The sequence below is a fragment of the Variovorax sp. 770b2 genome, assembly GCF_900115685.1.
Taxonomy (GTDB): Bacteria; Pseudomonadota; Gammaproteobacteria; order Burkholderiales; family Burkholderiaceae_C; genus Variovorax.
Window position 1 is genome coordinate 114328 of sequence record NZ_FOXJ01000009.1, and the last position, 56005, is coordinate 170332.

The 56005-nt window shown below is 60.1% G+C and carries 56 protein-coding genes (1 of these 56 cut by a window edge); 21 read left to right on the top strand and 35 right to left on the bottom strand.

What is annotated here, in order from left to right; all coding sequences use genetic code 11:
• The first annotated feature begins 691 nt into the window (after window positions 1-691).
• The 3 genes from BM133_RS31280 to BM133_RS31290 all read left to right on the top strand — a co-directional run bounded on the left by BM133_RS31280 (window position 692) and on the right by BM133_RS31290 (window position 2245).
• Window positions 692-1231 (top strand): hypothetical protein, encoded by a 540-nt coding sequence (locus BM133_RS31280; RefSeq protein WP_143100255.1) that lies wholly within the window; start codon window positions 692-694, stop codon window positions 1229-1231.
• Window positions 1232-1295: 64 nt separating this feature from the next.
• Window positions 1296-1517 carry a hypothetical protein gene (locus BM133_RS31285; RefSeq protein ID WP_093442888.1) on the top strand — a complete coding sequence of 74 codons (222 nt, stop codon included), beginning with the start codon at window positions 1296-1298 and terminating at the stop codon, window positions 1515-1517.
• Window positions 1518-1528: 11 nt separating this feature from the next.
• Window positions 1529-2245 carry a DUF998 domain-containing protein gene (locus BM133_RS31290; RefSeq protein WP_093442890.1) on the top strand — a complete coding sequence of 239 codons (717 nt, stop codon included), beginning with the start codon at window positions 1529-1531 and terminating at the stop codon, window positions 2243-2245.
• Between the two features lie 58 nt (window positions 2246-2303).
• Here BM133_RS31290 and BM133_RS35655 read toward each other — a convergent pair whose 3' ends face one another.
• From BM133_RS35655 to BM133_RS31310, 4 genes are all read right to left on the bottom strand, one after another.
• A complete protein-coding gene (locus BM133_RS35655) occupies window positions 2304-2435 on the bottom strand; it encodes a hypothetical protein (protein ID WP_256219412.1) in 132 nt (43 codons plus the stop codon).
• A 467-nt stretch (window positions 2436-2902) separates the two neighbouring features.
• Complete coding sequence (locus BM133_RS31300) at window positions 2903-3094, bottom strand: hypothetical protein (RefSeq protein ID WP_093442892.1); 192 nt, start codon at window positions 3092-3094, stop codon at window positions 2903-2905.
• Window positions 3095-3145: 51 nt separating this feature from the next.
• Window positions 3146-4306: a hypothetical protein gene (locus tag BM133_RS31305; protein ID WP_143100256.1), complete on the bottom strand. Its 1161-nt coding sequence runs from the start codon at window positions 4304-4306 to the stop codon at window positions 3146-3148.
• 449 nt (window positions 4307-4755) lie between these two features.
• A complete protein-coding gene (locus BM133_RS31310) occupies window positions 4756-5910 on the bottom strand; it encodes a hypothetical protein (protein WP_093442896.1) in 1155 nt (384 codons plus the stop codon).
• A gap of 134 nt (window positions 5911-6044) precedes the next feature.
• On the opposite strand from BM133_RS31310, the gene BM133_RS31315 reads away from it, so the two are divergent.
• On the top strand, window positions 6045-6311 hold the full coding sequence (locus tag BM133_RS31315) for a hypothetical protein (protein ID WP_143100257.1): 267 nt from the start codon (window positions 6045-6047) through the stop codon (window positions 6309-6311).
• A 327-nt stretch (window positions 6312-6638) separates the two neighbouring features.
• On the opposite strand, the gene BM133_RS34955 is transcribed toward BM133_RS31315, so the two are convergent.
• From BM133_RS34955 to BM133_RS31330, 3 genes are all read right to left on the bottom strand, one after another.
• Window positions 6639-7700: a hypothetical protein gene (locus BM133_RS34955; protein WP_143100258.1), complete on the bottom strand. Its 1062-nt coding sequence runs from the start codon at window positions 7698-7700 to the stop codon at window positions 6639-6641.
• A 271-nt stretch (window positions 7701-7971) separates the two neighbouring features.
• On the bottom strand, window positions 7972-8631 hold the full coding sequence (locus BM133_RS31325) for a DUF6988 family protein (RefSeq protein ID WP_093442902.1): 660 nt from the start codon (window positions 8629-8631) through the stop codon (window positions 7972-7974).
• A 114-nt stretch (window positions 8632-8745) separates the two neighbouring features.
• On the bottom strand, window positions 8746-9681 hold the full coding sequence (locus BM133_RS31330) for a BrxR family transcriptional regulator (protein WP_093442904.1): 936 nt from the start codon (window positions 9679-9681) through the stop codon (window positions 8746-8748).
• Window positions 9682-9781: 100 nt separating this feature from the next.
• Between BM133_RS31330 and BM133_RS31335 the strand changes: the two genes are divergently transcribed.
• From BM133_RS31335 to BM133_RS31350, 4 genes are read left to right on the top strand one after another with little or no spacing between them, the layout of a single operon-like run.
• Window positions 9782-9964 carry a hypothetical protein gene (locus tag BM133_RS31335; protein ID WP_093442906.1) on the top strand — a complete coding sequence of 61 codons (183 nt, stop codon included), beginning with the start codon at window positions 9782-9784 and terminating at the stop codon, window positions 9962-9964.
• Between the two features lie 58 nt (window positions 9965-10022).
• Complete coding sequence (locus BM133_RS31340; RefSeq protein WP_093442908.1) at window positions 10023-11279, top strand: cyclic GMP-AMP synthase DncV-like nucleotidyltransferase; 1257 nt, start codon at window positions 10023-10025, stop codon at window positions 11277-11279.
• Window positions 11280-11296: 17 nt separating this feature from the next.
• Window positions 11297-11731, top strand: a complete 435-nt coding sequence (locus BM133_RS31345) for a type II CBASS E2 protein (RefSeq protein WP_237678062.1) — start codon at window positions 11297-11299, stop codon at window positions 11729-11731.
• A 52-nt stretch (window positions 11732-11783) separates the two neighbouring features.
• A complete protein-coding gene (locus BM133_RS31350) occupies window positions 11784-12692 on the top strand; it encodes an S-4TM family putative pore-forming effector (protein WP_093442912.1) in 909 nt (302 codons plus the stop codon).
• Window positions 12693-12796: 104 nt separating this feature from the next.
• Here BM133_RS31350 and BM133_RS31355 read toward each other — a convergent pair whose 3' ends face one another.
• The 4 genes from BM133_RS31355 to BM133_RS31370 all read right to left on the bottom strand — a co-directional run bounded on the left by BM133_RS31355 (window position 12797) and on the right by BM133_RS31370 (window position 19894).
• A complete protein-coding gene (locus BM133_RS31355; RefSeq protein ID WP_093442914.1) occupies window positions 12797-15910 on the bottom strand; it encodes a type I restriction endonuclease subunit R in 3114 nt (1037 codons plus the stop codon).
• The gene (locus BM133_RS31360) at window positions 15907-17112 is read right to left on the bottom strand and encodes a restriction endonuclease subunit S (protein ID WP_177225001.1); all 1206 of its coding nucleotides are present in this window, start codon (window positions 17110-17112) and stop codon (window positions 15907-15909) included. The genes BM133_RS31355 and BM133_RS31360 overlap by 4 nt, the downstream gene beginning before the upstream one ends.
• Before the next feature lie 107 nt (window positions 17113-17219).
• The gene (locus BM133_RS31365) at window positions 17220-19556 is read right to left on the bottom strand and encodes a type I restriction-modification system subunit M (RefSeq protein WP_093442918.1); all 2337 of its coding nucleotides are present in this window, start codon (window positions 19554-19556) and stop codon (window positions 17220-17222) included.
• Window positions 19553-19894 carry a hypothetical protein gene (locus BM133_RS31370; RefSeq protein ID WP_093442921.1) on the bottom strand — a complete coding sequence of 114 codons (342 nt, stop codon included), beginning with the start codon at window positions 19892-19894 and terminating at the stop codon, window positions 19553-19555. The genes BM133_RS31365 and BM133_RS31370 overlap by 4 nt, the downstream gene beginning before the upstream one ends.
• Before the next feature lie 509 nt (window positions 19895-20403).
• Here BM133_RS31370 and BM133_RS31375 point away from each other — a divergent pair.
• Complete coding sequence (locus BM133_RS31375) at window positions 20404-22164, top strand: hypothetical protein (RefSeq protein ID WP_093442923.1); 1761 nt, start codon at window positions 20404-20406, stop codon at window positions 22162-22164.
• 151 nt (window positions 22165-22315) lie between these two features.
• Here BM133_RS31375 and BM133_RS31380 read toward each other — a convergent pair whose 3' ends face one another.
• From BM133_RS31380 to BM133_RS34965, 7 genes are all read right to left on the bottom strand, one after another.
• Complete coding sequence (locus tag BM133_RS31380; RefSeq protein ID WP_093442925.1) at window positions 22316-22852, bottom strand: lytic transglycosylase domain-containing protein; 537 nt, start codon at window positions 22850-22852, stop codon at window positions 22316-22318.
• Complete coding sequence (locus BM133_RS31385) at window positions 22807-23856, bottom strand: MYG1 family protein (protein WP_093442926.1); 1050 nt, start codon at window positions 23854-23856, stop codon at window positions 22807-22809. The genes BM133_RS31380 and BM133_RS31385 overlap by 46 nt, the downstream gene beginning before the upstream one ends.
• 216 nt (window positions 23857-24072) lie before the next feature.
• Complete coding sequence (locus BM133_RS31390; protein ID WP_093442928.1) at window positions 24073-24477, bottom strand: hypothetical protein; 405 nt, start codon at window positions 24475-24477, stop codon at window positions 24073-24075.
• A gap of 94 nt (window positions 24478-24571) precedes the next feature.
• Entirely contained in the window at window positions 24572-25306 is a 735-nt protein-coding gene (locus tag BM133_RS31395) for a hypothetical protein (protein WP_093442930.1), read from the bottom strand.
• Window positions 25307-25330: 24 nt separating this feature from the next.
• The gene (locus BM133_RS34960; protein WP_143100259.1) at window positions 25331-25771 is read right to left on the bottom strand and encodes an H-NS histone family protein; all 441 of its coding nucleotides are present in this window, start codon (window positions 25769-25771) and stop codon (window positions 25331-25333) included.
• 251 nt (window positions 25772-26022) lie between these two features.
• Window positions 26023-26331 (bottom strand): TraB/GumN family protein, encoded by a 309-nt coding sequence (locus tag BM133_RS31400; protein ID WP_177225002.1) that lies wholly within the window; start codon window positions 26329-26331, stop codon window positions 26023-26025.
• Window positions 26313-26987, bottom strand: coding sequence for a hypothetical protein (locus BM133_RS34965; RefSeq protein WP_143100260.1), 675 nt, complete (start codon window positions 26985-26987; stop codon window positions 26313-26315). Before BM133_RS34965 ends, BM133_RS31400 begins: the two co-directional genes overlap by 19 nt.
• Before the next feature lie 144 nt (window positions 26988-27131).
• On the opposite strand from BM133_RS34965, the gene BM133_RS35295 reads away from it, so the two are divergent.
• Window positions 27132-27581, top strand: coding sequence for a hypothetical protein (locus BM133_RS35295; RefSeq protein WP_177225003.1), 450 nt, complete (start codon window positions 27132-27134; stop codon window positions 27579-27581).
• 153 nt (window positions 27582-27734) lie between these two features.
• Here BM133_RS35295 and BM133_RS31410 read toward each other — a convergent pair whose 3' ends face one another.
• Entirely contained in the window at window positions 27735-28778 is a 1044-nt protein-coding gene (locus BM133_RS31410) for a hypothetical protein (RefSeq protein WP_143100261.1), read from the bottom strand.
• Window positions 28779-28944: 166 nt separating this feature from the next.
• On the opposite strand from BM133_RS31410, the gene BM133_RS31415 reads away from it, so the two are divergent.
• From BM133_RS31415 to BM133_RS31440, 6 genes are all read left to right on the top strand, one after another.
• Entirely contained in the window at window positions 28945-30087 is a 1143-nt protein-coding gene (locus BM133_RS31415) for an XRE family transcriptional regulator (RefSeq protein ID WP_093442938.1), read from the top strand.
• Entirely contained in the window at window positions 30077-30658 is a 582-nt protein-coding gene (locus tag BM133_RS31420; RefSeq protein ID WP_093442940.1) for a hypothetical protein, read from the top strand. Before BM133_RS31415 ends, BM133_RS31420 begins: the two co-directional genes overlap by 11 nt.
• Before the next feature lie 172 nt (window positions 30659-30830).
• The gene (locus tag BM133_RS31425) at window positions 30831-32153 is read left to right on the top strand and encodes a hypothetical protein (RefSeq protein ID WP_093442942.1); all 1323 of its coding nucleotides are present in this window, start codon (window positions 30831-30833) and stop codon (window positions 32151-32153) included.
• Complete coding sequence (locus tag BM133_RS31430; RefSeq protein WP_093442944.1) at window positions 32150-32920, top strand: hypothetical protein; 771 nt, start codon at window positions 32150-32152, stop codon at window positions 32918-32920. Before BM133_RS31425 ends, BM133_RS31430 begins: the two co-directional genes overlap by 4 nt.
• The gene (locus BM133_RS31435) at window positions 32917-33645 is read left to right on the top strand and encodes a hypothetical protein (protein ID WP_093442946.1); all 729 of its coding nucleotides are present in this window, start codon (window positions 32917-32919) and stop codon (window positions 33643-33645) included. The genes BM133_RS31430 and BM133_RS31435 overlap by 4 nt, the downstream gene beginning before the upstream one ends.
• 118 nt (window positions 33646-33763) lie before the next feature.
• Window positions 33764-34129 (top strand): hypothetical protein, encoded by a 366-nt coding sequence (locus BM133_RS31440; RefSeq protein WP_143100262.1) that lies wholly within the window; start codon window positions 33764-33766, stop codon window positions 34127-34129.
• A 956-nt stretch (window positions 34130-35085) separates the two neighbouring features.
• Here the strand turns inward: BM133_RS31440 and BM133_RS31445 are convergent.
• The 5 genes from BM133_RS31445 to BM133_RS31465 all read right to left on the bottom strand — a co-directional run bounded on the left by BM133_RS31445 (window position 35086) and on the right by BM133_RS31465 (window position 39539).
• Window positions 35086-36324, bottom strand: a complete 1239-nt coding sequence (locus BM133_RS31445; protein ID WP_143100263.1) for a hypothetical protein — start codon at window positions 36322-36324, stop codon at window positions 35086-35088.
• 218 nt (window positions 36325-36542) lie between these two features.
• Window positions 36543-36890: a hypothetical protein gene (locus BM133_RS31450; protein ID WP_218158413.1), complete on the bottom strand. Its 348-nt coding sequence runs from the start codon at window positions 36888-36890 to the stop codon at window positions 36543-36545.
• Between the two features lie 372 nt (window positions 36891-37262).
• Window positions 37263-37700 carry a hypothetical protein gene (locus BM133_RS31455; protein WP_093442954.1) on the bottom strand — a complete coding sequence of 146 codons (438 nt, stop codon included), beginning with the start codon at window positions 37698-37700 and terminating at the stop codon, window positions 37263-37265.
• Window positions 37697-38503: a hypothetical protein gene (locus BM133_RS31460; RefSeq protein ID WP_093442956.1), complete on the bottom strand. Its 807-nt coding sequence runs from the start codon at window positions 38501-38503 to the stop codon at window positions 37697-37699. Before BM133_RS31460 ends, BM133_RS31455 begins: the two co-directional genes overlap by 4 nt.
• 142 nt (window positions 38504-38645) lie before the next feature.
• On the bottom strand, window positions 38646-39539 hold the full coding sequence (locus BM133_RS31465) for a LysR family transcriptional regulator (RefSeq protein ID WP_093442958.1): 894 nt from the start codon (window positions 39537-39539) through the stop codon (window positions 38646-38648).
• 101 nt (window positions 39540-39640) lie between these two features.
• Here BM133_RS31465 and BM133_RS31470 point away from each other — a divergent pair, with 101 nt between their 5' ends.
• Entirely contained in the window at window positions 39641-40666 is a 1026-nt protein-coding gene (locus BM133_RS31470) for a tripartite tricarboxylate transporter substrate-binding protein (RefSeq protein ID WP_177225004.1), read from the top strand.
• Between the two features lie 95 nt (window positions 40667-40761).
• Window positions 40762-41502, top strand: coding sequence for a class I SAM-dependent methyltransferase (locus BM133_RS31475; RefSeq protein ID WP_371286371.1), 741 nt, complete (start codon window positions 40762-40764; stop codon window positions 41500-41502).
• Between the two features lie 103 nt (window positions 41503-41605).
• Here the strand turns inward: BM133_RS31475 and BM133_RS31480 are convergent, their stop codons facing one another.
• Together BM133_RS31480 and BM133_RS31485 are read right to left on the bottom strand one after the other, a co-directional pair.
• Window positions 41606-42103 carry an isochorismatase family protein gene (locus BM133_RS31480; protein WP_256219413.1) on the bottom strand — a complete coding sequence of 166 codons (498 nt, stop codon included), beginning with the start codon at window positions 42101-42103 and terminating at the stop codon, window positions 41606-41608.
• 156 nt (window positions 42104-42259) lie between these two features.
• Complete coding sequence (locus BM133_RS31485; protein ID WP_177225005.1) at window positions 42260-43231, bottom strand: zinc-dependent alcohol dehydrogenase family protein; 972 nt, start codon at window positions 43229-43231, stop codon at window positions 42260-42262.
• A gap of 467 nt (window positions 43232-43698) precedes the next feature.
• Between BM133_RS31485 and BM133_RS31490 the strand changes: the two genes are divergently transcribed.
• Window positions 43699-44016: an ArsR/SmtB family transcription factor gene (locus BM133_RS31490; RefSeq protein WP_093442964.1), complete on the top strand. Its 318-nt coding sequence runs from the start codon at window positions 43699-43701 to the stop codon at window positions 44014-44016.
• Between the two features lie 159 nt (window positions 44017-44175).
• Here BM133_RS31490 and BM133_RS31495 read toward each other — a convergent pair whose 3' ends face one another.
• Genes BM133_RS31495 through BM133_RS31510 form a run of 4 tightly spaced genes read right to left on the bottom strand, consistent with a single transcriptional unit; the run spans window position 44176 to window position 48390 of the window.
• Window positions 44176-45660 carry a serine hydrolase domain-containing protein gene (locus tag BM133_RS31495; RefSeq protein WP_177225006.1) on the bottom strand — a complete coding sequence of 495 codons (1485 nt, stop codon included), beginning with the start codon at window positions 45658-45660 and terminating at the stop codon, window positions 44176-44178.
• Window positions 45660-46652 (bottom strand): Bug family tripartite tricarboxylate transporter substrate binding protein, encoded by a 993-nt coding sequence (locus BM133_RS31500; RefSeq protein ID WP_093442968.1) that lies wholly within the window; start codon window positions 46650-46652, stop codon window positions 45660-45662. Before BM133_RS31500 ends, BM133_RS31495 begins: the two co-directional genes overlap by 1 nt.
• Window positions 46653-46691: 39 nt before the next feature.
• Entirely contained in the window at window positions 46692-46997 is a 306-nt protein-coding gene (locus BM133_RS31505; protein WP_093442970.1) for a DUF4387 domain-containing protein, read from the bottom strand.
• Entirely contained in the window at window positions 46990-48390 is a 1401-nt protein-coding gene (locus BM133_RS31510; protein ID WP_093442972.1) for an acyclic terpene utilization AtuA family protein, read from the bottom strand. Before BM133_RS31510 ends, BM133_RS31505 begins: the two co-directional genes overlap by 8 nt.
• A 26-nt stretch (window positions 48391-48416) precedes the next feature.
• Here BM133_RS31510 and BM133_RS31515 point away from each other — a divergent pair, with 26 nt between their 5' ends.
• Window positions 48417-49283, top strand: a complete 867-nt coding sequence (locus BM133_RS31515) for a GntR family transcriptional regulator (protein WP_093442974.1) — start codon at window positions 48417-48419, stop codon at window positions 49281-49283.
• 843 nt (window positions 49284-50126) lie between these two features.
• On the opposite strand, the gene rhmD is transcribed toward BM133_RS31515, so the two are convergent.
• The 5 genes from rhmD to BM133_RS31540 form a co-directional block, all read right to left on the bottom strand.
• A complete protein-coding gene (gene rhmD / locus BM133_RS31520) occupies window positions 50127-51314 on the bottom strand; it encodes an L-rhamnonate dehydratase (protein WP_093442976.1) in 1188 nt (395 codons plus the stop codon).
• A 56-nt stretch (window positions 51315-51370) separates the two neighbouring features.
• Window positions 51371-52591 (bottom strand): MFS transporter, encoded by a 1221-nt coding sequence (locus BM133_RS31525; protein WP_218158414.1) that lies wholly within the window; start codon window positions 52589-52591, stop codon window positions 51371-51373.
• Window positions 52592-52740: 149 nt separating this feature from the next.
• Window positions 52741-53502: an SDR family NAD(P)-dependent oxidoreductase gene (locus BM133_RS31530; protein WP_093442980.1), complete on the bottom strand. Its 762-nt coding sequence runs from the start codon at window positions 53500-53502 to the stop codon at window positions 52741-52743.
• Window positions 53503-53559: 57 nt separating this feature from the next.
• Window positions 53560-54321, bottom strand: a complete 762-nt coding sequence (locus tag BM133_RS31535; protein ID WP_093442982.1) for an SDR family NAD(P)-dependent oxidoreductase — start codon at window positions 54319-54321, stop codon at window positions 53560-53562.
• The gene (locus tag BM133_RS31540) at window positions 54318-55175 is read right to left on the bottom strand and encodes a fumarylacetoacetate hydrolase family protein (RefSeq protein ID WP_093442984.1); all 858 of its coding nucleotides are present in this window, start codon (window positions 55173-55175) and stop codon (window positions 54318-54320) included. The genes BM133_RS31535 and BM133_RS31540 overlap by 4 nt, the downstream gene beginning before the upstream one ends.
• A gap of 83 nt (window positions 55176-55258) precedes the next feature.
• On the opposite strand from BM133_RS31540, the gene BM133_RS31545 reads away from it, so the two are divergent.
• Window positions 55259-56005: the 5' portion of a LysR family transcriptional regulator gene (locus BM133_RS31545; protein ID WP_093442986.1), read on the top strand. It continues 225 nt past the right edge of the window; the window shows 747 of its 972 coding nt (coding positions 1-747); the start codon lies at window positions 55259-55261; its stop codon lies off the right edge, out of view.

The following is a 56005-nucleotide window of genomic DNA, read 5'->3' on the forward strand; positions in this document are numbered from 1 at the left end:
CCGCGAAGATGCTCGTCTGCGCATCCCATTCGGCGTTGGGGTTGGCCACCTTCACGAATGAGGCGTCGACCGTCTTGGGCCCGGCATAGTGCATGGGCGCACGCAGAACACCGCCATAGCGGCTGGGCGCCGAATCGAGCAGATGGCCCAGAGGTCTTTGTTTACTCCCGCTCTCATCCCCGATGAGAAAGTTCGCTAGGGAATACCCCGCTTCGCAAGCTTGCCTCCAGGCATCGTCAAGTAAAGCTTCAATATCGATATGCCTCCGGGTAGCGAACCTCTATGTCTTACAAGGCCCAAGCAAGGTCCATGGTGATGCGTGCATCCCCCGAATATTTCCGATCAATCGGTAGTCGTGCCTATATCGGGATCTCCAATGCAAAGTGATTGATATCCCATGAGAACTTCTTCGCCGCTAGAAACCAGAGTTCGGCCGTCAGATAGCAGCGAAAGCACGCCAGTGAATGCAGCCGGGACACAAGCCCGGCGCGTTGCAGAAAGCGAAGGGCCGTTCGGTAAATTGCAGGCGCGTCCCGCTTCGCTTGCACACGCCAGGGGCTCGCCCTTGCGTGCTGCGTTGCCCATCGCGGAGCGGTCGCCTTCATTTGGTGGTCCCAGTCAAAGCAGATCATCTGCCACGGGCTATCGTGGCAGCAACGGGTTGCCTTGCGATGCGTCAGGCCGGCCTGCAGTGGTGCATAACAACCGTTCTCCTTCGGGATTTTCTACAGGCGGTGGCGTGCCCTGCGACCAGAACGGCTATGCGCTGCCTGCACAGCAGCCCGCACAGATCACGCCGTTCCACGCAGGCACTCAGAATGACTGCAGTCTGCACACGATCGCGGCGATGACAGGATGGTCGGAGCAGCAGATTGTGCAGTCGCTGGGGCTGTCGCAACAGCAGCTTCAACACATCAGCGCACATGGGATGAAGCTGGATGAATTTACTACCGCACTCAACCATCTCCACAATGGCAACGTGACCCATCGTCAGGGCTCGCCCCACTTGCTGGCTGCTACCCTGCACGAACTCCCGAATGGCGGCCAGTTCGCACTGGGCATAGAGCGCGGTGCCGGTATCGGGCACGTTGTTGCTGCGCAGCGTGTGGGCAATCAACTTGTGGTGACCGACCGGCAAACGGGGAGGCAGATGGCCTTTAATAGCCAACAGGATCTACAGAACCATCTGACCCAGAGCGGGGTATCGAAAGTTCATACTTGGTACTACTGATAGACGCCGGCTGGATTGCAATTCATGTAGCGGCCTGTATGGAGCGCGGCGCTGTTCGCAAGCAATGAAAGTCGAGCAACCAAACTGGTCGGTCAGAGCCTGGGCCCTGACGCAGAACGTCAAGCCAGGCTGCGTCGGTTCCGCGCACGTGCTGGCACCGAGCCTGAAGGTGCTCAACCTCCCGCTGCAGCGCATCTCCTACGTACCCGAGATCCAGGACATCTCGCTTGACGTCACCAATGTCGCCGTCAGCGGCGACGGTGGCAATTTTGAAATAACCCGTTAGGAGAACCAGCATTGGAATCAGCGTCATTTGATCAGTTGAAGGCTACATATACATACTGGCGTATCGCCGGCGCCGTGTTGGTAGCGGCGGCACTTGGATGGTTCCTGCTGGAGCTGATCGCCGCCGCAAAATTCCCGGCCTACAGCTTTGCGCGCAACTACATCAGCGATCTCGGTGTGCCTGAGCTTGGTACCGTGCAAGGGCGTACCTTGAACTCGCCGCTGTCGCTCGTGGCGAATTTCATGTTCGTCTCACAGGGAGTCTTATTCCTGTTGGCCGCCGTGCTCGTCGTGAGGACCGCCACCGCCGGTGTGGGACGCTGGCTGTTCCTGCTGCTTGCCCTTGGCTACGCCATCGGCTATGTCGTAATCGGGACTTACCATGGTTCCGAGCGGGCTGTAGCTAACGGGACGTTCAAGTTGCATGTGCTCGGGGGTTCGCTGGCTTTTGTCTGCGGCAATCTTGCGATCATCGTCGCCGGGCTGTCTGCCCACAGGCTCGGTGCTTCGCCGGCTTATCGGAATTTCAGCTTGGGCGCCAGCGCCCTGGGAATCGCGTCGCTGGCGATACTCATGGCCAGCAGCGGCAGCGCGACGGACACGATGCCCCCATCGGGACCTTGGGATGGCATCTGGGAGCGAGGCGGCTGCTACGCGCTCATCCTCTGGGAACTGGTCACTGGCGTGGTGCTGCTCAAGGCGGCGCAAAAGTCGTTGCAACCTCGGTAGACCGCGCCATCGGGCCCGATGGCCGCCCGTTCGGGGCACTGTCCAGATCGGCCACCAGCTACACGAGTCCGTCGTGCCGCACGTGCGTGAGCGTGCCGCGTGCGATCTCGACCAGCGGCACGGAGCCATCACCCATTGCGGCAGGGCCTTCGGGAAACTGCAAGTCGGTGGCGAGTTGTCGGATTTGCATGGGAGGTCCTTGTGTTTGAGAGCTAGCGTGTTGATTGCTACCGAAAGGCGACCCGGGCTCGCGCCATGTCGGTCAACACCGCCATGTCGACCGAGAAAGAATCGAAACAACTACCGGCGAACGTTGGCGCGATTCAGTTGTTCTGCCAACGGTTCGATATCAGAGTCGACAGCAGCCTTGAACCGCACCTAGCGTGTGGCGCGACTGGAAGCCATGTCGTCCTCCTTGAGCGGTTGCGGGCGGGATGGCCCGGCACCGTCGCTGGTACGCTGCAATCCAGCCGTCAGGCTTCGAAGACGGCCGCGTGTTAGGTAAAAGGATTTGGTACACGCGGTGCCAGGCTCGCGCACCACCGCCTGCCATGCAGCGCAAACCGCCGCCTCGAAGATTCAAGCAGAACCGGTTGGTGCGACTGGAGTAAGCGGGCTGCAGCTCAATCCGGGTTTTGCAACAGCGGCGCTCCAACCTCACACGCCATCGTCACCCTGTCCAACGGCACTCGCTTCGTCGAGGATCTGAAACGCCGCATCGACGGTGCACGACTGTCGGCCGCGCGCGCCGTCAATCGCCAACGTGTGGCCTTGCATGCGGACATCGGACAAGCCATCCGCGAACAGCAACAGGCACGCCGGGTATTGGACGACGCGGTATTCGATCATCCGCTTTCGCTGGCTGTGTGCGCTGCTCTTTCCGCAGGGCGGGATGATGGGTCATTCGTCTATGTCAACGCCCGTCACATAGAGGGAAATCACGCCGAAGGCGATATGCCAGTGATCCAGCTCGCCCTTTGCGTCGAGTCGACACGCGTCAGCATCATCCAGCGCGAGTTCGGAATCCCAGGATCTGATCAAGACATTGGTGGTTATTCGAGCGTCCAGGGCGAGTCGCTTGAGGTGGTCGACGAAATAGCTATGTATGCGCGCGTTGTATTCGACGGCGTCCTGGTCGGTCACACTCGCCTTGTCTTCCAAGTAGAAGGTGAAAGCGGCGAATTGAACACCGCCGACCTCGCTGTGCTTCAACACATAGTGCGCATTTCGCCGAATGTCCTTGTCGAGTTCTGCGCGGCTTCCGACGTAGATCGCGCCGGCGTCGGTGAACCGCAGCACACCCTTATTCTCCACGATGGCAAACGGATGCGGAATCGGCCCCTGCCGATAGATCGCGATGTCAATGTTGCCCACCCTGTCCGCATCGCGAAGGTCGCGATTGGCTTGCGCCAGTCTTTTGCGCCACCCCCGCTTTCCGCGCTCTGCCAGGTTCCGAATCCTAGAGCGCAGATTCAGAACGTTCTGCCTGACTCTGCCCGCCTGTCGGCTCAGAAATGCGCGAATCTCGCCTTCACGCCAGAGCGTTCCGGTCTGCACTTCGAATCGGATAACGAGGTTGACCCCTTTCATCTCGAAATGCTCGCGCACGAAAAAACCGACCGTCGCCGTCGTCAGATACTCGGGATGCGGCGGGGATCGACGCTCATCTTCCAGCAGCACGACGTTGGAGACGACTTTCGACACTCCGTCTGCGACTGCGTCGCGCAAATCCATGGCCTTGATCTTCATGGCCGAAGCATAGCCAGTCGTCAGGCCTCCGGTACGCACGCCGCCTGAGCGCAGTCGATCGGGTGGGCGCTCATCCCGGTCGAACAGTTCAACGGCGCGTAAGCGGTCACGGCCAACCAATACATCCCTGGGGAGCTGGCCGATCGCCAGCGCGGCATCGACATCTGCGTGAAAGATCCGTGTCGAACTCGGCCTCGACAGCAACGAGACCGACGACGAAGAATGATCGGCCACGAAGTGGCGCGCAACCGACTCGGTGTTGCGCGCAATTCGCAGCGCATCGGGCTCAATTTCAAAGGCGGTTGAGCACAACCCGCCGTGCCATGATCTCGGCTGTCCCTTGCCGAAGATCGCAAGGCGAATGGTGTTCGCCGCCCGCCCCCTTCTTCGAAACGGGGCCTGCACCCAAGGGGAGCGCGGCCTCCACCCAGACCCTTTTTTCCTATCTAGAACGGTTATACCCACTAAAATTGTTGGTACCGCCCTGCGTTGTCAGCGATTTTGCACCCTTACCGATGAATTTATTGTTGATACACATGAAGAAAGCAGCTTTTTTTGCTCGAATCGATGCCGCTCGGCAAATTTGTGGGTAGCAGCGACTTTGGGGTTACCACCGATAGCTTGTCCGACGCCCCCTTCACGCCTCAAACGCTGAGTTGTCAGTTCGGGGAACCACTGGATGTCGATGTCCTTTATCCGCCTTGCGCTCTCACACCATCAGGCGATTTCAGATAGTAAACGGTGATGACGCCAGTGGGGCTTCAAGCTGCGGCCTGCTGGCCCCGAAGGCCCAGCCGGACATCCAATCGTCCCGTGATGGCTTTGTCCAGCTCGCCAGCACTGCTCCGCAGCCGCACGATTTTCTCGACGATCTTCCACTGATTGCTGATAGCTTGTTTCGTGCGCGGTTCCTTCGTAGCCTTGAGGATGGCGCTGATCTGCTTGGCGGCGTCATCGGAATTTCCGTTGCCGGACTCCGCCAAGTCCCAGCACCATAGCCCGCGAAGGATCGGCCCAATCTGCTCATGGCTTTGGAAGAGGGAAGTCTTGGGGAATTGCGCTTTCACGAACTTCGTTCGCATAAACGCTTCCCACTGTGGAATTCTCCAAACCGCGCCATGAAGCTCAATCAGCCGCTCGCACACGGCACCGCGCAAGTAGAGCAAGGCCTGATCAATGTCCGCGGGGGCCTGGCTCAAATCGATCCGCAGGTAGAGCGCATCGCGCTGCGGCTCATCTCCGAGCAGCACGGGGGCAACGCGGCTGTCCAGAAGGTGCAAGCTCGAAGAGGTAAACCGTTCCCGTCCTGCGCTGGCTTGCAGCGTGCATCGCAGATCACGGGACCACCCCAAGGACGTAATCTGGAACAGGTGGTACTCCCGCATGTTAGGGATTTTTTGCCTCTCGAGATCCTTTGCCTGAGTCTCCGATAGAGGAGTCTCGCAGGCTTGCTCGAAGGCTTCACTGAGTTCTCGACCTTCGCAGACGGAGGCCAAGGCCATGAGGCTGCAGTAGTCGAAGTAGTTAAAACGAGCTGTCATCTCTTCTACCGTTTCAACATGCTGAGTCAGAAAATCAAAGGCCGGACGCAGCGTCGGCCCCCAGTGCAAGAGTCGGCTTTCACCTCCGACGCGGCGGTAGATTTCCTGTGTATTTCCCTCACGCATGGCTTTGCGTGCCGAGGAGGATTCAGCGACGGTCATCCAGGACGCAAGAGCGCCTTGAACATCGCCTGGCCACAGGTCGTTGTGATCCCCCGCTGAACTGTCGATAGCATCGAATAGCCCGTCGCGTATGGACCTCAGCGCATTGAAATCGATTGGGTGTTCCGTTCGGAATCGACGCACCAGGTGTTGCTGGAAAAGCAGTCGCTGGAAACGCGATTGCAGGTTTTGGATGTGCACGTGATTGGACATTCACGAATTTTCCATGAGCGCGCGCTGGTCCGGCGTCTCTGATGCGGAGACCCGGGAGACCCAGGGACTGTTGGATGACAACTCGTGACCGACTCCTTACGCTCACCGCTTCGTTCATGCATCCGGAGACTCATATGTCCAAAATTCGTGCCCTCAAGCGCGTCATATCTCAACCCCTCGGTTCTGCAAACTTGATCGTGGCAGCCAGCGTCCTGGTGCCGGATTACGAAGCAGGCGAGACCCCACAGCAACTGCGCGCCAAGCATCCGGATTTGCGCAAATTCTCCGATGCCGGGATCAGCGGTTTCTGCGCCATCGCAGGAGAACTGTTCAAGGGCGGCGTGCGTATCGAAAACGCGCCGAGGCAGCCGAAGGGCTCGCCCTCTCCGATACCGGTCTGAGCACAATTCGATCGCTACTTCATTTCTTTGCAGCCGGTGACGCATACTTTGTGCGTCGCTGGCGCTTCGCTTGTCTCGACCTACCCACTCCGTCGCCAATGGCTTCGCACCTAGCGGTGCTGCGCGCTGCAGCTTGCCTCCCGCGAGGTGGCTAAAACCCCTCCTGCTGAACGTCTATTGGCTGCCACCGGATTGACCAGCAATTGCGCCCGCAATTGCCTGATCAAGGCCCGAGCACAAGAGACTGCGAGCGCCTTCAGAAAAAGCGTCGAACATGGTGAGGAACTGATCAAACGACGCTTGTCCGTCTGCTCGACGCCAAGGGTTTCACCCCTTCTGTCGCCTCGCGTTCCTGCCCTCGATGAGGTGAATCTGAACAACGGCAAATCCAGTGTCATCCCCGTCGTGCTCCAAAGAGTGGGGCTTAGTCGGACCCTGGGCGTTTGAAGACTCACGTTCTGAAGAAGATTCTCGCCACCACGTGTCAAGGGTCTGCAAGCCGCTTGGTAAGTCTGCAATTGCAGTAATCCACTGAGTTCGATCACAAATTGGAAGCGAGCTCATCAAAGAACTGATCGCGACTCTGCTCATCATCGGATCAGTGGAGCCTTTGTGTCCGACTGTGACCTTACGATTCCTGCATAGTTCGAGTAACGCGGCGATCAGTTCGTTCCAGCCATGAATCTGGTTAGGGCTACTAGGCACCGGTGCTTGCGTCTCCGCATAGTCCTTGCCCACGCCGCCGACATCTCGAAGGAAGTCGGTGATTGAACTGCCTAGCGAATGGAAGCTGGTAGGCGTACCAACATTGCATGCGATCCATGGCTCGCCAGACCAGTCGTCACCCGAGGGTATGGGCATAACCGGATCTGCCCAGACTGCCGTCCACCATTCCAAGGTTTTTAGATCAACTTGTTTGTGCTTCGCTGGAATGTCAAATGTCAACGTACTGGGCGCACCGGCAGGATAGTCGAGCTCAAAGCGGTACCAATTTTTCGCAAAGGCGAGTTGGTCCTTACACTGTGCTGCGTTCGTAATTGGAGGACCGCCTGTCACAGCAGCTAATGTCCGCTTGGCCTGATGCAGCCAAGCTTTTCCGCCACTGGGGCGTCCTTTTTGATGAACCGTCTTGAGGAAGAGCACATCGCCGATCTCGATCGTCGGATCAGGCGTGCTCGAACCGGGGACGGAGTACCTGATCCTAGGGTGAGTGTCTACGTATGCCGAAGCAACAATTGCATGCCAACCATGGCGCAGACAGTGTCGGATTCCAGTTTGCAGGTCATCCAAAAAGTCGGTTGTGACGAGCGTCTTGACATGATTCTTCTCGTTCTGAGACTTTGCTCTCGTGTAGGCCGACCGAAGCGCGTTCATGATGTGTTGTTCCATCGCTGCGATTGAGCCCGCCCCTTTTTTCCAAGGCTCCGGTGGACTGTTGGAACGTTTTGGTCTCGTCTTTTTTTTTGACATCGGTCGTCGGTACCATGGAATGTTTCGACGCAAAGTGTGAGTCTTTACTGCCGAGGGGCAAAGAGGCGCAGGGTATCACCGGCAAGAACCATTTGCGGCGCGTGTTCGCGTTGAGGCTACGGGACAAGAACACCGCGGCGTTTCTTTGTCGCATCGACTCTACGTTTAAGAGTTGAAACACTCGAGCGATTCAATAGGCTGGCAACAGCGGCGTCAGACAGTCCTCGAACCCGACATGCACGCGGTTCATCCGAGCTGCCAGAACGCGGTCCCCGGTCAGTATTGCCAGCATCATTGCAGCGATCGTGACAAGGCCATTTGAGCATTCAATCAGCTGCCAGACCAGCTGCACCGGGAAGCCGTCTTGATGGCGTCGCAGTGCGTGCACGCCGACATGGACGAAGGAGTTCAAGGCATGCCGCTGCATGTCCTCGAATCGGCCCAGCATCGCTGCAGGTGCCGCAGCGGCCGGCACGGCAATCGAGGCGCCACGCAGCTGTTTGATCATTTCTCGTGCTGCCGGCAGCTTCCGCGCAGCTTCGTCAGCCGCCGCGGTGAGCGGCGCCGCAGCCAAGGCTACTTGCCCATCTGAAGCCGCAAACAGCAGCCATGCCGAGCGCGTTGTCGATTCGAACTGAAGTCGCATCAGGGGCACCGCCGACGAGACAAACCCGCCGGCAATCAGCGATCGCAGTGCGCGTGCGTGGTCGATTGAGAGAGACGCGGCAGTGACGCTGAGTGCCAATTTTTCCGCACCCTCGCCGTGCTCGGGGTACCCGTCGAGGTCGAGCATTCGAACGATGATGTCGTCGAGTTCATCGGATCGGCGCAGGAGGTGTTCGATGTCCATGCGCCAAGGCTCCCACAAGGAGTCAGCCTCTGCAATCGCCGCTGCGTTGCGAGCTGGCTCGCTCGGCGATCTGTGTTGTTGACCAGTTGCGAAACTGCTGCAACCTAGTCAACGCTACATCGCGCGAATCTTTTTGCCGTTCCCTGCGCGAGGATCGACATAACCGGGAGCAAGCTCGGCTTCGCTCCCGTACAAATCCAACGGTTCTTTGAGCCATAGTGGAAAATCGCGAGCGGCAAGGCTGTGGTCTGGAGAACAGTCCACGCACCAGCGTCGGAGCATGTAGCCCGAGTGCGCAGCGCGCACTCGCACCTTGAGCACACCGTCCACCATTGGGTAGTCCATCTTGACGATTTCAGGTCTGGGATGGTTCGGGTGTGTGACCAGTTCCAGTTCAATAACGCGGTTCCACAGCACGTCTTGCTCTACGGTCTCTTCCTTGAGCACAGGGCGGTCATCCAGCACCTTGGGATCTTGCATGCGCGTGAGCACGTAGTCCCGAAACTGGCGATGCTTTCGGTCGAACGCCCTCACTTGCCACATCAGACCGATGTCGACAAGTGCCAGAGGCACCAGTTCCTTAGAGGTGCGGCCACTTGCGACGGATGTGTAGTGAAGCCGCACAGCCTTTCCCAAACGGATGGCCCGGGTGATCGGCGCGATCACGGAAGCCGCTGGCAGATTCAACGCAGTCGGGTATTCGCATCGCACCATGGGTTGCGATTGGGCATCAAGACCTTGACCAAAGCCCTGCGAAAGCGCCGTCAGCACGCGTTGGGGCGCGTGGTCGAAAAGGGGCTCAAAAGCTTTGGTGGGTCGATAGAGCTTCGCTGCCTTGTCGAGCTCCAGATTTTCGGAGGCGATTTCCTTGTACTGAGCGATGTCGCGCGTTGCACCGGCGGAGCCGGACTCGAATCGATCGATCAGGTCCTGTCGCCGAAGCTCACCCAAAAAGTAGAGCTGGAAGTCAATGAATGCCAGACGCTCCCGTTGGGTGCGCGGAATTTCGTCGACCTCACGGCGACGCGCTTCTTGATCGAGGTATGGCATGGGGCGATCATATTCGATCGGAGAATCGAATCACTACGATCTGTTGACATAACCAAAATGATCGCATAAGATTTTGGAATTACAGCAGCAGGAGCTTTCCATGGCGAAGAACAAACTGATCGGTGACAACGCTCGCGTCGGCGCGGTGAAAGACCGCTCCCAAGTGTTCAACCCGACCAACCAGGTCTGGACCAAGCGCGATTCGGACTCCGGACGCTTCATGGACCAGAAGGCAGACGGCGAACCGTTCAAGGGCGTTCGCAAGGAAAAACCGAGTAACTAACGCGGGCGGGGAAGGACCGGCGCTTGCGGTCTCCACCCCTTCGCATAGAGACCTACACATGCAACGCGATCTTCCCCAGCTTCCGACCCGCCGCCGTTTTTCCGGTGCGGCGTCTGCGAAATTCTTTTACCTCGCCGAGAAGATCGCGAGGGTCTACGAGCCGACCACCACCCAGCTTGAGGAACTCGACCGCGCGTACGGGAGCACAGGCGATTACCTGTCTACCTGCACGGAATTCGATGGCTTGCTGTATCGGGTTCACGCGCACGGCTCCCGACAGCTCGGAACGATGGTGCGGCCCATTGACGCATGCCGGACTGGCTACGACATCGACTTGGCTGCCTGCTTGGAAGCAGCCGGCATGCGCCGCTATGGCGGCCCGACCGGTCCTGCACTCCTCATCGAACACCTCTACGTCGCGTTAAAGCGCTACGCCGACCGGCACGGTCTGGAAATCAAGCGACACGAACGGTGCGTCACGCTGACCTACGCCGGCGGCATGACGGCCGATTTCGCGCCGATCATCGACGACCCCTCGCAGGTGGTGGTGCACGGCGACACGCACGCGAGCATCCCCGACCGCGACCTGCAGCGCTACATCTCCACCAACCCGCGCGGGTACTGCAAAGCCTTCGACCTCATCGCGCAAATCTCGCCGGCGTTCGAGCGCTCCACCGCGATGCACATGACATTCGATTCGATGCGAAAGTCCGAACTGGTGCCGCTGCCTGATGCGGACGAAGTTTTTGGTCGCCTGCTGTCGCGTCTGGTGCAGCTCACCAAGATCAATCGCAACATTCGGTTCGGTGCACCCTCGGGCACGTTGGATCTGGCACCGCCCTCGAGTTTCCTCACGACCCTTGTCGCCAATGCCTACGCGATTGAAGCGCCCAAGCCGCACGATGGCCCCATGGACCTGCTGCTGGACATGGTGTCGCTGATGCCCAAGCTTTTCCAGCGCCTCCAGTTGCCTGAAGGCAGGGAGTTTTGGTATCTCAGCAACCCGACCGCCCTGAACGACAACCTGGCAGGTTGCATGGACACGAACTCCAAGCAGAAGGCGTTCGATGCTTGGCACGAACGCCTGCAGACGGACCTGACCGCCCTCGTTGATGCCATCGATCAAAGCGCCGGCCTCGACGTCATTGCCAAGGCTGCCGAACGCGCATTTGGGGACCGTGCAAAGAACGCGGTGCTCGAGGACAACGCCGCACGGCGCGAGGAAAAGAGGATGTCGGGCCAGGCTGTCTTCATCGCTGGCGGGTCTGCTGCGATTTCCACACCGAGCCGCGCCCACACCAATTTCGGTGATTGATGGGTCGCAGACCGAGCATGCCGGCTCCGACCCTGCCCGAGCGGGCTTACGAGCTGCGGGCGTTACGCTTTCCCGATGCGCAAGTGCAACTGGTTCAAGGTCGCGAGCTGCGCTTCCGGTTTGCGATCTCGCCGACGGCTTTCTCCCGTCAATATCAATGCCTGCTGGTGATGACGCGGACTGGCTTCCCGGAAATGTTCATCCTGTCGCCCAATCTGCTCGAACTGTCAGATGGACGAACGCTTCCGCACATCTACCGACACGATGGTGGTGGCACCAAGCTCTGCCTCTGGCTCCCTCGCAAGAGCGAATGGTCTTCTCACATGCGACTGCTGGAGACCTACATCGCGTGGACCAGCGAGTGGCTGAATTATTTTGAAGAGTGGCTCGTGACCGACCAGTGGGCGGGCGGCGGCGAGCATCCAGTGCCGAAGAAGAAGCGGTGGCGGTGACGCCGCCGAATTGAACTACGTCAGTCAAAAACAATGGGAGCAGAGGGATCGCATGAACCAGATCATCACGAAGCAGAACGAGCGGTATTCACTGCAGCTACTCAGCGCGCAACGGCAAACTTATTCGGACGCCAAGTGCTTGCTGGCTTTCCAACTGGTGCTGATTGGGCCACTGGCAGCAGCGACGGCCATGGTGAGCATCTTCGTGCCCGACTGGAAGATCATTGTTGCGCTGTGGGGAGTAATCGTCCTTGTGCTCGATCTCGGGTACTTCACTCCAAAGCAAAAACGTCTTCGTGAATCCGGTGCCCGAATCCAGGAACGCTTCGACTGCGAGGTGTTCAACCTGAGTTGGGATGCAACGCGAGTGGGCGGCCAGGAGCCGCATGAAAACGTGATCCGACAGTCTGCCCGCTATCAAAAGATCGCCCACACGATGACGCCGCTGGAGGACTGGTACTCGGTGGTGGTGGGCAGCCTGCCTTTGCCAATGGCCCGCCTAGTCTGTCAGCGTACCAACTGCTGGTGGGATGCCGAGCAGCGTCGAAAATACGCGTCCGTTGTTGGAGGCATCTTGCTCGCAAGTTTCCTTATCGTGCTTGCCCTAGGCGTTTTTGCAAAGCTCTCGGTCAATGAGTTGATCTTGATTGTGCTGTTCCCCATGTTGTCGACTTTGAAGCAAGCCTATCAACAATGGAGCGACAACCGTGAGGCCGCCAACAGGCTGGACATTCTCCGCGCGTGCGCAGAGAAATCCTGGAAGGCCGCGCTCAACGGAGCAGACGACCGTAAGCTAGAAAATGAGTCGCGAGCTTTGCAAGGAGAGATTTTTGACGGGCGGAAGCGCAATCCATTGGTCTTCGATTTCCTCTTCAAACGCTTGCGCGATGAACATGAGGCGCAGATGGACTCGGGTGCAGCACATCTCGTAGCTGAAGCGGAGCAGGCCATGAAGCCCTGAGAGCCAAATCTCTATAAAAGCAAAAGCTTGGGCCCGTTCAGCCCGTCGCCCGGTGCGCGTCCATCAGAAGACGCACAGGCCTATGTCGAGATGAGTCCAAACGGCTACATCGACCCGTTTTGACCTCTGGCCTTTTCGTAGACCTCCGGCAACAGCAGGTCGGCAATCTCCTCAAAAACCTTCGGGTTCTGCAGAGCCTGCTCGGACATCGAGTGGTGACTCTCAAGTGCCCGGATGATGGCCTGCGACAGCACGGATCTGTAGTTCCCGTTGGCAAACTGACCGGCCGTTGAATTCGCCTTGGCTTGCTCGGCGAGCGCTGCATCTTCAATCGCATTGCCTATGACCGCGGTCGCCCATCCTTCAGTCTCGCTTTCGCTGTGCTTGCCAGCAAAGATTTCATTCATCTTCATGATGATGGTCGACAAACGGAGCTTCGGATCATCCCAAGCGGCGCCGCCGCCGGCCGCCATGGGATCTAGCTTCTTTGCTTCGCCGGCGCCGAGATCCAACGCGTGCTCGGTTTTGTTCTTCAGCTTGTAGCCCGCCAGGCGGGCAGCACCCTCGATCGAAATCGGATCGTCCTCCTGCCCGTGCAGTCGCGGCTGCAGCATCTTCAAAAAAGCATGCAGCTTTTCCAGATCGGCATCGTTGTAGTCGACGATCTGGGACAGGAAGTCGTAGGCCGTGATGAAGGTGCCAGCATCGCGTCGGAAAAGCTCCTGCTCTTCTTTCAGCAGATCGACGTACCGCTCATGCGCCTGCTTCAAATGCGCCTGAAAGGCCTGGTCGTTGCGCGTGCTGAAATACAACTTCGAGAAGGCCTCAATCTCCTCCCAGAGGTACACGCCCGCGGCGTCCAGCTTCTCGCGCATGTGATGCGGCAGGTTGCGGTCGGTGAGACTGGAAAGCGCAGCCGTGCGATAGAACGGCATGAACGCCTTCAGCACGTCCTCCGCCTTGTTCCGGAAGTCCAAAACGAAGGTCGACTCCTTGCCAGGGAACATGCGGTTCAAACGCGAAAGCGTCTGCACAGCCATCACGTCGTCGAGCCGCTTGTCGACGTACATTGCGCACAGCAACGGCTGGTCGAAGCCAGTCTGAAACTTGTTTGCCACCAACAGGACACGGTACTCGTCGGTGTTAAACTTTTCCTTGATCAAGTCGTCCTTGATCTTCGGCTTCCCGCCGTTCACGTCGCCCTCACCAGCGTCGACCACCCCGTATTCATCGTCCGTGATCGTTCCTGAATAGGCCACCAAGGCCTTGAAGTCGTGGTACCCGGCCTTGGCCATGTACTTGTCGAATTCCTTCTTGTAGCGCACAGCTGCCTTGCGGCTGTCTGTGACCACCATTGCTTTTGCTTGGCCGTTCAGCAGGCCCATCACGTGGTCGCGGAAGTGCTCGATGATCATCGCCACCTTCTGCGCCACGCTGGTCGGGTGCAGGGCGACGTACTGAAACAGCTTCTTGCGGGCCTTGCCCGACTTCATCTCTTGGTCCTTACCTTGCTGTTCGAGCTTGAACGCAGCGTCGTACGTCACGTAGCCCTTAAGCACGTCCAAGATGAATTTTTCCTCGATCGCCTGGCGCATCGAGTAGACATGGAAAGGCACGGGCAACCCGTCCGGGCCTTTGCGTCCGAACAGTTCAAGGGTCTTGGCTTTGGGCGTGGCGGTGAAGGCGTAGTAGCTGATGTTGGTCGGTCGCTTGCGGGCACTCATCAGCCTTGCCACCAGATCTTCACTCGTGACTTCCTTGTCCTCGTCGCCTTCCTTCTCGAGTTCGCTGGCCTCGGCCGTGAAACCTTCCTTGTTCAACGCTTCGCGCAACTGGACAGCCGTTTTTCCTGACTGAGAAGAGTGGGCTTCGTCGACGATCACGGCGAAGCTTCGGCCCTTCATCGAGCCAGTCTTCTTGATCACGTGCGGAAACTTTTGCAGCGTCGTCACAATGATTTTGGCTTCGCCGTCAAGGGCCTTCGCCAACTGCGTGGAATCCTCGTCAATGCGAACCACCACGCCAGGCGTAGCCTCGAACTGCTTGATCGTGTCCTGTAGCTGCTGGTCGAGCACGTTCCGATCGGTGATGACGATGACGGATGTGAACACCTTGTTGTTGTGGGCGTCGAAGAGCGACGACAAACGGTGCGCGACCCATCCGATCGTGTTCGATTTCCCCGAACCGGCTGAGTGCTGCACTAGGTAGGTCTTGCCTACGCCTTCCTTCAGGGTTGACTTAAGCAGTTCATTGACGGCATCGTGCTGGTGGTAGCGCGGAAACAGCAGTGAAGACGAAAGCGCCTTCTTGCCGGTCTTCACATGTATCGACTCTTTGACCTCCACCGAGATGAACTTCCCCAAGATGTCGAGAAAGGCCTCGCGCTTGAAGATCTCATGCCACAGGTACGCCGTGGCATGGCCTCGTTCGTGGTCCGCCGGATTGCCGGCGCTTGCGCCGCCAAGACCATCCGCGATGCCGCGGTTGAACGGCAGGAAGCGCGTCTTCGCACCGTCGAGCTTGGTCGTCATCCGCACTTCGTCGCTGCTGAGCGCAAAGTGAACAAGTACACGCGATCCGAACGTGAGCAGGGGCTCCGGCATGTTTGACGGCGGGTCGACCGGCAGCCGATCTTGCCTGTACTGCTTCACCGCGGCCTCAATCGACTGGGTGGTCTCGACCTTGAGCTCGATGGTCGCGACAGGAATGCCGTTGACGAACAGCACCAGGTCGATGTTGTTGCCGTTGTGCAAGGAGTAGTGCACTTGACGAACGACACGCAGGATGTTGCCGTTGAACTCGCTCCACAGCTTGGGATTCAGGCCGTTTACCGGCGCGAACTGCGCCATCTTGAAAGTCGAGGCGATGTGTTTAAAGCCCTTGCGCAGCACATGGAGTGAGCCCCAGAGTTGCGGATCGTCCTTCTTGATCGTCTTGCGATCGCGATCAAGCTCCTTTGCGAGGATCGCTGCGAACTCGCGTTCCGCGTCGGCGTTAGTGCCGTGGTCGGCCGCAAACTTCGTCCACGTTTCAGGCTGCGTGGCCTTCACCCAGGTGATCGCGTCCGCAGGGTACAGCGCCATGCGCTTGTCGTAGCCGGCGTCGTAAGCGTGGCTCTTGACGAACGGAAGCGGACCGTCGAAAAGCCAGCCGTTGCCCTGCAGATGCTTGCAAATCTCGTCTTCGAAAACCACTTCTTGGTGGATCAGTGAGCTCATGCTGCCTCGAGTTCTTTTTTGCTTTGGAAGTTGTGGCGGAGGTCGATACGGCCGAGGACGGCGTCAGTAATCGTGGTCGAGCGCAGTTCGGTCAGCAGATCAATCTCCTTCCGAGCATGTTCGGCGAGATCAGAAAGCCGAAGTAGTTCATCGTTCAAGCTTTTAAGCAAACGGCCTCTCTCGGCTTCGGGGGGGAGCAATACTGGAAATTCCTTGACGTTCCCCTGGCTAATCGACGCCAGATTCGTACTTTGTTTGGCGTTGTTCATGAAGTAAAACTTCGCGTACGCCGTTCTCGTAATCGCAGCGAGCCATGGCGCGATAGTCGCGTCGTCAAGTCGCACTGCAAACACATGGTTCTGGTGAATGCACGGAGATACCTCGCCGGACCACATGGCGCCTCGGCCCACCTTGTCGTAGTCACCGCCTTCGTTCATCAATACATCGCCTGGCCGCAAGGCATAGCGTTCGACTTCGTCGTCTGAAACCTCGATCAGCGAGACCGATGACAAGTCCAGATACCCGTCTTGAACATTGGCAACTCTGAGGTAGGGTACTTCCACCATGGAAGTGCCGCCGTACTTCTTGCCTTTCGCAACCCCGGACCGGATTTGCCCGAGAAACTTCAGTCGCACCAAGTTCCATCCACGTGGAATCTTTGGGAGCCATTGGTCGCCACTTTCAACGGACGCAAGCTCTGCTCCAGTCAGAATTTGAGTAAGGCGAGAATTCTTGAGCTGTTCCAGCGCTGAAAGCAAAATTTTTTTTGCTTCTATTAGCGCATCGATCCGCACTGTTTCGATGTCAAGAAAGGAGGCGATCGCACGTTGCTCCTGATGGCTAGGTATTGCAATAGGCACTCTTCCAAGGTCAGAAAAGGTAATGCTTTGCCGCATGCCAGATCCGAGTCCATAAAATACTTTAAGAATGTCGAGTGCTAGAAGCAAGTAGTAGGCGTACCTTGCTGAGCCCCACCAAGAACAGTCGAGGCCGACGTATGCAGATGTGATGATCCCCGGTTCTGTTACTTGACCGACACGCACACTTCGCTTGTCGTTCTGCAGATCCAGCAAGCGCAGAACCACATCCCCTGGGTAAAGCATTTGGTACGTCGAGTACGACGCAGGCCTTAGGCCATCAAAAGCTGAAGGGTCTTTTCTTTTGAGCTGGCCATAGCTCAGAGAAAGCAAAGTCGGCGTCATTTCAGAGGAGTTCTGCTCGTTTCTTTCTACAAAACATGCGGCGATGGGGCGCCTACTCCAACGCGAGGGAATCTGCTCAAGCCATGGAGCACCCGACAGAGGTAGCATCATTGCGTCACCCCCTTAAGCATCTGGATGAACTGCTTCTCCATGACCTCGATTTCATGGCGAATCGCATCCCGACTGCGCGGCGCTTCGTACACGTAGAACTCACGGTTGAAGTTCATTTCGCAGCCAACTAAACCGATTTGGCCGTCAGCCGAATCGCGCACGGTTTTGTTGACCCACGCGTCCGGCCAATGCGGTATCACTTCGCGCTCGAAGTAGGCGGCGATGCCGGCTTCGACGTCGTTGCCCAGCACCGAGAACGGGATGTATTCGGAATCACGGAGGTCGGCGTCGGAGATGACCTCGCCTTTTTCGTTCGTTGTGATGTCGGCGGCTTTGTCACGGATGCCAAAGAACTTGCGAGCGACCTCAAACTGCTTGGCTTTTAACGTCGAGGGCTTGATCTCGGCAGTCTCGTCCATTTCGTCGTGAGCCGTTTGCAGATCAGCTCGGAACTGTTCCGCATTTTTCCAACTGCGTGCTGGCTCGTCACCAAGGGCCTGATTCAGCGTCGCCATGAGCTCTCCACCATCCTTCAACTTGCTGTAGCCAGAGTCGTGAATAAACGCAAGCAACCGCTCTTCAGTCACGTCAAACCGCATGCGCTGCGGCCGCTCGATCGTGACCTTGCGGTAGAAGAAATGTGCGTTATCGAGCACCTTGGTCTTAAGGGCGCGTTTTCGACCCGACGTGACGCCTCGGTCATTCCATTTTGCGGTCTCAAAGTCGTGGAACGCCTGGGCGATGCGCGACTGGCAATCGTCGGAAAGCTCGAATCGCTTCTTGCCCAAGTTCTTCTTCATCAACACGCCCATCTGCGATGCATCGATCAACAGGACCTTGCCCTTGCGCTCCGCTGGCTTGCGATTGCTCATGAACCAGAGGTATGTCGCGATGTTAGTGTTGTAGAACATGTCCGTGGGCATGGCCACGATCGCTTCGAGGTAGTCGTGCTCAAGGATGTGCCGACGGATCTCGGACTCACCACTACCCGCATCTCCAGTGAAAAGCGGCGAGCCGTTGTGGACCAAGCCGATCTTCCCGCCGCCCTCGCCATCGATGAAGGGGCGCATCTTCGACAGGCTGTTCAACTGGAACAGCATCTGGCCGTCGCTGATTCGGGGCAAACCTGGCCCGAACCGACCTGCGGCGCCTTTGGCGTGTTCGCGCTCGACTGCCTCTTGCGCAGGCTTCCACTCCACGCCATACGGCGGATTGGAAAGCTGGTAGTCGAATCGCTCATCGGGGTGCTTGTCCTCGGCAAGCGTGTCACCCACTGCGATGTCGGCAGGGTCTTGGTCCCGGATCAACATGTCGGCCATGCAGATCGCGTACGTTTCGTCCTCAAGCTCTTGCCCGAAAAGACGCAAGCGGGCATTCGTGTTGAAGCTCCGGAATTTTTCCTCGCCTTCGGACAGCATGCCGCCCGTGCCCGCAGTCTGGTCGTACATGGTGCGGATCACGCCAGGCACGCTCAGCGCTTCGTCGTCACCGTCGAAGAGGATGCTGGTCATCAGATGAATGACGTCGCGGGGTGTGTATTGCTCGCCAGCTGGTGATGTTTCGTTGAAGCGGCGCAGCAGCTCTTCGAAGGCCTTGCCCATGTCGTGAGCCGTGACCGAGTACGTGTCCATCGGCATGCGTGCGAACGCCTGGACGATATGAAACAGCCGGCCTTTCTCCTGCAGCTTGTCGACTGTGGCCATGAACGAGAACTTCTCGAAGATCTTCCGGACGTTCGGCGAAAAGCCATTCACCATCGCGTCCAAGTTATCGCGCAAGCTGTCCGGCGCATCGGTCAAGCCCTTGAGCGTGAACGGCGAGTGGTTCCAGAACGGGTAGCCCGTGATCGGCGCCAGGAACATGCGCAGGTCGTAATTTTTGGTCGAGATTTCGCCATGCTTTGCAACCACTGCACTCTTGGTGGGCTGTAGCAGGCAATCCAGCCGGCGAAGTACCGTGAAGGGTAAGATCACACGCCGATACTCCGGCTCACGGAAGGCGCCGCGTAGCAACTCGGCGCTGCGCCAGATCAAATCGGCGACATTAGGGCGCGGCAGCGCGAGTGATTCACGCAGCCGTGGCAAACGATCTTTGACATACCGGCCGAGGTTGTGCCTCTGGGTAGCCTCCCACCCATCCTGGGCCTGCGGAAAATGCGCGATCAGGCCGATGTTTTCAGCGGCCGCCGGGTGTGACTTCTGCAGGTCGGCGGCCAGTTCTTGCAGCTTGGCCACGGCGGCATCGTCTTCAACTTTCGTTGATGGGCGAGTCAATGCTTCGATTTGCGCAACGACTTCGTCGAAGACGTGCTGAATGTTGACGGGCTTGCTCATTTTTTGTTCATTTTGGTGTTGGGGGCCGCGCGCTTCGCTGCGGCCTTGGGCAACTTGCCGGCCCGCATCGCGGCCGAGCGTTCAGGCTGAGCGGGACGAACACGGCCTGGCACGAAATCGGTCGCGTCAACGGTGAATCGCGGCTGGCCGAGACGCCGAAGCAGCAGCGCGATCGTGCTGATGGACGCAAATACTCGCGTCTTACCCAAGCTACTTCCGAGAATGGCATCGCTCTCGCCCAGCTTTAACGCGATAACGAAACCTCCGCTCCCGCCAACCGCAACGATCTCGCCGACTGCGCCAGCGCCAATGAGTTGACGCAGCGCCGCTTCGTTCAAGAGAGCGGCCGAACGCCCAGAGGGGGGGGCGACAGTTGCCGAAATGGATCTCACAGATCGCATTTTGACACATGATTTATATGAAACGACTCTAGGATTTTTGTTATCGGAGATCGTTTTGTACGATCTCCCTTTTCTCGCCTACTTAGGCAAGACTCGCATTCTCGAAAAACTTGACGAGCGGGAGAACCGTTGAAGCTTGTAGAACTGATTCAGACGGAACAGGACCGAGATGAAATCCTTTTCCTCAGGCACGCTACAGACAGGGCCTTCGCGGTCTGGCAGACGACCGCTCCTGGTCGGCTCTGACCTAACCGGACCCACCTGTGCAGTGCCGTGACAAATCTCTAGCCCCCCCAGTGAGACCAGAACAGGCAAGCCTTTTCGGGCGCTTCTGGTGGCACTGTCGGAGGGTCCCAAGAACGGGTACGGGTCGGCACAATCCGTGGAATCGGCCCTAAACCCAAGTCGTCCTCTGGCGCAGACCAACGACATCGAAGAACAACCCTATGTCTCGCGATTACATAGCTGAATTCCCCATACCTTCTCATCTACTGCCCGCTCGGCTACGAGAGCTGCTGACTCCTGCTGGTGATGCCGCTGATGAGATGGTGGAAGTGACCTCACGATGGGATTCGGATACCGCAGGGGCTGCGCCAGATGAGCATGCCTACATGCTCATGTCCGTGGTCTCAGAGGAGAAGGTCGAGCTTGGCGCATTCAAAGGAGTGATGGACAGCCTCGTGGAGTACTCGGTCCCTGTCCTGCGGGAAAAGGGAGGGTCGCGCGCTTATTCCCCAAACGTCGAGGGTCATGACTACATCGTCGCCTCCTGGGGAAATGGCTCCTTCTACACATTCCACTTGGCGGAGAAGGTATGGATGGCTCTAGGGCTAACTCCGCGGTGCCTTGGCAACAGCGAACAGCGCTTGGTGTACGACGACCTTAGGGCGCCCGTTTTCGGGGTTGCGGAGGGTGAAGTTTCGGCTTACTTTGAATGGAAAGCATCGCGCAACGTAACTTGGCGAATGTCGAACGAATACCTTCGCAAGTACCTTTGGCTAAGGGGGGCCGTCGGCGTGCGAACGTTCTTTTATCAGGTCACTCTCGAGAGTTGCGCGGAGCTGCGTAAGCTGATGGACGGCAGCAAGCACGTTCGCTTGGGCTCTGAAGGCGATTGGTATGAGGTTCACCTTCAAGAGCAGGAGCATGAGCTGCGACTTGAAGTGCGGGCCGCTGTTGCGGCCGTTCCTTGCGAGCTTTGCCATGAAGCAAGCGCTGACGGGCTCGTTTGGCCCGGCATAGAGGAGCCTGTGACCAAGGTGAGCGCAAACGCCATGCTCGCAGGCCCCTCGATGTACTTAGACGACGGATTTCTGGAGCGATACGAGCAAAGCTTGTTCTATGACACAGTGCCGTATCTGCAATTTGGTCAGTGGGGTTGCAGTCCGTCGTACCGAGGTCAATGGTCATTCTCAGAATGCACTCGGAGAGGCCGCAACCTCATCAAGGTTCCGATCCGTGAACTCTATAAGCCTAAGCCGGACCGGGAGATCGTGCATGCTCATGCCTATGTGCTGGCCTCGGAGCAAGTAGCCAAGCTCAATCTGGAAGAGGAACACGTCGTCAGCAAGACCCACCGGCTGCTAGCTCAGATCCTTGAACTGGGGGACAACTTGTCCAAGCTGGGAAGTGCCGTTGGCGTCCAAAAAGCGCCAATGGATTGGGTCGGCTTTTCCAGAGCCGAAATCGAGGGCAAGGGGTGGGCTGCGTACGGGCAGTTGAGCCGTTTGGCAAAGGTCGCCCCGCTGGAGATGACTCAGCAAGCATTCTTGTCCCGCTGCAAAGGGCTGCACGAGGTGTGGCAGCGAGTGCCAGATGGCTTGGTGCGTCAGGTGCTCGAGATTGCCGGATGTCCGAAGAAAGAGGTCAAGGACTTGAAGAGCTTGAAGTTGCTCCAGGCACTGTTGAACATCGTTCAGCGGCTGGACGACCAACATGAGCGTCCTGAGGCCCTTCAAAGCACGACTGAGGCCGAGGGATGGTCGGCCCGCAACCCTCAATTGGCTCCGCTGTTTCTCAACAATGACCTTCGAATTGCCGACGCCCATGAGGCTTTTGGCAGTTGCATCGCGACCTTGCAAGACATGGGGTTTGAAACTGCCAGCTTGAATCAGGGCTACGGACGCGCCCTCGATTTTGTATTCGACGGTGTCATCGCTTCTTTCGAAGCGATGAATGGGCCTCTGCGCAGAATTCTCGATCGCTGAAAAACCTCCAACTTGTCGCTTGCCCGTCAATAGTCGCAATCTTTGAAAAGAAAAATTCTCATGTCAGCCACATCGGCATGTCGGCCTTCGACCACGTTGGGGAGTGGTGGTGGCCGCTACTGCTGCCGGTCAGAAGGCACTCGATGAGCAATCACTTGGCTTGCTCAACGTAAGCCCATCGCGCTTGCGCAGCGAAGGTGTTGTTGACCACAGCCGCGACCTGGGGGTTGCCGGGCGCCAAGCCAAGGTTGTTTTCAACATACTTCGTCACGGCGGTGTAAACGTTGCCTTTCGACTCGTCGAGGTAGTGGCGGAGCAGCACGCAGCCAAATCGAAAGTTGGTCTGCAGGTGCATGAGCGTGGACACATCGCCGTTCCCGATCTTCGAAACCCAGGCTGGGTTTACCGCCATGTAGCCCATGGCGCCGTTGGGTGCCACTGCGTATTTTCTGAAACCTGACAGAGCCTCGGTTGACCCAAGCACGAGGCCCAAATCCAGACTGGCTCGCCTCGCCTCATACCAAATCGTCTGGGCGATCTCCTTGCGCATCGTGGCATCCTGCACGAAGGGCACTAGCTTCTTGTCCGTCTCGGCAAGCCAGCGCAGGTATGCAAGCCGATCCTCGGTGCGAGTGAAGGCAGCTACCGGTGGGGCGGTGTTCTGAATCGTCGCCGTGCTGTCGAGCAACGGTTGATCGGCCTTGGTCTGCGCGGTGGCACAGGTCGCGAGCGCGCCACCAATTGCCAAAAGCACAGAGAGACAAGCCGAGCGCCTTCCATGGACCCAGCACCAGCGATGAACAGGTTGTTGTGGCAGAAGACGGCGTCTTCGACGCCGGTCATAGCCGCCAGGTCCTGGTTGCGCAAGCCGGCCCAGGTGGCCGGCAGGTCGCGGCGTGCCACGAAAGACTGAGGCTCGATCGGCGCCACGCGCACTTGGTGCTGGCCACCCGGGGTCTCCGGATAGACGACGAAGAGAACATCGGGCATCTCAGCGCAAACGACGCTCGACCAGGACAGCCCCGACTCCCTGAGCACCAGGATCTTCCCGTCCGCAAGCAGCTCGCCCTGCCGGACCAGCGACTCGCCGGCGAACTTGTCGGAGTAGCGCACGATCAGGCGGTCGATGAAAAGTCCCATGAAGCCCATGACCGTCTTGAACTGCTCGAGCTCGAGCGCAGCGATTGCCGGCGACGCCGCCCCGACGCCGGCGTTGCGCACGGCCGCGCCCTCCTCGCTTCGCGACGTGTTGAAGGCGCTCACCATCGCGGAGATTCCGAAGTAACCGGGTGCTGCGTTGAGCGTGCCCGTGTCGGCCATGTCCAGGTGCTGCACGAGCTCCTCGTCGACAGCGTGGCGCACGCGCAGGGCGATCTGCTCGTCGATGCTCGGCAGACGCATTCGGATCAGGTCCAGGCCATGGGTGAGCCACACCAGGCCGGAGCTCGCGTAGACCACGCCGCTCGATCGTTGCTCGGCAAAGCCCTTTTGGTGGTGATCGAAGCGGCCGCGCGCAGGATCCCACTCCCCGCCCACGTCAACGGCGAAGTCCGCCGCGGCGATGAGCTTCATGTCGCGCGTGCGGATCAATGTGGCGCCAGGGTGAAGTGCCATCAGCACGGCAGCAGCGAACACGTCGTCCGCATGGAAAGAGTTGCCGTGTGCGGCGACTGTTGGAGAAGGATTGTTCATGCGTGAGTAGCCGGCAATTGGACCCGCTGAAACGCCATCCACTCCTGGGCGGGTTGGCCGGCCGCGGATTGTCGCTGTAGCCAAGGGGTCAGAGGTTCTCCGGCGCGCGCCACGACTACAGCAGGTCAAGAACCTTGGGACCTCATGGGCGACGCCAGCTCGAGAAGCCAGCGGCCGGCTGGGCTCCGTGCCCTGGATCACGCGAACGCTGGTGCGTCAGTCCGCGGAGAAGAAACAGCGGAACGTGACATTCCGATCGCTCATCTCTTCGGCGACGTCCCGGAACATGTCGAGGATCTCTTGGCACAAGGCGTGCTGGAACCGAGTGGGCAGGTGCTCCAGGACGACAGCAAACCCCGTGTCCGCGGAGCGCGGCACTGAGCGCACAATGCTGGCGCCCAAATCGGTCAGGCCCTTCTGCGCGGTCAAGCCAAAGTCGGTGGCGAGCTTTGCCACAGCATCGGTCTTCGTGGCGATGTCACGTAGAGATGTGCGCCAGAAGACGTTTCGTTCGCGCTCGGCGGCTTCTTGCAGGTCTGAAATGCGCAGTGCGCGGATGGACTGCACGAAGTTCGGGCGCATCTCCTTCAACTTGAGCATCTCGTCCAAAACCAATTCCATTCGGTGTCTCTCAATAGTTGATTGGGCAGCTGCTGGTCAAGATGACCAGTCTGAGGTCTTCCAGCGTGGGCCGACCCAACGGGAAAACCCTCGATTATCGAGGTTCGCCACCCTGAGGGGAAGCTAGCACGGGGCCAGGCGTCCTCTGGGGAGTGGGTTCTGGCACCGCCCATGAGACGGTGGTCTTCTCGGCGGTCATCCAGCTGAAGGGGTGTGCCAGGCGCAGCCTGCGCGCCCCCGGCAGCACCGCGGCGATCGCGGACTCAACGTCCTCACGCAACGGCCGGCCCGAGCGGCCCTTCGTGCAGGCATTCACGACCAGGTCGCCGGGGCGGTACGACAGCAACAACCGCTCCTGGAAAAAGGCAGCTCCGCCCGCAGCCCACGCGGCGCGGAAGACGCTGTCGCGGTACTTGCTCGGCGTGGAGCCAAGCGAGCATTGATAAGGGACGGCATTCAGCAGCTTCAGCTGGGCGCTGTCCTTGACCCAATCGCTGGGCACGAGGAGGTGTGCGTGCCGACGAATCTGGCGACCGGTCGGTCCGTTTGCCGGCCACGGTGTGTACCAGAGTTTGCTGGAAAACTCGTCCTTGTGCGGAGACTCCATCACCAGGAGGATCACCGGCAACGCCGGATCGCGCTCCTGGGAGGACGAGGCAATGAAATTCCAGTCCTTCTGATCGCCGAAGTGGCCGATCCGTCCGACGTAGCGATCAGGGCAAAAACGGGCGTCCGCAGGCATGGCTCCCAGCCCGGTGTTCCGCACGATGTCATCAAAGGCGAGGCCATTGGCCTCGATGGTGGGCTGCAGTGCAGTGCTGGTGATCACGCGAAGTGCTGGCGGCGAACAAGCTCAGTCATTTTTCTGCTTAGCCGAAGCGCCTTCTCCATTACCAGCTCCGAACCCCTCTGCACCTGTAGTAAAGGATGCAGCACTCTTGCCGGCGTTGATCTGAGCCTGAAGCCATCCAACAACACGGCCCTTTGCGCCTGCGATCCATGTCTCCCCCGTTTCAGGATTCTTGTACGTCGTGCCAGTTTCGACCTCACGCGGCGGGCGCGGCGCAGCGCCCGTACGTTTGGCCGCGATCGTATCGTAGGGAGCCAAGGCCTTGATGCCTTCGGCGATCGAGAATCCTCCGGCCTGCAGCTTCTTTGCGTATGCGTCAGCGAGAACCTTGATTTCTTCGCCACGCTTTGCTTGAAGCGCTGCCTCAAGCACTGCGCGCTCTGCATCCATGTCCTGGATGCGCTTTTGGATCTCCGCAAAGCTCATGTTTCTTGCATCTGACATCAGTTTGGATCTCTTTTGATAAGGTGGATGGAAAACTGACAAGTAGGATACCCGGCACCGGTCTGGGCACTACTTTGCCGGCCTACTTTCCATACTTCGCATACTTTTCCTACTCGGCGTACCAACGCATTCGTATTCACTCGGGGGCGGTCTCGACATGAACACGTCGGGAAGCATTCCCTGTGTGTGTCAGATGCAGCTCATGCATGAATCGCGAATGTGCAATTCGCGAACCTTCGACGTTGGCGGTTTCAGTCGACGCGCGCAGGCAACTCGATGACTTCGACGTGGTAACCGTGAGCAGCCAAGAGGGTCAGAAGACCCTCTTGGCCTGAAAGATGGGCGGCGCCGACATTGACAAAAGCGCCACCTTCGTCAAGCCACGGCGTGAGCCTTTTCAGCCAAGCGTGATTGCGATCCGAGACCATCACCCGGTTGTGCCGTGCCGCATCAGCGGCATTTGCCGCGAGCGAATCGACCGCGGCGTTGACGTCTTCATAGTGGCCGCTGGCGATCGCCGCGACTGCGCGGTTGTAAGCATTCAGTGAACTTGGGTGCAAGGCGATTCGCAGCTGACGCCTGTAGATTCGCTCATCGAGTGCCGCACGACGCTTTCCACCTCATCGGGATCTTCCAAGCTGAATCGGGGGACATCGTTTCTTTGCGCCGCATCTTGGAGTATTTGGTCACGTGATCGAACGCCCGGCCTGGTGCAGCGATAGGCGGCATAGCCGGCAGCTTCGGCAGCACTTTTGCGGGTCAATGCGTGGAGGTAGAGCGTCGCTGCAACTTGCGCTTGCTCATCGCCCTTTAGGCGAACTATTGTGGGAAGGCACAGGATTCTCTCCATCAGGACTTTGCGTAGGCCTTCGTCGAGCATCTGTGTCCAGGCGGCGTATGTTCCGGGACCGGTCCCCGCTTCCTGCTCACGCAATCGTGACTTGTAGGTGAGAGGTCCGCCGGTGCCCTCGACCACGTAGCGCGAGAAGCCCTTGAGGACTGAATCGGCTGGCTGCGGCAGTCCATCGACTGGTGCATGGATGCTGCCAATGATGACGTTCGCATTGCCGGTCGGCGCAGTCACCTTGATGGCTGAACGGTTGCTTGTGCGGCACTGTATGAAGCGCTGACGACCAATGCAGCCGAAACCAGCAGGCGTTTGAAAATTCTCATCTGCGACTCCATTTCTTTCGGTAGTGTATGAACGGAATGGCATACAAACCGATGCTGGTCGCCCCCCATTTTCTGCGCGAGACCGGCCTCTGATCGAGTGGAGCGTGCCTGCATCCAATGCCAAGATAGGCATTTCGTTTTCGTCTCTCAGCGAAGACGTCAACACGCCTGATTTGGACCGCCGAACATGCCGCCGACAGCCGCATGTCTGCGCTACCATCGCGCCGCAGATTCCAGAATCTGCGAAGGGACGGTAGGCAGTGCGTCGAGTGATCAACCCTTAAAAGCGCAACTGCCTGTGGATCGTCTTTATCTACGCATTGGCAGCCATGTCACCTCCAGCTTCACGCCCCTTCATGTCCACGCTCGGAGCCTCGGTCTGGGAGATCAGCGGCCTGAACGTGGCGCAGCTCTCGCAACAGCCCGTCTGATCACGTTGCAGACACCGGAGGCGGCCCAAGTGGCCAACGAAGCCGTGGTGCTCGAGCGCTTCACAGGCCTGGAGAGCGTCAACGAACTCTTCAACTTCGAGATCGAAGTGCTCGCCACGTCTAGCAATCGGCGGAGCACTGACGGGCCGAGCTGCCTGTTGGTAGTACCGCTCGTTTGTTCGACCACATTGCACCATTTCCAATAACTCACGGAACCGGCGCCCGCTGACGCGGTCCGCGCGTTACCGTGGTTGCGGACACGACGCCCTCCGCGCGCGCTGTGCGTCGGCACGCCTTACGGCAAGTCTCGGTGTGATCATGCGCCTCCCACCAATTTAGAGCGTGTCCGACGACACGGGCTAACCCCGAATCAGCGGCTCGTAGTTTGGCTCGATTTGGAACTGCCAAAGACGGAGAACCTCACCGCGGTACGCGTCGTCAAACCCAGGCGCCAACTCGGCAGGCTCGAGTTGCGGAGTAAGCCTCACAACTTCATCGTCAGTGGTGGTCAGCCACTTGTAGTAGCTGGAAATCATTCCAGCAAGCGTACCCAGGCTTTCAAACGCTTGATCGAGCGACTTGTCGCCCGCCTGCCTTGCCGCAATCTCAACGTATGCAACTCTTTCGCCATCCATCGTCGCGATAGGCATCTCGTCCTCCCAGGCGGAATGGAACATGAGGTAGAACGCGATCTGTTGCTCCCGCTCGTTCAAGATTTCTTTGTTCTCGATATAGAAACTAAGAGCACTGATCGTGAAGCTTGCTTGATCGTTTTTTTGTAATGAACTGGGGCGATCAGAGGCTGCATGTATTCGGCAGACCAAAGGAGGGATGGTCGCAACCATCCGGTCGCCAAAATCACCGGCGATGCTCCTCTGATACGCGTCAACGAAGCGCAGGATGATTGTTCCGTTTTTGGTTTCAAAATCTTCGACCTTATTGATGGTCCACGTTCTCAGGTCGTTCCAGTAGACGGCAATCAACAGAGGATGCCCTTTAAGCTTGGCGTAGTGCTTGAGCCTGGACAAGTAGGCGTTGCCGAAGGTGACAGGTGTGTGGATCGTCTTGGGCTCAGTGTTCTTAACCTCAACGAAGAATTTTTGACCGGTCTTGAGCGACACAAAGTAATCCGGCGCCTGCACTTCAATTCCGGCGTACAAGGGTGCAGATGCATCTTCCGCGGTGATCAAATCTGCCTTTCCAAGCGACGCGACCACGTACTCAAACATGCGTTCAGCCCTTCGGCCATACATCAATGAGCGGTTTTCTCTCGCTATTTTCGTGGCCGCTTCGAATGAGAATTTCTCGCTCAACCGATCCAATGGCAGATTGAACTCTCGGCCCACTTGGTCAGCCAAGTCCACCGCGCCAAACCTGGACGGTTGCCATTTCACACGCTTCATCTCAATGTCTTTCTGGTCAAGGGGTGATCTCAATTTTTCATTCGCAACCGCAGCGATCAAGCTTTCATCGATGGAAGCATCATGCCCGCGTGCATGCGCTACTCAACTGTGCAGGTATCTGAGATCCGTGAGACCCAACCAACGCCAGCTATGATGATCGCAGTCCATGGCCATTGACCTTCGCTTGCTAGGCGGCAAGCTCGCGAAGTACCGCGGGCAGTTGCAAGAATCCCTTCTTGATGTCGCTGCATCGACAGGAATCGACACGGCCCGGCTCACCCAGATCGAAGGTGGCCAAACCGAACCGACTGGCGATGAGATCTTGATCCTTGCAGACCACTATCGCTGCGACTTCAAGTTCTTCATCTCCAACGAAAAGGTAGCGCCTTTCGAGCAGACTGAGACGCTCTACCGCGCGCACGGCCCCGACTTCTCCAAGGAGGATCGACGCGCGGTTCAGGACTTCCTTTATCTCTGCGAAACCGAAGACTTCCTGATGCGGGAGCTGGGTCGTGCGCCTGGTTCTTTCCAATTCTCACCGTCTGGCAGCTACTTCAAAGGGCACGCCGAGGACGCGGCAGCTCGGCTGCGATCGGCGCTGGGCCATGCGGACAACGCGGTGCCCCGAGACGTGTATGCCGAGTTTCGAAGCGTGGGGGTGCATGTGTTTCGTCGAAAACTTGGCAACTCGAGCATCTCGGGGTTGTTCATCGCACACCCGGTCGCGGGCAAGTGCGCCCTGGTGAACTACAGTGAAGACATCTACCGGCAACGATTCAGCGCGGCGCACGAAATGGCCCACGCTATCTTCGACGCCGACAAAGGGGCCAGCGTTAGCTTCGAGCGACCTGACGCCGGTGATCTGGTCGAAACGCGCGCAAACCGATTTGCCTCCTGCTATCTCATCCCGCCTGCGTTCCTGTCGAAACTTCCCGACCCTAACGGGTGGAGCGATTCCGATGCGATTGGCTGGGCCAACAAGCTGCGGGTGAGCTGCGTGGCGTTGGCCAACGCGTTGCGCGGGGCGAAGCTTGCCGATCAAGCCACCACCGCCCGGATCTCCCGACTCCGCATCCCCCGGGCCGTCAAAACGGACCCAGAGCTTCCCGAGTCGCTCAATCCCCTGCAGCGCTTACGTAAGGAGCAGTTGCTGGAGCGCGGCCTCTCAGATCACTATGTCGAGCTTTGCTTTGAAGCGCAGAGTTCGGGTGCGATCAGCCAGGGACGGCTTGCCGAGGCGCTGCTGTGCAGCCAAGCAGAATTGCTTGAGATGGCGAACCTCTACAGCCGGACGCTTCATGGCCATTGACCCGTCCAAGTTTCATCTAATCAACGTCGCCGATACATGCTCGGTGTGGAACATTTTGTCCTCGCCCCGGTTGAACGCTGCGGCCAAGGAAGCTCGATGCGACTTCTGCGTGACCAGTTTCGTCCAGTATGAGTGCCTGATCAAACCGCGTAAGTCGATTCTGCCAAGCGAGCAGACATTGATGGATCGACTGAAGGCCGAGCAGAGGCGCGGCGCCTTCCAAGCCCAGTCTTGCAGCATTGAGGACCTTCAAGCCATCGAAATCTTGGAGAAGCGTAGGAACCTCGGCAAAGGTGAACTCTCCTCGATCGCCTTCGCCATGAAGATTCGCCAAGGGTTCATCACCGACGACCGGAAGGCCTGTCAGTTAGCGAAGGACTCAGGGCACCCACACGCGCAGACGACCCCGCACCTTTTTTCTTGGCTCATCTTCACCGGCAGGCTGGGCGACAGCGACAAAGACACCGTCATCGCCCAGCACGTGGCCGCGGGACGGCAAATAGCCCAGCACCTGCAGAGGGCCTATGAGATGGCTCTGCAGTGCCGGCTCAACGCGACGGTTCGGCCTTGACGCACGCATGCCCCAAGCTCGCCGTCCCCGAAGCCCGCAACGCGTCGTCTCGACCTTCGGACCAGACGACGATCCAGAACGCATCGAGCGAACTGTCGTGCGGTGCCACGCTTTGAACTTGTCGGTTCATAGTGGTATTCATGCGCAGCGGCATCACAAGGAAAGCTTCCCGTTGCAATTCGTCCAGCGGTTGATCGAATGCTCGAATGCTCTCGTCACGACGGTCACCTCTTTTTTCCCCACCGCGCTGGCCGTGTGTTTTTGGGCCATGGCCCCTGGCGTCCAAGCCGCGCCCAATCCGGGCGGAAGTGGCACGCTGCGGTCCTCGGGCTTGCAGGACATTTGCCTGAAGGGCACGGAGGTCGTGCCCGAGGTCTGCGGGCAGGTCCAGGTGAATTGGAAACTCTGGGCGCTCATGGGCGAGCCCATTGGCGATTTCGTGCTTGGCTGGAAGCCGGGCACGATCCGGATCGCCAGCGCGGAAGGCGGAGGCAGCCAACTGCACCAGGTGGACAGCCTGCCTGCGCCCTTGTCCAAGGCCGCGCAAAACATGGAGCTCTACGTGGAAGCTGTCGCGTTCGTCGAGAAGCCACCGGCGAGCCCCAACTACAACACGGTGGCGATCACGTTCAACACGGGCGTGGCGTCCAAGCCTGGCGAGACGTCGATGAACGTGCCGGGCGGGTACGACTGGGACAAATTTCTGCACGGCGGCATGTCCAGCGAGGGGATCGCGCTGGGCGCCGTGGGGTGGTGCAGCGAAAAGGGCCGGCGGGACCTCAGCGCGAAAGACGCGAAGGCGATCATGCTCGCCGGGGTCAAGTTGCAGGGCCTGCAGTTGTGCCCGAAGTCCACGGTAGACGTGTCGCCGATGGAAAACGCGATCGCCAAGGTTTGCGAGTCGGCGTTGATCGAGGCGGGCCTTGGCCCTTCTTCGCATTTCTGCCCGAAGAAGGAAGCGCAGAAGCCCGAGCCAAAGAAGGCGAACGCGATCGACGACGCGTTCGCACGCCTGGAAGGCAGGAGGCCGGCGGAGACCGCGAACACCGACAAGGCCAAGCCGTTCGATTCGATGTCCAGCAAGTTCGAGGCGGCCGAGGCCGAGCGCAAGGCGCGCGAGGTGGACAAGGCCAGGGCGTTGGCCGCGCAGCGGGACCGCGAGGCGGAGGCTGAGCGCCAGGCGTTGCGCCGCGAAGCGGCGCAGAACTTTTGCACAACGGCCAAGGACGCGCAGGACAGCTGCGCGGCGAAGACGTGCGGCAGCAAGCCCAGCGCCACCATGTGCTTGCGGTCCGTGCAGGACCCTTACCCGCCATGCAAGGCAGGCCCAGGGTTCTCTTGCCTTCAGATCCCGCATTACAGCTGCGTTGAACAAGGCCCCAACCCCAAATTGCCCGAGTGGGAGAGTTGCTCCGCGGGCGTGGACCGGTCGTGCGCGGCCGCAGGAAAACCGATCGCCAGCGTCGACGCGTGCGTCGCAGAAAGGCTCAAATGAAGACCCTTCGAAAAGTCGGCGCCTCGCGCTTCTTTTCCACCCGCGCCGCGGTGGGTGGCGCGCTGAAAAACGTTTGGCGCGCCGGGTGGGTGGCGCTCTTGATGGCCGCAGGGTCCGCACACGCGGTCGACGATCTTGTGCCGCCGTACACAAAGCTGAAGGAGTTGCCCAAGGGCACGAAGGTTATTGCGGTGCGGGATCTGGCGCTCAACGACGACTTTGACGGGAAAACCGACGTCTACTCGTTGGACCTTGGGAGGGGGTGGTTCACCGAATTCCGAAAATACCCGGTCACGATTCCGAAAGGAACGCGCTACAGCGTCAAACACGTGCTTGAAAGCAATGCGCTCCGGCTGGAGCCGTTGGACCACAAGCTCCAACAGGGAGAGTACCCGATGATCAGCTACAGGAAGAGCGCGGGTTCGATGCAGACGGTGCAGGATTTGAACAGGCTTTTGGTGGGCGACATGAAGCTCGTTTTTGACGACCCGCTTTCGGACATGGACCCTTCGGTTGCGCAAGACGTTCTGCTTGCGAAAATCACTGCAAGCATGAAAGAGAACAGGTACGACCAAGCCATTCCCTCCTTCGAGCGCCTTGAGAGGCTTGGGGTGGCGTTGCCCGAGAGCTTCTACTATTTCTACATCCTGGCGCTCAACAAGGGGGGTCGGCAAAGCGACGCAAAAACGCGCGCGGCAAACTACCTGACCGACATCGGCCGAAAGGGTGCGTACTACAAAGAGGTCGTGGAGATCATGGCGCAATGAACACGGCCATTTGGCGTGCGGGGCTGGTTGCCTTGCTGATGGTGGGAGGCTCCGCGCACGCGGTCGACGACCCCGTGCCGCCGGACACGGATTTGCAGGCGTTGCCGGAAGGCGCCCGCCTCATGGCCGTGCGCGACATCGTCATCGACAACAACGGGGACGGAAAACACGACACGTACGCGGTCGACCTCGGCAATGGCTGGTTCTCGGAGTTGAGGGAGGAACCGTTTCGTGTTCGCAAAGGGACCGTTTACCGGATTCGAAAGGTGAGCGAAGACGGGGCGCTCTACCTGAGGCCCATCGGGTACACGCTGCCGAACTCTGGCGACAACCCGGGCGATGCCCAAGTGACTTTCAAGAACACCAAGCACGCCAGGAACGCCAAGAAAACCGTGCGCGACTTGAACAACGTGATCGCGGGCAACCTGAAGATCGTCTTCGACGATCCACTGTCGGGGATGGACCCGGCCATCGCCCAGGACATCCTGCTTGCCAAGATCATGGCCAGCATCAAAGACGGCAAGTATTCGGAGGCCCTGCCCAGTTTTGAGCGCCTGGAGAAGCTGAAGTCGGATTTGCCAGAGAGTTTTTTCTTCCACTACATCCAGGCGCTCGACAAGGGCGGCAAGAAACAGGAAGCGCGCGCCCGCGCGGTGGCCTACCTGAAGAAGCATGGCAAGGCCGGGCAGTATTACGATCAGGTGGTCGAGTTGATGAGCCGGTGACGTGCGGCCATGCCTGGATGGGTCCAACCGGCAGGGAGGCATGAATTCCTAATTTTGGAAGTTTTTTCCCAATTCCGGAAAACGCATGACACAATGGCTTCTTTTCAAGGAGCCTTTCATGTCCCAACGCCCCACCCCCGAGCAAGCCGCCTTGCTCATCGTGCTGATCTTCACGCGCTCGAAGGTCCCATCCCGTGTGCGCTTCAGCGAGAAGACGCTGCGCGGCGTCGCCGGCCGCAAGAATTTGCGCCTGTCTTTCCTGCAAGCGCTCATCGACGCCCTGGACGACCTTGGGTTCGCGCTTTTGCAGATCGAGGCCGGATGGGCGCTTATTCCGGTCGGGCAGCTCAACGGCGCGCAAGCGGTCACGGCCAACAAATACATTTCTAACGAATTGGCCGAGCGCAAGGCCGGTAACGAGATTTACACGGAGATCCGTAAGGAGCTCGGCCTCGACATCGAAGAGTCCGACGACGAAGACTGAACGCCTGCGAAGCTATATGCAACCGAGTCGGCTCGATACTGCCATCCTACGGACGCTGAGTTTTGCGATGGATCGGCCGATCTCAGAGGGACGAACTTGCCCCTGAACTCTGGTTATGCCAGTTGTTTGTAAGCGTACGGCCAACTCACCTTGACTCGCCGATGGGACCTGTGCGTCATGAGTGAGCCGCTAAGCCCCGTATGGATTACTTTCCCCAAGATACCGTGGGGAAGTATCGGGTGGCGCATGGGACCAGGCGAGGACTATTGGCACTCGTGGGCTAAGTGGTTCAAGGCCGCCTCTCTTCAGGATCGGGAGCGCTACAAGACACAGTGGCCTGAGCCGGAAGGCTGGAAGGCTGGAAGGCTGGAAGGCTGGAAGGCTGGAAGGACTTCTACAGGCTCATCGAGACCGGTGAGCTACCGACATGGTTTCATGAGCAGCGGAGCAAGGTTGCTGAGGCTGCAGTCCCGTCGCAACCGGGCGAGGAAGAAATTCGAGGTTACCGCCGAGTCCTTTGGCTTCTGCGGCAGCATTTCAAGCGAGTGCGTGTGGACCGCCCGAACGACGACGAATGCATTGCAGAGATCTATGCCGCGCCAGATGGCTCTCATTGGCGGCTGTCCGCTCACGTCACTCAGGGCGGAATGCACTTCACCAAACTACCGCCAGATTCCTGAGCATTCAAGGGGTGAGGGGCATGGACGCCCGAGGAGTCTGCACGACTCGCCAACGATGAGGCAGCAACGCGTCGATGCGGCTGGCCGGCTGTGTGGGCATTCTTCTGAACCGTCAGCGAAGTGCGACTCGCTGAACCCGTTGCGAGCATTGGCAACGGCATATGTGAGGGTCGGCATCGCATTCACGATCTCGACGGGGGAGTAGGGATCGCGTGCCTTGAGCTTCTCGCCGATGTCGACTTTGGCAGCCTTGCGCGAGGTCCGGCGGCAGTAGGCTCATGACGATGGCTGCACCACTTCGTTCAACCACTTCTTCTCAGTCCGCTTCCTAATTTCTTCTATGACGGGAAGGTCATGGCTGATGTATGAGATGCCCCGAACTGAGCCGAAATCCTTGAACGAATCTATCGACAATAGGATGTCGCAGTTGGCCGGACATCGCGCTAGTGGACCGTCGTTCCGATAGGCTCGGGGCGCTCGCGGGGAGTTGCGTAGCGCGCTCCATGCGCGCTCCACCGCTTCGACAATCGGCCGGTTGGTTTCAGTCAGTTGCTCCCTAGAAGTGGTCCATAGGGTCAGATAGAGCGCACGTGCGACGTACGGTGCATCGTTAGAGGCCCAGAAGTCTGACGACAAAGGGGCACCCTCTACGATGCTTTTCGCTCGTGTTGCAGCGCTGTTGCCTGTCACGGATTTTGTGAACGCATAGTTGTTTGACTCCCCGGCATAGGCCAACAGCAGCGCGTCGTCCAGTATTTCACGAGTCTCTTCGGATAGACCCACTCGACGAGAAGGAGGGAAGGCCTGTTGAAGCCGTTGGGAGATGGGAACGCGCAATCTTTCAGTAGAGGGACCATTCGGTTTCGGCACCAGACGCATCGCTAGCCGCCGTGCGAGCACCACATAGAATTGCTGGCCCATCGCCTCGCTCAATACGTTGCTGGCCTCGACCTCGTCAAGCAGCCATTCCTCGTGAACGGCCACATCGCTTTGCCGATTGCTAACGTCAGTCACCCAGCTCGCCGCTTCGATGAAGTCCTCGCGGCTGTCAGTGGTGTTCACGCGTATCGTTCGAATACGCGTCATTGTGGTTAGCTGCTTATAGGCTTCCAGTATTTTGAGGTCGTCCCTCAACCAGGCGAACTCAACCACTGCGCCTTTTTTCCAAGCCAACAGATTGGTCGGATCTTCGGCGATGGCTTTCTGGGCGTAGTGGGTGCCATCCTGCGTGCGCCGCCCTGAGCTCGCCTCGATGCGGCCCCCCGGCGCTAGCGCAGCGGCGAAGACGAAGTAACGCGAAAGCCGTGTGGCCTGCGTGGCGTTTGGTGCCGAGGAGCGTTCGAAGATGACATTGCGGATGAGCTCATTCACGAGGCGTGCGGCCTCTTCACGGAGCTCGCTCTTGTACAGCGCGAGCGCGCGCCGGTAGTTGCTGTCTTCGGACGCGCGGTCCATCAGCGGAGCAAGTACGCGGCTGGTCGACGAGCGTTCCAGTAGTTCCGTGGCGCGCTTCATTTGTTGGCCAGTGGGCAGGTCGCGAGTAGCGTGGAGTATCTCTTCGATTTTTTCCGGCGAGAGGCTAGGGCAGTTGATGGTTAGCGTTGCGTCGCGGCCCACGCCATACAGCACCGGTGAGCAGTTGCCGCTGGTCGACTGAACTTGGGCCGAAGCGGCCGTTGCACACAGAGCCAAGCTCAGCGCGACAAGCTTTTGAGGCGCCGATACCTGTGACCTCATTTGCCGACTGTCTCCGCTGTCGGCGCTTGGTTGATGTTGTTCGTGACATTGCCTTGCACCCCGGACATCACCGGGCTGTTGGCACCGGTGGTGGACTGCTGCACTATTGCGGGTTCAGCCTTGGGCGCCGGTGCGGCTGGGTAGTAAGCTGCCAAGATGGCCACCAGCGATAGAGTCCAGACTGCGGCCACCAGAATCTTGAGGAAGCGACCGGCGTCGGCCCGCGTCATCTTAGGTAACAATTTTGCGTTCAGCGTGTCGCGCAGCAGCAGTACCAGTGTGCCGATCGCCAAACCGGCAAATCCACCGAACTTGGCATAGATCTCAAATAGTTTCGGTTCCATGGCCATGTTCCTGATTCGTTTTGCGGCAGCGCCCATACTAGGGTGCTCTTTCGACTGACGGCCTAGGCGTAAGCACCGAGCTAGGACGGTTTTCGGACCGCGTCTGTCCACTTGTGCCACATACACGACGATCCACGCATCACCACTCAAACAGGTGATGCGTGACCGTACTTCGATGGGTTAGCTGTGCCGCAGCGGCAGTTGTTTGCCAAGTCACATCGATGAAGTCCAGCAATTCCTCAAGAATGACGGCGTATTCACGGTCGATCAGAAATCCGCTTGAGTAGCGTCAAATTTGCCCATCGAGCACTCGACCACGCGAAACAGGAGAAGTAGGAAAAGTATGTGGGCAAGCAACCTGCTGCTCGCAGCTCACACTTTCACCCCTTTGCTTCGCTCCCGGCTTGGTTTGGGAAGCGGCGCGTTGAGCATCGCCATCGTCACCCCTTTGCGCTCGGCGTTGATAGCCCAAGTGACGAACTGCTCAAACAGCAGTTGGTTTTCTTGATCAAGGCGTTCAGCCTTGGCCTTGTAGCGCTCCACTTGCTCAAGGGCGGCCCGAACTTGCTCGTCCCGCGGCTGACTGACTTCGCTCTTCCAGGTCCCGCTGAGCGCCTTCTTTCTCAGGGAGAAAGCGTTTGCCAACTGTGGGTACTCTGCAAACGTGAACCTGGAGTAGGCAATGCCTGTTATCTCTTCGACCGCCTTGATGAGCAGGTCCCAAGTGAGCTTGCCCTTCCATCCGTCCAGAGTTTCGAGCACCAGTTGCATCCGCTCGTCCGTCAGGTCGGGGGCACGTGATTTCTTCATGACTGCTTGGTTTCCTTCACGGTTTCGATACGCTTGACCACGTTGACGGGTTGCCAGCCGTCTGCGGTGATGAGCGGCGCGTTCGCAAGGTCCAATCGAATTCGGGCACCGTTTGGGACGGAAGGGTCGGCCATTATTTTGAGCAGCGCTTCGATGCGGTCCAGCGTTTTAGTTTGGTGAATTACCCAGTTGTCCGCGCCGTAATCTTGCTCTGCCAAAGCTTCTTTTGCTTGTTCAAGGAGGTACTTGGTTTCTTTCTCAAGCAGTTTCAGGTTGGACTCCTTGTGAGCCTCCCCCTTGACACACTCCTGTTCCTCGCAGTTGATGCAGTCGCGGTACATCTGGCAAGGTTCACTGGCGAAGTTGTGCGAGCACCACCCAAAGTCCGTAGTGTGCGCAGCCGCCAATCCCAGACCACCAAATTCACTACGAGATACCAGCTCACGTGATCCAGGAACCACGAGGTTGCCGGTAAAGCCTGCTTCCAACGCCTGCTTGATCGGGGCCTGGACTTCATCGGAGGTCCGATGATCGTAGGCACGGTTCTGCCGTACGTCTTTGCGTCCCGAGAAGATTGCAATTTCTGCGTCGCTCATGCCGCCCATCTGCGCCAGCATGTTCAGCCAGTGCCGCAAACTGTGACTGTTCAGTTCGATCGGCGATCCGTCATCTTCTTTATAGTTGAAGCGCTCAAAGATGGATTCAAGGTCTTTGCGCCCACCAAAGTGCTTAGTGACAACTTGGTTGTCAACGCAACTGAACATGCACAAATAGGTTCCCCTGGTAGCGTGACTTTCGTTCATACGAATCACGCCCAACGCGTCTTGGCAAAGAAGATCTGGGTAAGGCCATATCACTGCTCCTCTGCTTGTCGGTCGTCTAGATCCTGCTCTCGACATGGAGATCGCTCCTTCAAGGACATGCGCAGAACGTCGCACGACCTCGTTAGCCAGTGATGATTGGCTTGAGCGCGTCGATCTCCGCTGCGATGAAGTCAAAGAACGCGCTGACGCGGGCCGTCTTCCGAATCTCGGGCATCGCAAGGAGCCGCCAGTCCCGCGACAGCGCCGGAATGGGACCGAGAACCCGGATCAGCTCTGTCTCGGAGTCCCCAAGCGCTGTCGGCAGCGGCGCAATGCCGACGCCGGCCTTCACCGACAGCAGCAGACCCAGCACACTGCCGCTGCGGGCGACGATGTTCGCGTCCGGTGCAACCTCGCGCAGCCACTGGCTTGCGCGATGGCCCTCCATGCTCTCTTCAAACCCGGCCAGCCGGTGTGCCTTGAGTTCCTCGATGGACGAAGGTTTGCCGTGGCGCGCCACGTAGTCCCGGCTCGCATAGACGGCCCACAACGAGTCGCCGACCTTGCGCCCGACCAGCACGGCATCGTCGGTATCGCCTGAACGCAGCGCGACGTCGGCCTCGCCAGTGCGCAGGTCGACGTACTTGTCGCTCATCACGAATTCCACATGCAGTTCGGGATGCAACGCATGGAACCGGTCCAGCAGTCCGGAACGCGTCAACCGATTCACGAGCGGCTCCGGGCAGGTGAGCCGGATCACACCCGCCGCATTGCGCTTGGAGAGGACCAACACCTGTTCGAACTCGCCCACGGCCCGCTCGACCTCACGCGCGGCTTCCAGCACTTCGGCGCCGAAGTCGGTGAGCCTGTAGCCGGTGGTGTGGCGCTGAACCAGCGCACGGCCGATGTGCCGCTCCAGCGCGGTCAGCCGTCGCTGCACTGTCGACTGGTCGACCTCCAGGGCCCGGCCCGCGGCCAACGTGCTGCCGTGCCGCGCCACGGCCACGAAGTATTTCAGGTCGTTCCAGTCGAGCATCGCCCGTTATGCACTATTGCGGCCCCGTTCTGCAAGTCCGCGCCTTGTGGCTCATGGAACGCCGGCCTACGCTGGATTGCCACATCACTCGGAGGCCACCCATGACGACAAGCTCACTCACGAATGGCCGCATGCCTCGGCGCCGCGTGCTGATTGCCGGTGCTGCCGCAGCGGCTGCGGCAGTCTGCAATTCCGCCTCCCTCGGGCAAACGGTGTTCTGGGCGAAGCAGGAACGCCTTCGCATCCTTTGTACCGGTCCTGCAGGCAGCGTGCCGGACATCATTGCGCGAACCTTCGGCGAGGCACTTGCCGGTGTCTTCGCAGAGCACGTCGTCGTCGACAACCGGCCCGGTGCGGCAGGCCAGATCGCAGTCCAGGCGCTGAAGTCGGCGCCGGCCGATGGCTCGACCTGGCTGCTGGGCCAGGGCGCGATCGCCAGCCTCTACCCCACGTTGTACGGAAAGCTCGGCTACGACCCTGCGCGCGACCTGGTGCCCGTGTCGCTCGCGGCAGAGATGAATCTTGGCGTGGCCGTAGGCAACGCTGTGCCGGCGGAGGTCGCCGACACCCGGATGCTGGTCGAGTGGATGCGGCGCCATCCCGGCGAAGCCAACGCCGCCTCGCCGGGCACGGGCACCCTGCCACACATTCTGGAGGTCATGCTGTTCGACCACGCGAGACTGGACTGGCGCCATGTTCCCTATCCGGGCGGCCCGCCCGCCATGGCGGCGCTCCTTGGCGGGCAGGTCGCCGTGCTCGTGCTTCCGGAAGGCCTGCTGCTGCCGCAACTGGCAAGCGGTCGTTTGCGGATGCTCGGCACCTCCGGACCTGAGCGCAGCCGCTTCTCGCCCGCAGTGCCAACGCTTGCCGAACAGGGCCACGCGCAATTGGTGATGCGCGAGTGGTTTGCCTTTTTCGCACCGGCTGGCACCCCGGCACGTATCGCGGAACAGGCGTCGCAGGCGATCGGCAACGTCGCAGCGCGCACCGGACTGGCACGCCGGTTCGAGGATGCGGCCATGACGGCGACGCAAAGCTCGCCCGCACAACTGGCCGCAAAAATAGAGGACGACCGCCGGGCGTGGGCGCCCCTGCTGGTCGACGCCGGCATCCGGGGGGACGCATGACGGAAGCGGCCGCGAGGGCCTGGGACCAGGCGGCCGATGGCTGGTCCGCGAGCACGCCGATCGTTCATGCGTGGTTGCGGGAAGCCACCGCAGCGATGCTCTCCGAGGCGCGCCTGCGGCCGGGTGCACGCGTGCTCGATCTGGCCGCGGGCGCGGGCGACCAGACGAAGGACATCGCCCTGGCCGTCGGGCCGACGGGCGACGTGCTGGCGACCGACATCTCACCGAAGATCCTGGACTTCGCGCGCGGGTGCATCGAAGCGGCGGGCCTCGCCAACGTGCGCTTCGCCGTCGCAGACGCGCAGCAGCCGCTTCATGCAGAGGCGCCTTTCGATGCGGTGACGTGCAGGCTCGGGCTCATGTTCTGCATGGACGCGGCCGCTGCGCTGGCCGCAGCATTCAAAGCCCTGCGGCCGGGTGGTCGCTTCGTCGCGCTGGTGTTCGGCGACCCCGCGAATAACCCCTGCATCACGACCATGATGAAGGTGGCGCGCAAGCACCGGGGGTTGAGCGGCAGCGTCGCGCCCTATGTCGAGGGCGGCCTGTTCAGCCTTGCGGCACCGGGCAGGCTTGCGAGCCTTTTGACGGCGGCAGGCTATGTCGAGGTCGCGGTGCAATCGCTTGCGGCGCCATTCGAACTCCCCGATGCCGCTGCCTACGTCGCCTTCGTTCGAAGTTCGGGTTCACCGATCATGGAAGTCCTCGCGCCGCTGGATGCAAAAGCCAAGGAGTCGGCCTGGCGGGAAATGGCGGAGGCGCTCGAGCAATTTCGCGGCGATCAAGGCTGGCTGGGGCCAAACGAACTCTTGCTGGCCTCAGCGACGCGAGCGAGCTGAGGCAATGTCGATAGCTTGATCTTCACAGCCCCGATCGCGTCCAAGCAGCCGGCAGCTTTGCAGGGCGGATTCAACCGTCGATACAACGTTCTGACTGAGCATCTCAGCCGGCGTCTGGAAGCGCTGCGAGGTCAGCCTGCGTTGGCAGCACGGGCGTATTGAGCAACTGCTGCTCCCACAGGAATGCGATGCCGCTGCCTCCCGCATGTTGCGTGATCACCTTCGTCAACTCGGCGGCGCTCTCGGTCCGGGCCCAGTCTCGCTGCCATTCGGAGGCGACTGCGAGCCAGGTCAGCATGTTCGCGCCCGCCGCGATCATCCGCTGGATCGCGACCTCATGAGCCTCGACGGAAACGCCGCCGGATGCATCGGTGACGACGGTGACGTCCCAACCCTCGCCCAGAGCCTGGATCGTCGGCATCGCGACGCACACCTCGGTCCACAGGCCAGCGATGATCAGTTGCTTGCGGCCCGTTGCCTTGACGGCGTCTACCGTCTTCTTGTCTTGCCAGGTGTTGATGAACGTACGGTCGATGACCTCCTGCCCGGGGAACACGTCGGTAATCTGAGGAAAAAGGAGCCCGCCCCGTTCCGCAATCACGCTCGGAAGGTTTGCATGAATGACAGAACAGCATGCGCTTGCGATGGCTCCGCGTATCGTCGCATCGCTCAGATAACAGAGTTACGCCCTCCCCTTCGCGGCGCCGATACCGTGCCGTTTGCGCCGACCAGTCATGCTGCGCCAGGCATGCGTTGATCAAGAAACCGAGATCACGACTTTTCCGTGGAAAGGCTTGCCATCGACCTCGCCGCGTTCCAGGGCGACGTGAGCTTCAGGAATTTGGTCCAGCGAAAATCTGGCACCAATGATCGGGCGGATACGACCGTTTTCCAGCAGCGTCTTGAGAGCCAGCAACTTGCCCCGATTCTGACGAGTGAAGACAAAGTGGTATTCGGCATTCACTCCCCATGCTGCGACAAGGTTCTGGGGCGTGGCCAGGTCAACGATCGTCACGACGCGACCCGCGTCGCTGAGCACATGAGGCGACTGGCTTAAGGTCATTCCTCCGATCGTGTCGAGAACCACGTTCACGCCCTTCTTGCCGGTCAATCCGGCGATCTCCTCGATGTAGTCTTGGCTCGTGAAGTCGATTGCGTGGTCCGCGCCCAACTGGCGAACGAACTCCAGATCGCGGTTTCTGCACGTCGTGTACACGGTGGCTCCCATCGCTTTGGCAAGTTGAATGGCGATGGAACCGACACCACCCGCTCCGCCATGAATCAACACAGACTCGGCCGGATTCAACTTCGCCCGCGTGACCAGGGCCTCCCAGGCTGTTCCGCCGACGAGCGTCGTCGAGGCAGCTTCCTCGTGTGTGAGGTTTGCAGGCTTGTGGGTAACCAACGTCTCCGGGACAACGTTGAATTCGGCGTACGAGCCCCCTTTTGGATCGAAGATTTTCGGTGTGTAGAACACCTCGTCTCCCACCGCGAAGTCCGCCACTCCTGGGCCCACCCTATCTACGACCCCAGAGACGTCATGACCGATGACGGCAGGGAGGCGAACATAGTCCGGATAGTCACCCCGGCGAATTTGGTAGTCGAGAGGGTTGATCGCTGTCGCGATCACACGCACCAACAACTCCCCGGCGCTGACTTCGGGAACTGCCACTTCCTGCAGCTCGAAGCTGTCAGGGCCACCGAACTTCTTGAGGACGATCGCTTTCATCGGTATCTCCGTGATGGAAAGGGAATTGCTACCTGACCCTTCAAGGTCACGACATGCTGGGAAGTGCCTCAACGGCGTCGAGATCTGCACAACGACCCTCAATCATATCGACGATTTGCGAAATGACGTTGCGTTTATCTATTCCACTGGAAGATTCAGGGTTTACACGTCTGAATGAACCTGGCCGCCACCAGCGCTTGTTTCTGCTGCGGAGTACGCCGGGTACATGCAACTGTCCGCGCCTGTGCTCAGTACAGCCGTCTGAACCCCGTCACACAGGGGAGCGAGAGAGGCATATGCGTGCCCGGTGCGAGTGCAACTTGCTGAAGAGTTGCACGTGCTGCATGTGAGGGCGCGGTGGTGCGGAGCCACACTCGTGGTGGCATTTTCGCTTCGAGATGCTGCTAGAGTTGCCTTAGCTTTCGGCCTGACAGAACCTCTATGCAGAGCGACCCCGAAGCTGATCGATGAACGAAGAACAGATACCCCTCATACAGATTCTTGACGTCCTGGCCAATGAGCAGCGGATGGAGATTCTTCGCAAGCTCAAGTCGCCCCGGGACAGCTTTCCGCCTCAAGACGAGGGGGATCCTGAATTGGACGGCGTCTGTGTGTCATCGATTCAGGCGGGTCAGGGCCTGGCGTTCTCCACGACCTCGAAGTACCTCTCGGACCTTGCTCGGATCGGCTTGGTTACCGTGAAGCGAAGCGGCAAGTGGTCTTACTACAAGCGCAATGAAAAGACCATCCGAGCGGTGGTTGCCCGCTTGAAAACCGAACTGTGAGCTCGCCGGGTTTACGCAGGCTCGCGGCCCTTCCGTTCGCCTCGCGCTGGCCGCGCCTGTTGGCCGAAATGTCGATGTGGCAGTTCGAGCAACGTGAACGGGCGCGCGCGGGTGGTCGGCGAGGCCGCAGACACTACTCGTTGATCAGGAAGGCTCGCGCTAGATGGCGTGCGCGCGAACGAGCGGTCGATGCATGCCGGCTCCATTCACATTCACTGAGCGCTGCAAGGTCAGCGCTGTCCTTTCGAAGCGGAGGACAAATGTGTCGCGGAATGCCGTCTCGACGTATTGGCATTGCAACGTGAATTCACTGGCGTTGCTCCACCCACCGCTCGCGGCCGTAACGAGCTCCGCCGGTTCATAGCCATGGTGCAGGCCCGCGCCGGGCAGCGTTGTGCGCGATTCCAGCCATTCCCCGTCAAGCGATGCGGAGATCCAATGCTTGCGGTTACCCACTTCCAACACCAGCCGGCAACAGGTCGGTTCGATTTCGAGGACTATTGACCTGATGTCGTCTTCATTGGGCTCGGCCATGAAGCGACGACCGTTGACTCCCGCTGCGGCGAGTTGCGGGGTCGTCTTGTGAACTGGCGACAGCTTGCGCGAGGATAGGTAGTCGCGTAGTTGTTCTTCGCTTCGATTGTGGAGATCTGCGCCGGCCGCGATCTGCGGCAGGTACTGCCAGACCAGGGGTGGGATGCCCACGTCTGGCCGGCTGATCGAACCTCGCACCGCGGCGGTGATCGCAAGCGCGAGCCCGAGTTCGGGGAAGACGAAGCCGTACTGACCGAAGGCACCGAATGCATAGAAACCGGGCCGTCCAGGCAAGGCCCACCAATGCAGTCCGTAGGGTCGTCCCGGGGCGCCCTCGCCGGCTGCCGTCACCCAGCCTTCCGGCAGGATGCGCTGACCGTTCCAGACTCCGTCAGCGGCATGGAGCACGGCCAGTTTCAGCAGGTCCTCCGTGACTGCGCTCGCGCCGTTGCCTCCAGGGTTGATGCCTTCCGGTCCGACATCCCATTTCACCGAACGCATGCCCAGCGGCGCGAACAGGCGCGGCGCAAGGTAGTCGTGCAACGACACACCACTCGTGCGCGTAACGAGCGCCGAGAGCATGAAGCTGGTCGCGCTCGAATACTGGAAGCGCGTGCCGGGTTCATGGGGCACCGGAATCTTCATGAACTCGTCGATCCAGCTGGTCGAGATGCCGCGCCAGACGGAGCCGGAGGTGCCGTGGTCGTGACCACTCGTCTGCGTGAGGAGATCGATCACCCTCATCTTGCGCAGATGTGCCGGTGTTTCAGGATGGGCCCGCTCGGGGAAATAGTCGAGCACGGCGTCGTCCAGGCCAAACAGCCCTTCGCGCAAGGCCAGCCCGACGCCGGTTGCCGTGAAGGCCTTGGTGACTGAGTGAAGCATATGCATCCGCTCCTCGGTGTAGGGGTGCCACCAGCCCTCGGCCACCACCTGGCCGTGGCGTGCAAGCATGAAGCTGTGCAGTTCAAGACCGTCGGCGTCCATGGCTCGCAGCAGATCGAGGATGCCCGCCGCCGACAGTCCTTGGGCGCCTGGCGTCGTGCGAACGAGCGCATGGGAATCGCGCTTTCCCGCATCGGCCTGGTCGGCTGTGTCCTTCGACTGCATCAATCGACCTGCGCGCCCGAATCGCGCACGACGGGTGCCCATTTGGCGATCTCGCTGCTGAGAAACCGCCCGAACTCCTCGCTGCTGCCGCCCGCCGGCTCGCCGCCGTTGCTGCGCACGAAGGCGATGAAGTCGGGCTCGCGCAGCATCTGATTCATCGCTGCATTCAGCCTTGCGACCACCGGCTGCGGCGTCCCTGTTGGCGCGAACAAGCCCGACCACACCCGCGCCTCGAAGCCGGGGAGGCCCTGCTCCTGAAACGTCGCCAGTTCTGACGTCGAAGCCAGCCGTGTTGGGCTGGTGATGCCGAGCAGGCGCACCTTGCCCTGCCGCGCGTGCGGAAGGATCGACGCGCCAGCGTCGAACGCGCAGGCGATCTGTCCGCCGATCAAGTCCTGAACCACCAGTGGTGAACCGCGGTACGGGATGTGCGCGATGTCCAGGTCGGCACGCTTTTTGAGCATTTCCATCGTCAGATGCTGCGTCGTCCCGCTGCCGCCCGAGCCATAGCTAAGCTTCCCCGGGTTTGCCTTGGCATAGGCGATGAACTCTTTCACGTCCTTGACGGGGAGCGCGTTGTTGACCGCGAGATAGAGAAAGCCGTTGTTGATCTGCGTGACAGGAACAAAGTCCTTCACCGGGTCGTAGGGCATCTTTTTGTAAAGCGATGGATTGATGGCCATCTGTCCGCCCGAAGACATCAGCAGTGTGTAGCCGTCCTTTGGCGCGCTCTTGACGGCCTCGGCAACGATGAAGCCATGCGCCCCCGGCCTGTTCTCGACATAGACAGACTGACCCAGCGCCGTCGACAGGCGCTGTGCGATCTGGCGGGCGCTCGCGTCGGTGGAGTCTCCTGCGGGCGTGCCTGTCAGGATGCGGACTGGCCGCGCCGGCCATGATGGCTGCGCGCTTGCCGCAAGGGGCACACCAGTTACAGCGAAGGCCAGGCTCTCGCACAGCAGGCGGCGGCGGGTCAAAGAGGAACGGGTCATGAGAAATGTCCAGAATCTGATGGGAGCGACATCGATGAGTCAGAGCTCAAGGTCCAGGAGCCGCGTGTACTGCTGGCCACCGTGCATGTCACGCTCGAGCACGCCGCCTTGAGGCGTTTGCCGTGGATAGGAGAATTTGAGTACGTGCAGATCCGGTATCGCGAAGCGCTTCACGCTTTCGGTGGAGGCTCCAAAAAGCGGCGCCATTCTGCTGGCCTGCAGCACGGGTGTGTCCTGCCAGCGTGCAAAGGTCTCTGCATCGGGGAAGAACAAGTCCACCGTGATCCAGAAGGGCCCCGCGTTCTTCGAACGGATATGGCGACAGACCTCGGAGAGCTTAGGCATGGGCCACCTCCGCCAGGTCGACGAGTTCCATGCGCACGCGCTGTAGCGGGTGATCGACCTCGACTACATGGTTCAGGAAGAATTCATACACCGGGCCACGCTCCACCTCGGCAGGCGAGAAAGGAAATGCGTAGCTGGGCAATGGCATGTCTCGCTCCAGAGGCATGTGGAAGAACAGCGGGTTGCAGGTCTTCGCGATCTGGGTGGCAAGCTCCTGCGTCCGCGCGGTCGCCACGAACAGCAATCCGATCTCCGCCGGAACATGAGGCTGAATATGCGGCTGATCGTGCGGCTCCTCAGCACCGCTGACAGCATTCCAGCCATAGGGGCGCAGCGAGATGTCGTAGTCACCTGCAGCATCGCCAAGGGCCTGCTCGACGCGCTGCCTCAGCAGCGCGTGCATCTGGACGAGGAAGCGTGGCAGTGCTTCGAGCACATTGGGGTCGCGGATGCCGACCAGCATGATCGTTTGGAATGCCGTCGCCGCGGCGCCCTCAAGCTTCATCGTGTAGGGCCCCGGCTCGAAACGTGAACCAGTGACCCGAACTCTGCTCTCGTCCAATGCTTCGTAGCGGGCGCGCGTGACATCGAGCACGCCGCCTGGCTCGTGCAGCAGGAAGGGATCGGCGTTCTCGTAAAGCATGTGTGCCGATACCGTGTAGGGCGTACAGCGATTTCCCGCTCGCAGTGGCTCCACGTCGAAGTGATCGGCGCCGATCCGGATCATCACGCCGCCATCGCGTGTATTGACCGAGCACAGCCCACCGCACTCCGCCGTCTTGCCGGCGTGCCACGCAGCGCCCGCATGCATCCCGCGCATCAGCGGAAGCGCGGCGAGCACTGCGGTATCCGTCGTGCGCCCGCCAAGCACGATGTCGGCACCGGCCCGCAGCGCTTCGATATAGGGCTCGGGGCCCATCAGCGCCACGATGTGTTTGCAGCGCTCGAACGAGCTCTGATCGACGGAGACCATCGGTGCCAGCGGACGTATGCGTCCCTGGGCAGCGGCGCCGAGAAGCTCGTCTGACTGCTGTTCCGAATACAGGAGCGCAATGCGCGGATGTAGGCCATGCTCGGCCGCGATTTCCAGCGCGATGTCCCGAGTCCATTCGAGCGCTTCGTCGCAACCCGAAGTGCCGCATGAGCCGATTAATAGCGGGATGCCGGCTTGCTCGCGCGCGCGCATCAAGATCGAGAGATCGGCCTTCACGGCGGCACGCGAGTATTTGCAGCGCCCGCTCGCGAGGTAAGCCGGACCGCTGTCGGTAGACCCCGCGTCGCAGGCGATGGCGTGGGCGCCTGATGCCAGCCCGGCTTCTACGTCAGCGAAGGCGATGCCAGCACCCAGAGCGCCGGTGGGAACGAGAACGTTCACGGTATTCGCATAGTTCATGGGGTGCAGAATAGTCTCTAACCTGCATGGTCGTCAACTGGTATACCAGTGGTGTCCGATTGGATTTCCGAGTGCTGCATACTCACATTGCGATGACAGCCCAAGCCACCACGAAGAGACAGCGAACCAGTTCGCCCCCTGCACCGAAGTTGCAGAAATCTGTGCCGCGTCGCAGTTCCGGTACTCGCCCTGTGGCTGCACCGCACGTCGATGAAGCCGAGTCGCCTCTCGCCGATGTGGAAGAAAACGCGGACCAGTCTCTGTCTGAGCGAGCGCATCGCGCGCTCATGGGGATGATCCTTAGCGGTGAACTGGCCCCTACGGAAGTGATCACTGAACGGCAGATCGCAATTCAGCTGGGTGTGTCACGGACGCCGTTGCGCGAGGCAATCAGGCGGCTGGAAGGCGCCCGGCTTCTCGAGCGCCAGCGCAGCGGCGTGCTCGTTGTGCGCGCGCTCCCGATCGAGGAGTACATCAGCATCCTGGATGTGCGGCGCCTCCTCGAGAGCGAAGCCGCACGGCTCGCCGCTGGTCAGATTCCCTTGGAAGAACTCGAGCGTCTGCGCGGGCGCGCCAATGCAGTTCTGGCACTTCCAGAGGATGCCGTGATCCCAGCGGCCGCAGAGGATGAGGATCTGCATTTGATGATTGCCGCCAGCGCGGGCAATCCAGTTCTCGAAGAGATGATCCTTGCGATGCGCACCCGGACTTCCATGTTCCGGTTCGGCCGGTTCCCAGCGCGACGCCGCGACGTCATGCGCGAGCACCTCGCAATCGTGGATGCTCTTGCTTCCGGCAATGGAGCGTTGGCGCAACAGGCGATGGAGCAGCATCTTGACCAGGTGCGTGCAACCATCATCGCGCGCCTGACGGATTCGCGTCGGCGAGGTTGACCATGAGGCGCAATTCATGGGCTCCGGCTTCAAACGCCTCCGTGTACGTGCTGCATGAATCTTGGGAGACTTTCGGCTCACCAAAGATGTTGTTCGATCACCGCTGGGTTTCGACTTAGAGCAGGTCGGATGGTTGCTGCGTCGGATGGCAATTTTGCGAGTCAGTACGCAACTCAATGCACTGGCCTTGTTCCGTGATGCCAACTTCGGACTGATCTGCAATGTTCGATGCCGAGCAACGTCGGCAGCCGCAGCAAGCATTCATCGCGCAAGTGCACGAATAAACTGCGGCCCTCCTGCTGCGCGCAACGCACGGCAAAATCGAGGCCTAGCCTTGACTGGCACCGCCTGCTTCCGCCGTAAAGCAGGACTCAGCTGCACTCCATCGGGGACAACTTACCGCACTACCGCCGTACCTCGCCTGGTGATGCGGTCAAAAGTGAAGACATGCTCTTGGGGCGCCTCGACGCAGCAGCCGAAAAGACGTCGCCGCTCGTGGCCGCGCCGTAACGTAGTTCCACCGATGCCGCGCAAATGGGACAGGTGGCGCTATAGCGCACCAGGCCGATGAGCGTGCGTCGCCCAGCTTGAAGCTCTCGAGCTGGGCTGGCGGCTCGCTCCAGCTAACCAGCGCGTCTGCGGCAGGCACGATCCGATCGGCCAGCAACCACCAGAGCTGGCGAACCACGTCCCGCAAGACCCAGCCAAGCCCGGCTGTGACACGTTGAAAGTGAGCAGAAAAGCGTCACAGATTGAGGCCGCATCCAGGTTCTGAAAGCGCTGCCTCCCCGAAGCTTTTTCCGCGCACTCATGAAGTGCATGGCTGAATCCTGAAAATGGCGTTCACCGCGGATACGGCCGGTGCAAGCCTATGTCTGGATTGAGTCGAACACCGAACCCGGGCGCATCGAGCGCCGAGGCCTTCATCCGGCCGTTGACCGGCACCGGTTCGTCCAGCAATTGCGGGTTGAACATCGGCACAACCTCGTCGGCCTTGGGTGACATCATCAGAAACTCGGCGAACGGACTGTTGTGTCGCGTGATCACAAAGTGGTAGCTGTAGACCGAAGAGCCATGCGGCACCATCAGCTTGCCGCGCGCATCCGCCATGCTCGATATCTTGATCAGTTCGGTGATGCCACCGCACCACCCCACGTCCGGCTGCAGGATGTCGCAGCATTCCATCTCCAGCAGCAGCCGAAAGCCCCAGCGCGTGGCTTCATGCTCGCCGGTGGTCACCAGCATGCCGCGCGGCACATTGCGCCGCAGTTCCGCATAGCCCCAGTAGTCGTCGGGCGGCAACGCCTCTTCGATCCACTTCAAGCCGGACTCGTTGCGCGCCGCCGTGGCCAGGCGTGTGGCGTACTCCACGTCCAGACTCATCCAGCAATCGAGCATGAGCCAGAAATCGTCGCCCACCTTGCTGCGCATGTCGGCCAGCATGTCGAGGTTCTTGCGCAGGCCTGCCTCGCGTTCGGCCGGCGAGTGATGCAGCGGCATCTTGCCGCCGATGAAGCCCATCTCCTTGGCCAGGTCGGGCCGCGCGCCGGTGGCGTAAAAACTCAGCTCGTCGCGCACCGGGCCGCCCAGCAGCGCGTGCACCGGCTCCTTGCGCACCTTGGCCAGCAGGTCCCACAGGGCGAGGTCGACCCCCGAGATCGTGTTGAGCACGATGCCCTTGCGCCCGTAGAACAAGGTGGCGTTGTACATCTGGTCCCACAGCTTCTCGATGTCGGTGACCTTGGCGCCTTCCAGGAAACGCGCAAGGTGCTTCTCGACAATCCAGCAGCCGATCTCGCCGCCGGTGGTCACTGAAAAGCCGACCGTCCCGTCACTGGCCTCGATCTCGACCACCAGCGTACCGAGCACGTTCAGGCCGAAGCTCTGCCGGCTCTCGCGGTACTCGGGGTACTTGCTCATAGGCGTGGCGATGTGGTCATCGATCCAATGGCCGGCCGCCTGGTCGTGGTAGTCGGCGCCACCGCCTCGTACCGTGAAAGCGCGCACGTGCCTGATGGTGGGCATGCTCATCGAAGATCCTTGGAGTGATGGAAACGCTCGGGTGGGGTCATGGCGGACAGCGACAGTTACTGCAGCCTGTCGTGTGCCGTCTCTCGCAGCATGGCCACGGCGGGCGTGGAAATCAGTGCGGACGCGATCACGAAGAAGGCCAGCGACATGGGGCTGCCGGTCCATCCAATGAGCCAGGTTGCGATGAAGGGCGCGAACCCGCCGAACACCATCGACGAGAGGTTGTAGGCGGTAGACAGGCCGAAGAGCCGCCCCTTGGTTGGGAACATCTCCACCAGAGCCGCCGGCATTGCACCCAGAAAGAGACCGCCCAGAACGCTCACCACCATCTGGATCAGCACGATGCGGCCGAAACCTGCGCCTCCCAGCGTTGCATGCAGCAGTGGATAGGACAGAAGCAGGAACGCCAGGCAGCTCAGGAGCATCGGCTTCTTTCTTCCGATGACATCGGAGAGAGCGCCAGACGCCAAGCAAGAGAGGGCGATGGTCGCGGTGGCGATGGTGCTTGACCACAAGGCTTCGCTGCGGCTGAGGCCTGCATACTTCTGGATGAAGGTGGGAAAGTAGCTCAGAAAAATATAGACCACCACCGACTGCATCGCTGCGAAGCAGAACGCGTGCAGCATGAGCTTCCAGAGGATGATCGGCTGCACCAGCACACTCGGCTCGCCGTCCGCGCGCTGGAATGCCGGTGTTTCCTGGACGCCCTTGCGAGCGAGCATGCCGAGGGGGCCGATCAGCGCACCCAGCAGAAACGGAATTCGCCAGCCCCAGCTGTCCATGGTCTCAGGACCGAGGCCGGAGTTGAGCAGGGCCGTGACACCCGATCCCACAAGAAGACCCGCAAAGACGCTTGCCGGATGAAAGCTTCCGAAGAATCCGCGTTGCCGCGGTCCGGCCCATTCGACGATGAAGGAAGCGGAGCCTCCCCACTCACCGCCGGCGGAGAAACCCTGCAGCAGGCGCGCGAGCACCAGCAGCGCCGGTGCTGCGATGCCGATGGCTGAATACGTCGGAAGAACGCCGATAAGCCCTGTACCGATGGCCATCAGGCCGACGGTCAGGAGGAGCGCCGGCTTGCGTCCGTGCTTGTCGCCAAAGCGGCCGATCAGCATGCCGCCCAGCGGCCTTGCGACGAAGCCGATGCCAAAGGCGGCGAAGGTCGACAGCAGGGATGTGTTCTCGTCCGCCGAGGGGAAGAAGTGTTTGCCGATGATCGCAGCGAGGTAGGCATAGACGGCGAAGTCGTACCACTCGAGCATGTTGCCGACGGCCATGGCAACGACTGCTCTTCGGCGCTGCGGCCAACTGGCGGTGCGCGCCTCGGCGTGTGGGTCCGTGTGCCGCGCAGGGCTGTGTGCTTGCATGATGTCTCCAGATAGTTTTTTGATTTCTTCGGATTGCTTCGACTCGGCCGGGGTCGGCGCTACGGCATGACGCTGCCCCCGTTCACTTCGATGACCTGGCCTGTGATGTAGCTCGCCAGCCGTTCGCTGGACAGAAACAGGATCGCGCCCGAACATTCGTCGGCCCGGCCAAGGCGTCCCATGGGAATGCCTTCACGAAGTTTCTCGAGCAGCGCGGGCGTGGTGTGGCCGTCGTGGATGGGCGTCGCAATGACGCCCGGCGCAACCGCATTGACGCGAATCCCGTCGGGCACCAGCTCCTTCGCCAGCGCCTTCGTCAGCGTCGAGACATAACCTTTGCATGACGAGTAGAGGCCGGCGCCAAGACTGCCGCCGGTACGCGCCGCCTGCGATGTCACGTTGACGATGCTGCCGCCGCCTCCACGGCGCATCAGCGGCACCAGTTGCCGGCTCAGGATCAACATCGACCGCGCGTTGAGTGCGAAGACACGGTCGATCAGATCGTCGTCGGCGTCCATGAGTGCCCGGCGCTCGATGAAACCGCCCGCGTTGTTTACGAGAACGTCCAACCGGCCAAATGCCTTTTCGACCTCCGCGGCAAGCTCTCCGAGTTGCGACGGCTGCGTCACGTCGGCGCGGAAGAGCTGGCCGTCCCCGCCCACCTCTCTGATCTGCGCCAGCACCTTTTCAGCATCGTCGGGGTGCGAGTTGTAGTGCACGCCGATGCGGCATCCGCAGCGCGCGAAATCGATCGCTGCGGCGGCACCGATGCCCGAACTGGCGCCGGTGACGAGAATTACCTTGTCGTTCAAATCCAGCATTTCTGTCTCCATGATTGTTTGGGCCGGAAGATCCGGCATACGCGCACTCGGCACGCGTCAATAGGTCGCTCTGCCGCCGGACGCGTCGAACACACTGGCGGTGGTGAACGAGCACTCCTCGCTCGCCAGCCAACCGATGACCGTCGCGATTTCGTCGACGGAGCCGAAGCGGCCCATGGGGATCTTCGACAGCATGAAGTCGATGTGCTGCTGCGACATCTGGTCGAAGATCGCGGTATGCACCGCCGCGGGCGTCACGGCGTTGACCTTGATGTTCGATTTCGCGAGTTCCTTGCCGAGCGATTTCGTCAATCCGATCACTGCCGCCTTCGAGGCGCTGTAGGCCGACGCATTGGGATTGCCCTCTTTGCCGGCGACCGATGCGATGTTGACGATGCGTCCGTAGTTGCCGGCCTGCATGTACGGCACGATCGCACGATTGCAGTGAAACACGCCGTTCAGGTTGACGTCGATCACTTGGCGCCATTGGTCGACCGGGTACTCGGCCAACGGCACGTTCGGGCCTGTGATGCCGGCGCTGGCCACCAGTACGTCGATGCCGCCGCCGAGCAGCTGCGCCGAAGTCCTGGCCGCAGCCTCCACGTCGGCCCAGATTGCAACGTCCACTTTCACGCCCGAAGCCTTGGCACCCAGGTCCGCGACCGCCGCGTCCAGCGCCTGCTGGCCGAGGTCCCACAGGCTGACACTGCCCCCTTCGGCGACGAAGCGGCGCGCAAAGGTCAGGCCGATGCCGGCTGCGCCGCCGGTGATGACGGCGCGGCGGCCGGCAAAGCGATTGGCATGCAATACGGCAGTCATTGGCCTTCCTTCCATGCAACGACGCGTTGCTCTTGCCGACCGAGCTTGTCGATACCGAGGGCGACGGTGTCGCCCGCCTTCAGGAAGATCGGCTCCGGCTTGATCCCGAGACCCACGCCGGGCGGCGTGCCGGTGGTGACGACATCGCCCGGCATCAGCGTCATGAATTCACTGAGGTAGCTCAGGATCGCGGCGCAGTCGAACACCATCGTGTTGGTGTTGCCGGTCTGCCGGCGCTGGCCGTTGACGTCGAGCCACATGCCAAGTTCGCCGGCATCGGGCAACTCGTCGCGGGTCACCAGCCAGGGACCGATCGGCCCGAACGTGTCGCAGCCCTTGCCTTTGTCCCAGGTGCCGCCGCGCTCGATCTGGAACGCACGCTCCGACACGTCGTTGACGAGCACGAAGCCGGCGATGTGCTCGAGCGCCCGTTCCCTGGAGACGTAGCTCGCGCGCTGACCGACCACAAAGCCCAGTTCAACCTCCCAATCGGTCTTTTGCGAACCGCGCGGGATGACCACGTCATCGTTCGGTCCGACGATGCAGGAGATCGCCTTGGTGAACACCACGGGCTCCGCAGGGAGCGGAAGGTTCGACTCCGCCGCATGATCTGCATAGTTCAGGCCGATGGCAATGAACTTGCCGATGCCTGCGACCGGCACGCCCAGGCGCGGGTTGCCGCCGACGCTCGGAAGGCTTTGCGGGTCGATCGCCGCGAGCCGCGCCAGGCTGGAAGGCGAAAGTACATCGCCGGCAATGTCGGCGACGAAGGCCGACAGATCTCTCAAACCGCCATCGCCATCCAGAAGGCCTGGCCGTTCCTGGCCGACTGGCCCATACCGCAACAACTTCATGATGTCTCCGTTCAACTTGGTGTGGACTGTAAGGAGCAGCGACATTACATTCCAATCAATTATTTCCAGTTCTACTTTCCAAAATGGAATATCAAGTCGACGGCATAGGCGCCGCACCAAGGCTGATCAATCGCCTGCGCCTGAAGCACTGGGCCCTGCTGGCCGCTCTCGCCGACAGTCCCACCCTGGGGCAGGCAGCGATCGCGATCAACGTGACTCAGCCTTCCGCGACAAAGATGCTTTCGGACATCGAGCAGGCCTTCCTGTTTCCGCTGTTCGAACGCCACCCGCGCGGCATGCGTCCGACCTCGCTGGGCGAAGAAGTCGTTGCGTACGCGCTCCAGTCGCAGGCCGGGTTGTCGCGCTTTCTTGAGGGACTGGAGGTCAAGCGACGCGGGGGGCATGGCCAACTGGTGATTGGCGCGATCATGGGCGCGGCACCGGACGTGGTGGCACGCGCGGTTGCGGCCATCAAGCGCGAACGCCCCTTGTTGACTGTGCGCATCCTGGGCGAAACCAGCGACCAGCTCGGTCTGATGCTTGAACGACACGACATTGAGCTGGCCGTCGGGCGCTTTTCGATGCAGCAATCGCACAGTGCGCTGTCCTTTGCACCGTTATCCAACGAGGAAATGAGGATAGTCGTGCGCAGCGGTCATCCGCTGCTGCGGCGACGCGCGCTGACGTTGGCGTCACTGATGGATTGGCCATGGATTCTTCAGCCTTCGGCGACACCGGCACGCCAGTTGCTCGAAGAAGAATTCGCGAAGGCAGGAGTCGGCACCCCGGCCAATCTCGTCGAATGCGCATCCATCTTTGCCACGCTACAG

Excerpts from the sequence above, each read along its gene's own strand:
- BM133_RS31285 (WP_093442888.1), top strand. The coding sequence starts at position 1,296 with ATGAAAGTCGAGCAACCAAACTGGTCGGTCAGAGCCTGGGCCCTGACG.
- BM133_RS35655 (WP_256219412.1), bottom strand. The coding sequence starts at position 2,435 with ATGCAAATCCGACAACTCGCCACCGACTTGCAGTTTCCCGAAGGCCCT.
- BM133_RS31300 (WP_093442892.1), bottom strand. The coding sequence starts at position 3,094 with ATGATCGAATACCGCGTCGTCCAATACCCGGCGTGCCTGTTGCTGTTC.
- BM133_RS31310 (WP_093442896.1), bottom strand. The coding sequence starts at position 5,910 with ATGTCCAATCACGTGCACATCCAAAACCTGCAATCGCGTTTCCAGCGA.
- BM133_RS31315 (WP_143100257.1), top strand. The coding sequence starts at position 6,045 with ATGTCCAAAATTCGTGCCCTCAAGCGCGTCATATCTCAACCCCTCGGT.
- BM133_RS34955 (WP_143100258.1), bottom strand. The coding sequence starts at position 7,700 with ATGGAACAACACATCATGAACGCGCTTCGGTCGGCCTACACGAGAGCA.
- BM133_RS31325 (WP_093442902.1), bottom strand. The coding sequence starts at position 8,631 with ATGGACATCGAACACCTCCTGCGCCGATCCGATGAACTCGACGACATC.
- BM133_RS31330 (WP_093442904.1), bottom strand. The coding sequence starts at position 9,681 with ATGCCATACCTCGATCAAGAAGCGCGTCGCCGTGAGGTCGACGAAATT.
- BM133_RS31335 (WP_093442906.1), top strand. The coding sequence starts at position 9,782 with ATGGCGAAGAACAAACTGATCGGTGACAACGCTCGCGTCGGCGCGGTG.
- BM133_RS31340 (WP_093442908.1), top strand. The coding sequence starts at position 10,023 with ATGCAACGCGATCTTCCCCAGCTTCCGACCCGCCGCCGTTTTTCCGGT.
- BM133_RS31345 (WP_237678062.1), top strand. The coding sequence starts at position 11,297 with ATGCCGGCTCCGACCCTGCCCGAGCGGGCTTACGAGCTGCGGGCGTTA.
- BM133_RS31350 (WP_093442912.1), top strand. The coding sequence starts at position 11,784 with ATGAACCAGATCATCACGAAGCAGAACGAGCGGTATTCACTGCAGCTA.
- BM133_RS31355 (WP_093442914.1), bottom strand. The coding sequence starts at position 15,910 with ATGAGCTCACTGATCCACCAAGAAGTGGTTTTCGAAGACGAGATTTGC.
- BM133_RS31360 (WP_177225001.1), bottom strand. The coding sequence starts at position 17,112 with ATGACGCCGACTTTGCTTTCTCTGAGCTATGGCCAGCTCAAAAGAAAA.
- BM133_RS31365 (WP_093442918.1), bottom strand. The coding sequence starts at position 19,556 with ATGAGCAAGCCCGTCAACATTCAGCACGTCTTCGACGAAGTCGTTGCG.
- BM133_RS31375 (WP_093442923.1), top strand. The coding sequence starts at position 20,404 with ATGTCTCGCGATTACATAGCTGAATTCCCCATACCTTCTCATCTACTG.
- BM133_RS31385 (WP_093442926.1), bottom strand. The coding sequence starts at position 23,856 with ATGAACAATCCTTCTCCAACAGTCGCCGCACACGGCAACTCTTTCCAT.
- BM133_RS31390 (WP_093442928.1), bottom strand. The coding sequence starts at position 24,477 with ATGGAATTGGTTTTGGACGAGATGCTCAAGTTGAAGGAGATGCGCCCG.
- BM133_RS34960 (WP_143100259.1), bottom strand. The coding sequence starts at position 25,771 with ATGTCAGATGCAAGAAACATGAGCTTTGCGGAGATCCAAAAGCGCATC.
- BM133_RS34965 (WP_143100260.1), bottom strand. The coding sequence starts at position 26,987 with ATGCCATTCCGTTCATACACTACCGAAAGAAATGGAGTCGCAGATGAG.
- BM133_RS35295 (WP_177225003.1), top strand. The coding sequence starts at position 27,132 with ATGCCGCCGACAGCCGCATGTCTGCGCTACCATCGCGCCGCAGATTCC.
- BM133_RS31410 (WP_143100261.1), bottom strand. The coding sequence starts at position 28,778 with ATGAAGCGTGTGAAATGGCAACCGTCCAGGTTTGGCGCGGTGGACTTG.
- BM133_RS31415 (WP_093442938.1), top strand. The coding sequence starts at position 28,945 with ATGGCCATTGACCTTCGCTTGCTAGGCGGCAAGCTCGCGAAGTACCGC.
- BM133_RS31420 (WP_093442940.1), top strand. The coding sequence starts at position 30,077 with ATGGCCATTGACCCGTCCAAGTTTCATCTAATCAACGTCGCCGATACA.
- BM133_RS31430 (WP_093442944.1), top strand. The coding sequence starts at position 32,150 with ATGAAGACCCTTCGAAAAGTCGGCGCCTCGCGCTTCTTTTCCACCCGC.
- BM133_RS31435 (WP_093442946.1), top strand. The coding sequence starts at position 32,917 with ATGAACACGGCCATTTGGCGTGCGGGGCTGGTTGCCTTGCTGATGGTG.
- BM133_RS31440 (WP_143100262.1), top strand. The coding sequence starts at position 33,764 with ATGTCCCAACGCCCCACCCCCGAGCAAGCCGCCTTGCTCATCGTGCTG.
- BM133_RS31445 (WP_143100263.1), bottom strand. The coding sequence starts at position 36,324 with ATGAAGCGCGCCACGGAACTACTGGAACGCTCGTCGACCAGCCGCGTA.
- BM133_RS31450 (WP_218158413.1), bottom strand. The coding sequence starts at position 36,890 with ATGGAACCGAAACTATTTGAGATCTATGCCAAGTTCGGTGGATTTGCC.
- BM133_RS31455 (WP_093442954.1), bottom strand. The coding sequence starts at position 37,700 with ATGAAGAAATCACGTGCCCCCGACCTGACGGACGAGCGGATGCAACTG.
- BM133_RS31460 (WP_093442956.1), bottom strand. The coding sequence starts at position 38,503 with ATGAACGAAAGTCACGCTACCAGGGGAACCTATTTGTGCATGTTCAGT.
- BM133_RS31465 (WP_093442958.1), bottom strand. The coding sequence starts at position 39,539 with ATGCTCGACTGGAACGACCTGAAATACTTCGTGGCCGTGGCGCGGCAC.
- BM133_RS31470 (WP_177225004.1), top strand. The coding sequence starts at position 39,641 with ATGACGACAAGCTCACTCACGAATGGCCGCATGCCTCGGCGCCGCGTG.
- BM133_RS31475 (WP_371286371.1), top strand. The coding sequence starts at position 40,762 with ATGCTCTCCGAGGCGCGCCTGCGGCCGGGTGCACGCGTGCTCGATCTG.
- BM133_RS31485 (WP_177225005.1), bottom strand. The coding sequence starts at position 43,231 with ATGAAAGCGATCGTCCTCAAGAAGTTCGGTGGCCCTGACAGCTTCGAG.
- BM133_RS31490 (WP_093442964.1), top strand. The coding sequence starts at position 43,699 with ATGAACGAAGAACAGATACCCCTCATACAGATTCTTGACGTCCTGGCC.
- BM133_RS31495 (WP_177225006.1), bottom strand. The coding sequence starts at position 45,660 with ATGCAGTCGAAGGACACAGCCGACCAGGCCGATGCGGGAAAGCGCGAT.
- BM133_RS31500 (WP_093442968.1), bottom strand. The coding sequence starts at position 46,652 with ATGACCCGTTCCTCTTTGACCCGCCGCCGCCTGCTGTGCGAGAGCCTG.
- BM133_RS31505 (WP_093442970.1), bottom strand. The coding sequence starts at position 46,997 with ATGCCTAAGCTCTCCGAGGTCTGTCGCCATATCCGTTCGAAGAACGCG.
- BM133_RS31510 (WP_093442972.1), bottom strand. The coding sequence starts at position 48,390 with ATGAACTATGCGAATACCGTGAACGTTCTCGTTCCCACCGGCGCTCTG.
- BM133_RS31515 (WP_093442974.1), top strand. The coding sequence starts at position 48,417 with ATGGTCGTCAACTGGTATACCAGTGGTGTCCGATTGGATTTCCGAGTG.
- rhmD (WP_093442976.1), bottom strand. The coding sequence starts at position 51,314 with ATGAGCATGCCCACCATCAGGCACGTGCGCGCTTTCACGGTACGAGGC.
- BM133_RS31525 (WP_218158414.1), bottom strand. The coding sequence starts at position 52,591 with ATGGCCGTCGGCAACATGCTCGAGTGGTACGACTTCGCCGTCTATGCC.
- BM133_RS31530 (WP_093442980.1), bottom strand. The coding sequence starts at position 53,502 with ATGCTGGATTTGAACGACAAGGTAATTCTCGTCACCGGCGCCAGTTCG.
- BM133_RS31535 (WP_093442982.1), bottom strand. The coding sequence starts at position 54,321 with ATGACTGCCGTATTGCATGCCAATCGCTTTGCCGGCCGCCGCGCCGTC.
- BM133_RS31540 (WP_093442984.1), bottom strand. The coding sequence starts at position 55,175 with ATGAAGTTGTTGCGGTATGGGCCAGTCGGCCAGGAACGGCCAGGCCTT.